Raw genomic sequence first — 55241 nt, 5'->3', positions numbered from 1 at the left:
GGTTTGCAGGTCGGTGCGATAACCCGAGGCGCTTTCCGGCGCGACCGGCAAGGTTGACGTCGGCGGGGCGTTGCAGGCAGCGAGGGTCAGCGCGGTGGCGATCAGCGACAAGGCTGACAGGCGATAGCGGCTCAAGTGGAAGGCTGAGAACACGTGGGGGCACTCCGTCCGTTGGAAAGGATCAGGGGACTTTATCGGCCGATCGGGCGAGGTGCAAACCATGGACTACAGCAGGGACGCTTTTGTCCTTCATGAGTCGAAGGATTTTCTGTAGGGTCGAGGGCATCAGACGGGTCAGAAGATCAACAAGAGGCAGCCATGCAGACCGAGTTTCCCACCCAGCCGAGTTATCGCACACAGCGTGAGCAATTCCTCGCGGCAGCGACCGCCACCGGAGCGACATTGACCGAGTATCCACACCCACTCAAAGGGCCATTCGGCGAGCCCCTGAGCACCGATGTGGCGGTGTTGGGCGATCCAGGTGCCAAGCGTCTGCTGATAGCGTTAAGCGGCACCCATGGCGTGGAAGGCTTCTATGGCTCCGGTTGCCAGATCAAGTGGCTGCAGGAGTTGGGCAAGCGCTCACTGCCGGCCGATGTCGCAGTGGTGATGATCCACTTGATCAATCCCTGGGGCACCGCGTGGCTGCGCCGGGTCACCGAAGACAACATCGACCTGAACCGCAATCACCTGAACTTCGAACGTCCGCTGCCTGACAATCAGGCTTACGCAGCGCTGCATGAAATCTATGCCTTCACCGAGTTGCGAGGTCCCGAGCGTGACCGGGCCGATGCCTTGCTCGACGAGCAGATTCGCGAACGCGGTTGGCCGGCGGTGATGTCGATTGTCGAGGGCGGCCAGCACAGCCATTCCGATGGCCTGTTTTATGGCGGGCTGGGGCCGAGCTGGTCGAACCGCACGTTGCACCAAATCCTGCAAAAGCATATTGCCCACGCCGAGGTCGCGATGTGTTTCGACTTGCACACCGGTGCGGGCGAGTACGGTCATCCGATGTTGCTGACCATCACCGAGGCCGCTTATCCAGCTTTGCCCGATGCGCAGGCCATTTACGGTCCGTGGCTCTACACGTTGCTGACCGGTGCCGATACCTTGAGTGAAACCGGCGTTGCAGCCACCGCTACGGGCTACACCTCGCAAGCACTGATCAATGCGCTGCCGCAGGTAAAACTGATGCCGTTCGTGATCGAGTGCGGGACTTACCCGGGGGCGGACGTTCATCGTCATTTGCGCGATGATCATTGGCTGCACCTGCACGGTAATCCAAGTGATGCGGTGGGGCGTGAGATCAAACTGAATCTGCTGGAGCAGTTCTATCCTGCCGACAGCGACTGGCAGGCGATGGTCTGGCTGCGGACCTGGCAGATTTGGGAGCGGGCGTTGTCGGCGTTGCCGACGATTCATTCTTGATGTGCTGTTCGAGAGGCACTTTTCTCGAGGCATAAAAAAACGGCCTACCTTTCGGTAAGCCGTTTTTAGTACTTGGTGGCTACACAGGGACTTGAACCCCGGACCCCAGCATTATGAATGCTATGCTCTAACCAACTGAGCTATGTAGCCAAGTGGCGCGCATTATTCACCGGTAATGCAGATGCGTCAAGCGTAAATCTAAAATATTTCTCTACGCTTTCAACCGCTTATCCACCTGAGCCGAAAATCCGGACCGGAGGAGGGCGTCAACCGAGCTGAAATCTCCCGGTATTGGCACTCAAGGCCTTGCTGCCCTGGCTCAAGGTGTCTGCCGCCAGGTTCACCGCCCGCGCGCCTTCGAGCAATCTTACCGCGGCCTGATCGACCTGCTGGATGTTGCCGCTGACTTCATCGGCGGTGCTGGCCTGTTCCTCTACCGCCGTGGCGATGTGCGCCAGGGTGTCGGTCACGCCTTGTACCGCGAGAGCAATTTCGCCGAGGCGTTCACCCAGACCGGTCACCGACTGGGCATCGCTTTGCGCCTGGCTACAGGCCGCTTCCATCAGGCTTACCGCCTCATTCACCGTGCTACGCAGGCTGTCGACAGTGCCGGCGATCTGCGCCGTGGAGGACTGCGTGCGTTGCGAGAGGCTGCGCACTTCATCCGCCACCACCGCAAACCCACGACCCTGTTCGCCGGCGCGAGCCGCCTCGATCGCCGCGTTGAGCGCCAACAGGTTGGTCTGCTCGGCCACACCGCGAATGGTGTCGACCACCAATTGAATCTGTTGCCCTTGTTCGCTGACCCGACCGAGTGCCGCCGCCGTGTCGTTCAAGCGCTGGTTGAGCTGCTGAATGCTCGCCGTGGTGCGCTGGCTGTCGCGGCTGCTGTCAGCCGCGATCCGCTGGGTGTGCTGAGCGCTGCCGGACGCTTGTTCACAACTCTGGGCGACCCCTTGAGACGTCGCCGCCAATTGCGTGGCCGCCGCCGCGATCTGGCTGATCTGTAATTGCTGCGCTTCAACTTCGCCGAGGGCGCCGCTGGAGTGATGATTGAGGGTGCGCACCGCATTGCTCACCTGCAAGGTTTCGTGATCGACCCCCAGCAAGCTGTTGCGCAATTGCACCACCGCGACGTTCAGGGCGGTGCTGATGGCTGCCAGTTCATCGCGTCCCTGCACCGGCACTTGCAGGCTGAGGTTGCCGTCGCGCAGCGCTTCGGCCAGCAGGGTGATGCCGCTGGCGCTGCGACGGATCGAGGCCTGCAAGCAGATGAACAAGTACAGCGCTGCCAGCAGCAGGCAGCCAAAGATCGTTGCGACCAGAATGAACTGGCGAATCGCCGATCCGTGGTAGTAATCCAGACGCTGATCCAGCGACACCAATGACTGCTGGCGCAGCGAGGCGAGGTCGGTGAGCAGGCTGTCGAGGCTGCGTTCGAATTCTTCCGGCTTGAGCTTGATGCTGCCGCCGAAGACGCCGTCATCGAGGACTTTCAGCTCGGCATCCAGATGCTTGAGGCTGTCGTGGTATTGCCCGGCCCAGCTTTGCAGGGCGCTCGGCAGGCGTGCTTCCAGAAGGCTGGCGGTTTTCACCAACTGTTCCCGGGCATCACCGATGCGGCTGCGCAAATCGCGCAATTGCAGACGGCTTTGCAGGGTGAACTGGCCGGACACCACCGACGCCTGGCCGACACTGGCGAGACGGCCGACCCGTTCAATCAGGTCCGGCGCGTGTTGTGTCGATACTTGCGTCAGCAGATAGGTTTCCAGCCAGGGCGCGAGCGTCAGGCGATTGTCCATGGCGATCTGCTCGCGCAAGGCTTGCAGCGCACTCAAGGCATTGGTGAAGCGATCGTAGCCATCCGGCCACCAGCCAACACTGCTCAGGCTTTTCGAGTCGAGGCCGTTGAGCGCGGTTTGCAGGGCTTGATATCGGGTCAGGGTTTCAGCCTCGGCGCCTTCGGCTTTCAACGCGTTACCGAGGTCCGAGGTGGCTTGGGCAACGGCGGGCTGAACGGCATCGAACGCGGCCATCGCGGCAAGGGTCGCAGGCGTTGGCTGGCGATTGGTTTCCGTCGCACGCCAGCGGGCAGCGCGATCACGTTGGGCAGCAAGCAGGTTATCAAGCGCATCCAAAGCGAGCAGTTGACGAACGCCGGCACGTTCGCCGGAGATCAGGTTCAGTTTGGCGCGATAGTCCTGACCGATCATTAACAGGCTGCCCGCCAGCGGCAGGATAAACAGCAGAAACAACAACTGAAATTTGCGTGCGAAGCCAAAACGCCCCAGCAATCCGATCCCCGGTGATAAAAAAGCCTGCATGCCCCATGACTCCTTTGGACACCACGCACCATTGGCGTGCGTCGAGGCCATTGCGACCGCGACTTGTGCCCCTTTAAAAGGCCTCGAAAGTTCACCCTTGTCAGCTCTGTAGGCCGGCTCTGTGGTGAAACTTCCCACTCTCGGTGCCCTTTGTAAGGGCACCGCGTTGAAGCTGATAAACAAGGCAAGATTCAGACCATGGCGTTGCGCTATCAACGACTGAATTTAGTTCGTTAGCTGGCTAAGGGGATGGCGCTGCTGCACTGAAAAATGGCACATTGACGCACCTGCCCGTGTGCACCCATCTGCTGTACGGAAAACTCTCATGGCTATCAGTAACGCTCAAGCCGGCGCGACGTCGGCGCCCGCGACTTCACAAAGCAGCCCCTTGGTCATGCGCATCATTGGCGCGGTGGCGCTGGCGCATTTGATCAATGACCTGATTCAGTCGGTGCTGCCGTCGATTTATCCAATGCTCAAGGCCAACTATGGCCTGACCTTCACCCAGGTTGGATTGATAACCCTGACCTTTCAGCTGACAGCGTCACTGTTGCAGCCGTGGGTCGGTTACCACACCGATCGCCACCCCAAACCCTGGCTGCTACCGGCCGGAACGGTCTGCACCCTGATCGGCATTTTGATGATGTCGGTGGTCGGCACGTTCCCGTTGATCCTGCTGGCGGCGGGGTTGATCGGCGTCGGCTCGTCGACCTTTCACCCGGAAGCTTCTCGTATTGCGCGGCTGGCTTCGGGCGGGCGGTTCGGCCTGGCGCAATCGACCTTTCAGGTAGGCGGTAATGCCGGATCAGCCTTTGGTCCGTTGCTGGCGGCGGCGATCATCATTCCCTTCGGTCAGGGCCATGTGGCCTGGTTTGGCTTGTTCGCCGTGTTTGCACTGTTCGTGCTCTACCGGATCAGCCGCTGGTACGCCAATCACTTGAACCTGTTCAAGCTCAAGCAAGGTCAGGCGGCCACTCACGGCCTGTCGAAACGCCGGGTCATCAGTGCATTGGTGGTGCTCGGCTTGTTGGTCTTCTCCAAGTATTTCTACATGGCGAGCTTCACCAGCTACTTCACCTTCTACCTGATCGAGAAGTTCGACCTGTCGGTGGCCAGTTCGCAGCTGCATCTGTTCCTGTTCCTGGGCGCCGTGGCGGCGGGGACGTTCTTTGGCGGACCGATCGGCGACAGGATCGGGCGTAAGGCGGTGATCTGGTTTTCGATCCTGGGCGTTGCTCCGTTCACGCTGATCCTGCCCCACGTTGACCTGTTCTGGACCAGCATTCTCAGCGTGGTGATCGGTTTCATCCTGGCGTCGGCGTTCTCGGCAATTGTGGTTTACGCCCAGGAACTGGTGCCGGGGAATGTCGGGATGATTGCCGGAGTGTTTTTCGGACTGATGTTCGGTTTTGGCGGGATTGGGGCGGCGTTGCTGGGGCATCTGGCGGACATTCACGGCATCGAATACGTGTACTTCCTGTGCTCGTTCCTGCCGCTGTTTGGTGTACTGGCGATCTTCCTGCCAAGAACGAAAAAGCCCTGACCAAACACAAATCCCCTGTGGGGTGGTGGATGATTATTTCAGGCACAAAAAAGCCGCGTATCAAACGCGGCTTTTTTTCGAGCGGGTGTCTTACACGTTGAAACGGAAGTGCATCACGTCGCCGTCTTTAACGATGTAGTCCTTGCCTTCCAGACGCCATTTACCGGCTTCCTTGGTGCCGGCTTCGCCCTTGTACTGGATGAAGTCGTCGTAGGCGATGACTTCGGCGCGGATGAAGCCTTTTTCGAAGTCGGTGTGGATAACGCCAGCGGCTTGTGGTGCGGTGGCACCGACGCGGACGGTCCAGGCGCGGACTTCTTCGACACCGGCGGTGAAGTAGGTCTGCAAGTGCAGCATTTCGTAGCCGGCGCGGATGACGCGGTTCAGACCTGGCTCTTCAAGGCCCAGGGCTTCAAGGAACATGTCTTTCTCTTCGCCGTCTTCCAGCTCGGCAATTTCGGCTTCGATCTTGTTGCAGACCGGCACCACCATGGCGCCTTCTTCTTCGGCGATGGCCTTGACGATGTCCAGCAGCGGGTTGTTCTCGAAACCGTCTTCAGCGACGTTGGCGATGTACATGACCGGCTTGGTGGTCAGCAGGTGGAAACCACGAATCACCGCTTTATCGTCGGCGCCCATGGTCTTCATCAGGGTGCGCGCAGGCTTGCCGAGGGTGAAGTGAGCGATCAATTGCTCCAGCAGGCCTTTCTGGACCACGGCGTCCTTGTCACCACCCTTGGCGTTACGCGCAACTTTCTGCAGTTGCTTCTCGCAGCTGTCGAGGTCGGCGAAGATCAGTTCCAGGTCGATGATTTCGATGTCGCGTTTCGGGTCGACGCTGTTGGAGACGTGAATCACGTTCTCGTCTTCGAAGCAGCGGACTACGTGGGCGATGGCATCGGTTTCACGGATGTTGGCGAGGAATTTGTTGCCCAGGCCTTCACCTTTCGAGGCGCCGGCAACCAGGCCCGCGATGTCGACGAATTCCATGGTGGTCGGCAGGATGCGCTTTGGATTGACGATGGCGGCCAGCGCTTCCAGACGCGAATCCGGCATCGGCACGATACCGGTGTTTGGCTCGATGGTGCAGAAGGGGAAGTTCTCGGCCGCGATCCCGGATTTGGTCAGCGCGTTGAACAGGGTGGACTTGCCGACGTTAGGCAGGCCGACGATGCCGCAATTGAATCCCATGGTGTTTCCCCTCGGATTAGAGTCAGGCCTTCTGGCTGTGCAGGTTTTTCATCGCGCGGTTCCATTCACCGGCGAGGATATCCGGCAGCACGCCGAGGGCAAAGTCGATGCTGGCATCGAGTTTTTCCTGTTCGGCGCGTGGCGCACGACCCAGGACGAAATTTGAAACCATACTGGCAACGCCCGGGTGGCCAATGCCAAGCCGCAAGCGGTGAAAGGTATTCTGATTACCCAGTTGCGCGATGATGTCGCGCAACCCGTTGTGACCGCCGTGGCCGCCGCCCTGTTTGAGTTTGGCAACGCCCGGTGGCAGGTCGAGTTCGTCATGCGCCACGAGGATTTCTTCAGGCTTGATGCGGAAGAAACCGGCGAGTGCCGCGACGGCCTGGCCGCTGCGGTTCATGTACGTGGTGGGAATCAGCAGACGAACATCCTGACCCTGATGCGAATAGCGCCCGGTCAGGCCAAAATATTTGCGATCCGCCACAAGGTTTACGCCTTGTGCGTTCGCGATGCGCTCAACAAAAAGGGCCCCTGCGTTATGCCGGGTCTGTTCGTATTCAGCACCTGGATTTCCCAGGCCAACGATCAGTTTGATGGCAGTCACGATAGGGGCCCTTCCTTGGAGTGGTGGTTAACATCGCCGCAATCAGTGTGTGCGGCGAAAGTGGACGACAAGTGCTCATTTACCATTATGTAAACTCCGCGTTCTCGCCCGCTTTCTCGCTACGTTCCAGTCCGCGATGTTACCGGGTCACTCCGGCATGACAGAGTGAATTACTCTGCTGCGCCTTCTTCAGTAGCTTCTGGAGCAACACGTGGAGCGTGGACGTTGGCAACAGCCTTGTCATCGCCGTGTGCCAGAGCAACAAACTCAACGCCTTTAGGGGCTTTGAGGTCGGACAGGTGAATGATCGAACCGATTTCGGCGTTAGCCAGGTCGACTTCGATGAATTCAGGCAGGTCTTTTGGCAGGCAGGTCACTTCGATTTCCGAAACAACGTGCGAAACTTCGCCGCCTTTCTTGATCGGAGCTTCTTCACCAACAAAGTGTACAGGCACGATAGCGGTCAGTTTCTGGCCAGCTACAACGCGTACGAAGTCGGCGTGCAGCACGTGGCCTTTGGCCGGGTGACGCTGCAGGGCTTTGATGATTACGTTTTGCTTGGTGCCGCCAACGTTCAGCTCGATGATGTGGCTGTAAGCCGCTTCGTTTTCGAGCAGTTTGGCAACTTCTTTAGCCAGCATGCTGATGGATTCAGGGGCTTTTTCGCCACCGTAAACTACAGCTGGTACCAGGCTTGCGAGACGACGCAGGCGGCGGCTCGCACCTTTCCCCAGGTCGGAACGCACTTCAGCATTCAGAGTAAAATCGTTCATGTTGTATCTCCAAAATAACCACATTCGCCCCAGCGTTTGCGACCAGCGCTAAAGGCGATATGGGCAAAAAAGCCCCGCCCCGACAGGAATGCCGGGGCGGGGCGCTTTTCGTCAACGAGACAGTCGAGAAGGGCAGGGCCCTTAACGGAACATCGCGCTGATCGATTCTTCATTGCTGATGCGGCGGACCGCTTCGGCAACTACCGGCGCGATATCCAGTTGACGGATACGCGAGCAGGCTTGAGCAGCAGCGGACAACGGGATGGTGTTGGTCACCACCAGTTCGTCCAGCATGGAATTTTCAATGTTTTCGATCGCCCGACCGGACAGCACAGGGTGTGTGCAGTAGGCGAAAACCTTGGCAGCGCCATGCTCTTTCAGGGCCTTGGCCGCGTGGCACAGAGTGCCGGCGGTATCGACCATGTCATCGACCAGAATACAGGTACGCCCTTCGACATCACCGATGATATGCATCACTTCAGAGTGATTGGCTTTCTCACGGCGTTTGTCGATGATCCCGAGATCCACGCCCAGGGATTTGGCAACAGCACGTGCACGCACGACGCCACCAATGTCCGGGGACACGATCATCAGGTTTTCGAAGCGCTGATCTTCAATGTCATCCACCAGAACCGGGGAGCCGTAGATGTTATCTACCGGAATATCGAAGAAACCCTGGATCTGGTCAGCATGCAGATCAACCGTGAGAACACGGTCGATGCCGACTACGGTAAGCATGTCAGCAACGACTTTCGCGCTGATAGCCACACGTGCGGAACGCGGACGGCGATCCTGACGGGCATAACCAAAGTAAGGAATAACAGCAGTGATACGAGTAGCCGAGGAGCGGCGGAAGGCATCAGCCATCACTACCAGTTCCATCAGGTTATCGTTGGTCGGAGCGCAAGTCGGCTGAATAATGAAGACATCTTTACCGCGGACGTTTTCATTGATCTCGGCAGTAATTTCGCCGTCGGAGAACTTACCGACAGAGATGTCACCGAGAGGGATATGCAGCTGACGTACAACACGCCGAGCCAGATCGGGGTTAGCATTCCCCGTAAAGACCATCATCTTGGACACGCGCAGTACCTAGAGGCTGAGGGTAACCTGGATGAGTATAGAAAATGGCAGGGGCGGCTGGATTCGAACCAACGCATGGCAGGATCAAAACCTGCTGCCTTACCGCTTGGCGACGCCCCTGTATCTGTTGCAACGAGTACCCAGTACTCGATTCCTTTTAGAGCAGACTTTGCAGCTTGCGATGCAACATCGAAACGTTGCTTCCTTTTGCTACAAACCCTGTAAGGGTCTCTGTAAGAAGGGCCGAGACTTTATCAGCTTCAGCTTTGCTTGGGAAGCCCCCAAACACACAACTTCCAGTTCCGGTGAGTTTTGCTTCGGTAAATTTACCTAACAAATTCAATGCGTTACGTACATCTGGATAACGCCTTGCTACCACCGGTAAGCAGTCATTTCGACTGTTTCCCTTGGGAACGGGGCGCACTTTAATGGGAGAAGAGTTACGTGTCAACAACGGATCTGAAAAAATTTCTGCTGTACTTACAGAGACTTGCGGCACCAGCACGACATACCACGGTTCTTCGGGGTCTACAGGGGTAAGTTTCTCCCCCACGCCCTCGGCGAAAGCCGCGTGGCCACGCACGAAAACCGGGACGTCGGCCCCCAGTGTCAGGCCCAGTGCGGCCAGTCGATCCTCATCCCAGGCCAGTTGCCAGAGATGATTCAGGCCGAGCAATGTCGTCGCGGCATTTGAACTGCCGCCACCGATACCACCGCCCATGGGCAGGATTTTTTCGATCCAGATGTCGATGCCGAGCGAACAACCGGATTGCTCCTGAAGTTTTTTTGCGGCTTTGACGATCAGGTTGCTGTCATGAGGAACGCCGTCGAATTCGGTGTGCAGTTGAATCACGCCGTCGTCGCGTACGGCAAAGGTGATTTCATCGCCGTAGTCGAGAAACTGAAAAATCGTCTGCAGATCGTGGTAACCGTCTTCACGGCGACCAAGAATGTGCAGCATCAGATTGAGTTTGGCCGGGGAGGGTAGCGTCAAGCGCGTAGCAGTCATGTTCACTGCCCCAGCTTGCGAGGTTGCCATTCCTTGATCACCAGCGTGACATCAAGGTCGGTGCCGTGCAGTTTGATCCGCTCGGGCAGCCAATAGCCGCTTTGCTCGGCGTAGCTGAGGTATTCCACTTTCCAGCCATCCTGCTCAAGATTGGCCAGGCGGCTGTCGGCATCCAGGGTCAGGCGACTTTTGCTGTCCGGCGCAGGAAGCCCGCGAACCCACCATGCCAGATTGGACACCGGCAGTTTCCAGCCGAGCTGTTCTTCGACCAGCGCTTCGGGTGTAGTTGCGTCATAACGGCCCTGATTGGCCACTTCCAATGAGACTTTGCCCGGGCGGCCGGTCAAGCGCGCCGCGCCGCGACCCAACGGGCCGGAAAGGCGGATGTCGTAGTAATCCTGTCTCTGCAGCCAATAAAGCGTGCCGCTGCCCGAATCTTTTGGCGCGCGGATGCCTATCTTGCCGTTGATCTGCCAGCCATCAAGGCTGGACAGTTGTTGCTTGTAATCGCGCCATTGGGCCGGGTTGCCTTGACCCTGGACCGATTCGCGGGCGCCGAAGCCCGCGCAACCGGCGAGCAGGGCGATGAAACTGAAAACGATAAGTTGGCGCAAAAACATAATCTTAAAGAGTCTCTGATCCGGTCAGGCGCTTGATGGTGCTGCGCAGGATGGGGCTGTCGGGCTGTTCCTTGAGGAACTTGCTCCAGATTTGCTTCGCTTCCCGTTGCTTGCCATTGGCCCACAGGACTTCGCCCAGGTGCGCGGCAACCTCTTGATCGGGAAAACGCTCCAGGGCCTGGCGAAGATAGCGCTCGGCTTCATCAAGATTGCCCAGGCGGAAGTGCACCCAGCCGAGGCTGTCGAGTACCGCCGGGTCTTCCGGGTTGATCTGGTGCGCTTGTTCGATCAGGGCCTTGGCTTCGGCGTAACGCGTCGTACGGTCGGACAGGGTGTAGCCGAGGGCGTTCAACGCCATCGCATTGTCCGGGTCGCGCTTGATGATCAGGCGCAGGTCTTTTTCCATCTGCGCCAGGTCATTGCGTTTTTCCGCCTGCATGGCGCGGGTATAAAGCAGATTCAGATCGTCCGGGTATTTTTGCAGCGCGGTTTGCAGAACCTTCCAGGCCTTGTCGGGCTGCTTGTTGGCAGACAGGGTCTCGGCTTCGATCAGGTACAGCTGGATCGCGTAATCGGGTTGCTCATCGCGTTCCGTGGCCAGACGGCTTTGTGCTTCGGCGGTCTTGCCGTTGTTGATCAGGATGTCGGTCTGGCGCAGTTGCGCAGGCAGGTAGTCATTGCCTGGGCCGACCTGGGCATACTCGTTCAGCGCGCCTTGTGGATCGTTGCGCTCTTCTGCGATACGACCGAGGTTCAGGTGCGCGGAATCGACGTGGCTTTCCCGGGCAATCAAATCTTCCAGGTAGCCCTTGGCCTCGTCCCAGGCCTTGGCTTCCAGGCACACCAGCGCCAGGGAGTAACGCAGTTCGTCGTCTTCCGGGTATTGCTGAACCAGGCTCGAGAACTCGACTTTGGCGTCGTCCATGCGGTCCTGTTCAACCAGCATGCGCGCATAGGTCAAGCGCAGGCGTTTGTCGTCCGGATATTTCTTGATGCCTTTTTGCAACAACGGCAACGCTTCGTCGCCACGGTTGAGCCCTTGCAACAGGCGCGCGCGCAGCAGGATCGGGGCAATTTCGCCGTCTTCCGGCGGATTGTCCTCCAACAGGGTCAGTGCGCCTTTGGCGTCACCGTCCTGTTGCAGCAGCAAGGCCTTGCCGAAGATCAACTGGCTGTTGTTCGGGTGGCGCAGCAATAAACGGTCAAAACTTTTCATCAGGCCGTTGCGCGTGTCCTGGTCGGTATCGGCCGCGGACAGGGCGAGGAAGTCGAAATGCGTGTCGCCCTTGCCGAGCAGGACTTTCTCCATATAGGCCATGGAGTCGTCATAACGCCCGGCGCGAGCCAGTTGCACGGCAGCCGCCCGTTGCGCCTCGAGATCGTCCGGGGCGTTTTTTGCCCAGATCAGCGCAGTATCAAGGGCAGCCTGATCGGCGCCCAGGTACTCGGCGATGCGGAAAGCCCGCTCGGAGATGCCCGGATCCTGGGTGTTGATGGCCTGGGTCACGTAGTTGTCCAGGGCAATGTCGAAACGATTGCGCTGGCCAGCCAGTTCGGCGCTCAACAGACTGAAGACGGTTTCTTCACTGAATGAGCTGTAAACCTTGGGCTTTTCAGGGGCCGGAGTGCTGTCTTCGACCGGCGGCGTACCGTCCGACGAAACGGGTGCCAAGACCTGGCAGCCGCTGAGGAAGACAAAAGCGAGGAGCAACGCGGAAGATCTATTCATATAGGAAGAGGACGACTAACCTGCGGTCGGATCATCATGACACAAGCCTTCGGCCAAACATAACCGAGTCTCGATGGATGCCTTTATAGAGGCAGGTCATTGGGACAATAGTCAGCGGTAGTTGTTCTGGCTCTGTCGAAGTAGGACAATTGCCGGCTTCACGTCACCATCAGCGACCTTGAATGGCCTTCCTTGCACTCGGTATCAACCACAAGACTGCTTCAGTAGACGTCCGCGAGCGCGTGGCCTTTACCCCTGAGCAGCTGGTGGAGGCCTTGCAGCAGCTCTGCCGACTCACCGACAGCCGCGAAGCTGCGATCCTCTCCACCTGCAATCGCAGTGAACTGTATATAGAACAGGATCATCTTTCCGCTGACATCGTGTTGCGCTGGCTGGCCGATTATCACCATTTGAGCCTCGACGAGCTGCGCGCGAGCGCTTATGTGCACGAAGATGATGCGGCAGTTCGTCACATGATGCGGGTCGCCTCCGGGCTCGACTCGCTGGTATTGGGCGAACCGCAGATTCTCGGCCAGATGAAATCGGCCTACGCCGTGGCGCGGGAGGCGGGCACTATCGGGCCGTTGCTCGGGCGCTTGTTTCAAGCGACGTTCAATGCCGCCAAACAAGTGCGCACCGACACGGCCATCGGCGAAAATCCGGTGTCCGTGGCGTTTGCCGCCGTCAGCCTGGCGAAACAGATTTTCAGTGACTTGCAACGCAGCCAGGCCTTGCTGATCGGCGCTGGCGAGACCATCACCCTGGTCGCCCGCCATCTGCATGAACTGGGTGTGAAGCGTATCGTGGTCGCCAACCGGACCCTGGAACGCGCGAGCATCCTCGCCGAGCAGTTTGGTGCCCATGCCGTTTTACTGTCGGACATCCCGGCCGAGCTGGTGCGCAGCGACATCGTTATCAGCTCCACCGCCAGCCAGTTGCCGATCCTCGGCAAGGGCGCCGTGGAAAGCGCCTTGAAATTGCGCAAGCACAAACCGATCTTCATGGTAGATATCGCCGTACCGCGCGATATCGAGCCGGAAGTCGGCGAACTGGACGACGTTTACCTCTATAGCGTCGACGATCTCCACGAAGTAGTCGCCGAGAACCTCAAGAGCCGCCAGGGTGCAGCCCAGGCAGCCGAAGAGATGGTCTCGGTCGGTGCCGAAGATTTCATGGTGCGCCTGCGCGAACTGGCGGCGGTGGATGTGCTCAAGGCCTATCGCCAGCAAAGCGAGCGCATGCGCGACGAAGAATTGCAGAAGGCCCAACGCATGCTGGCCAATGGCAGCAGCGCCGAAGACGTGCTGGTGCAATTGGCGCGTGGCCTGACCAACAAACTATTGCACGCCCCGAGCGTGCAGTTGAAAAAGCTCTCTGCCGAAGGCCGCCTCGATGCGCTGGCCATGGCCCAGGAACTCTTTGCCCTGAATGAGGGCTCATCGGATAGCTTTTCGGATAAAAAACCGCAATGAAAGCGTCACTGCTCAATAAGCTGGACATCCTCCAGGACCGTTTCGAGGAATTGACCGCCTTGCTCGGCGATGGCGAAGTCATTTCCGATCAGGCCAAATTCCGCGCGTATTCCAAGGAATACGCGGAAGTCGAACCGATTGTCGCCACCTATAAACAGCTGCTCAAAGTGCAAGGCGACCTCGAAGGCGCCCAGGCACTGCTCAAGGACAGCGACCCGGACATGCGCGAAATGGCCGTGGAAGAAGTTCGCGAAGCCAAAGAGCAACTGATCGACATCGAAGCCAGCCTGCAACGCATGCTGCTGCCCAAGGACCCGAATGACGGGCGCAACGTGTTTCTCGAAATCCGTGCCGGCACCGGCGGTGACGAGGCGGCGATTTTCTCCGGCGACCTGTTCCGCATGTATTCGCGTTACGCCGAGCGACGTGGCTGGCGGGTGGAAATCCTCTCCGAGAACATCGGCGAGCACGGCGGCTATAAAGAAGTCATCGCCCGGGTTGAAGGCGATAACGTCTACGGCAAACTGAAATTCGAATCCGGCGCGCACCGCGTGCAACGAGTCCCGGCCACCGAGTCCCAGGGTCGCATCCACACCTCGGCCTGCACCGTGGCGGTGTTGCCCGAGCCGGACGAGCAGGAAGCGATCGAAATCAACCCGGCGGATTTGCGGGTCGACACGTATCGCTCTTCCGGCGCCGGTGGTCAGCACGTCAACAAGACCGACTCGGCGATCCGCATCACGCACTTGCCGTCCGGCATTGTCGTGGAGTGTCAGGAAGAACGTTCCCAGCACAAGAACCGCGCCCGGGCGATGTCCTGGCTGTCGGCCAAACTCAACGATCAACAGACCAGCGCCGCCGCCAATGCCATCGCCAGCGAGCGTAAATTGCTGGTCGGTTCGGGTGATCGCTCCGAGCGCATCCGCACCTACAACTTTGCCCAGGGCCGGGTGACCGATCACCGGGTCAACCTGACGCTGTATTCTCTCGATGAAATCCTCGCGGGTGGCGTCGAAGCGGTGATCGAACCGTTACTGGCCGAGTTCCAGGCCGATCAACTGGCAGCGATAGGTGAGTAAATGACGATCATTGCCAGTTTGCTGCGCGCCGCCGATTTGCCCGACTCGCCCACGGCGCGTCTGGATGCCGAATTGTTGCTGGCCGCGGCCCTGGGCAAGTCCCGCAGTTTTCTGCACACCTGGCCGGAACGCATTGTGCCGAGCGAAGCAGCGCTGAAATTCGCCGAGTACCTGCAACGTCGTCGTGGTGGAGAACCGGTCGCTTACATCCTCGGGCAGCAAGGGTTCTGGAAGCTTGATCTGGAAGTCGCGCCGCACACGCTGATCCCGCGCCCGGACACCGAGTTGCTGGTGGAAGCTGCGCTGGAATTGCTGCCCGCCACACCGGCCAAGGTCCTCGACCTCGGCACCGGCAGCGGCGCCATTGCGTTGGCCCTGGCCAGCGAGCGTCCGGCGTGGAAAGTCACTGCAGTGGATCGAGTGCTCGAAGCCGTGGCCCTCGCTGAGCGCAATCGTCAGCGCTTGCACTTGAACAACGCCTCGGTGCTAAGCAGCCATTGGTTCAGCGCGCTGGAAGATCAGCGTTTTCAACTGATCATCAGCAACCCGCCTTACATCGCCTCCGCCGATCCGCATCTGGTGGAAGGTGATGTGCGCTTCGAACCGGCCAGCGCTTTGGTGGCGGGCGTCGACGGGCTGGACGATCTGCGTCTGATCGTCGCCCAGGCGCCAGACCATCTGGATGCCGGTGGCTGGCTGATGCTCGAACACGGTTACGATCAAGCCGTGGCAGTGCGCGATTTGCTGCTGACCCGCGGCTTTGAAGAAGTCCACAGCCGCACCGATCTGGGCGGTCACGAACGTATCAGCCTGGGGCGCCTGCCGTGCTGAATGATCAGGAATTGTTGCGTTATAGCCGGCAGATTCTGTTGCAACACGTCGACATCGACGGCCAGTTGCGACTGAAGGAAAGCCGCGTGTTGATCGTCGGTCTCGGCGGTCTCGGCTCACCGGTTGCGCTGTATCTGGCAGCCGCTGGCGTTGGTGAGTTGCATTTGGCGGACTTCGATACCGTTGACCTGACCAACCTGCAACGCCAGATTGTCCATGACACCGACAGCGTCGGCCTGAGCAAAGTCGATTCGGCCATTCGCCGTTTGAGCGCGATCAATCCCGAGATCCAATTGATCGCCCATCGCACCGCACTGGACGAAGATTCCCTGGCGGCCGCCGTGGCGGCAGTGGATGTGGTGCTGGACTGCTCCGACAATTTTTCCACCCGCGAAGCGGTCAACGCTGCGTGCGTTGCCGCCGTTAAACCGCTGGTCAGTGGCGCGGCGATTCGCCTGGAAGGGCAATTGTCGGTGTTCGACCCGCGCCGCCCGGAAAGCCCGTGTTACCACTGTTTATACGGTCACGGCAGCGAAGCCGAATTGACCTGCAGTGAGGCCGGCGTCGTCGGTCCGTTGGTTGGGCTGGTGGGCAGCCTCCAGGCGCTGGAAGCACTGAAACTGCTGGTGGGTTTTGGCGAGCCGCTGGTGGGGCGCCTGTTGCTGATTGATGCCCTGGGTTCGCGCTTTCGTGAATTGCGGGTCAAGCGTGATCCGGGCTGCGGCGTCTGTGGTTCGAAACATGCGTGAAGCGCCTATCGGCGTGTTCGACTCCGGAGTCGGTGGGCTTTCGGTGCTGGCCGAGATCCAGCGTTTGCTGCCCAATGAGTCGCTGCTGTACGTCGCCGACTGCGGGAATGTTCCCTACGGTGAGAAAACTCCCGAGTTCATCCAGCAGCGTTGCAGCGTGATGGCCGATTTTTTTCAGCAGCAGGGCGCCAAGGCCCTGGTGCTGGCCTGCAATACGGCGACCGTCGCCGGTGTTGCAGACTTGCGACGCGATTTCCCTGAGTGGCCCATTGTCGGCATGGAGCCCGCCGTCAAACCTGCCGCTGCCGCCACCCGCAGTGGCGTGGTCGGCGTACTCGCCACTACCGGCACGTTGCAGAGCGCCAAGTTCGCAGCCTTGCTCGACCGTTTTGCCACCGACGTACGCGTCATCACTCAGCCATGCCCTGGCCTGGTAGAGCTGATTGAAAGCGGCGATCTGCACAGTGAGGCATTGCGTCATTTACTGGCCAGTTATGTCGGGCCGTTGCTCGGTGCCGGGTGCGACACAATAATTCTGGGCTGCACGCATTATCCCTTCCTAAAGCCATTGCTTAAGCAGATGATCCCCGATGACATCAGCTTGATCGACACCGGCGCCGCTGTGGCGCGGCAACTTCAGCGGCTGTTGGCCGAGCGTGAATTGCTCGCCGAGGGGCCCGTGCGTGCTGCACAATTCTGGACGAGTGCCGATCCGGAGCATTTCAGAAATATCTTGCCGATCCTGTGGAATACCGCTGGCGTTGTGCAAAGCTTCAAGCGATAAACAAAATACTGGGGCAAACGAATAATTGGGGTGAACTTCTGATTAAACGTCGACTTCTATAGCGGTGAGCAACAAAAAAACCTTACGAAATCGTTCGGAAAAGGATGTTTCTAATGAAGCGACTATTCTGCTTGGCCGCGATTGCGGCCGCACTGATGGGGCACAGTTTTACCGCACAGGCGGCAGGCGTGGAGTTCGCGGTCGGCCAGACCAGCGAGTCGACCATGACCTATCGATTGGGCATGCAATTCGATTGGGACAAGAGCTGGTTGCAGAGTGATGTCGGTCGTTTGACCGGGTACTGGAGCGGCGCCTACACCTACTGGGAAGGCGACGAAGCCTCCAGCAACCACAGCCTGTCGTTCTCGCCGGTGCTGGTTTACGAGTTTGCCGGCCAGACCGTCAAACCCTACGTGGAGCTGGGCGTTGGCGTGGCGGCATTCGCCAATACCGAAGTCGAGAACAACCAACTCGGCAGTTCCTTCCAGTTTGAAGACCGGTTTGGTTTTGGCCTGCGCTTTACAGGCGGCCATGAGGTCGGCATTCGTGCGACGCACTATTCCAATGCCGGGCTCAGTAGCCCGAACAACGGTGTAGAAAGCTACGCGCTGCACTACACGATGCCGTTGTAAGACTTGCTACTTTAAATGTGGGAGCGAGCCTTGTGGTGAGGGGATTTATCCCCGTTGGGTTGCGCAGCGACCCCGAAACCTGCAATGACGGAATGTCAGACATACCGCGTGCACTGGTTCTGCGACTGCTTCGCAGCCGAACGGGGATAAATCCCCTCTCCACAAGGCTCGCTCCCACATTGAATTTGCGTGACTTCAAATTCAGCGATACGCCGTGGTTATCCCCTGGCGCTCATCGATGCATTCCGGTGCGCCCATCTCGAACTCCCGGCAGATCAGCGGGCGTTTTTCGTAGATGGTGCACATCATGCTGTTGCGATCCAGCGCAGCGCACCAGCCGTCATCCAGACGCAACATGACTTCCCCGCCCCAATCATCGGTGTCGATAAAACGCTCAGGCACGCCCGTGTCGGTGATCAGCATGACTTCGAGCTGACAGCAGCAGGCTGCGCAGGTCGAGCACGTGACGGCCGGCTCGGTAATTTGCGTGTGGGGAATGGTTTTCATGGCGCGCAGTGTAAGTCAGTAGGCCGATGCTGTGTAAAAGGCCTGACGGACGCCGGGCTGCGGGTGTCCGTCGCCAGCGATGGCACCTTGGGGCTTAGGGCGAACCACTTTAGTCAGTCGTTGTAGAGGGCGCTGCTCACAACACTTCGCCAAACGAGCGAGCAACCCGCAACGCGCTGACCACGCCGTCTTCATGGAAACCGTTGGCCCAATAAGCGCCGCAATAGTACGAGTGCTGCACGCCGTCCAGTTCTTCCCATCGACTTTGCGCCGCCACGGTAGCCAGGCTGAATTGCGGATGGGCGTAGGTGTATCTGGCGAGCACCTTGGCCGGGTCGATACCCGCGCTCTGGTTGAGGCTGACGCAGAACGTGGTATCGCTCTGGATACCTTGCAGGATGTTCATGTCGTAGGTGACGGCGACCTGTGTGTGGCCCGGGCCACCGAGGCGATAATTCCAGCTGGCCCAGGCGAGTTTTTCGGTGGGCAGCAGGCGTGTGTCGGTGTGCAGCACCACTTCGTTATCGGCGTAGGGCAGGGCGCCGAGGATCGATTGTTCAGCGACGCTTGGCTTGGCCAACAGTTTCAGGGCCTGATCGCTGTGGCAGGCAAACACCACTTTGTCGAAACGTTCGCTGCCGGCGGCGCTGTGGACAATGACGCCATCCTCATCGCGCTCGACCCGGGTCACCGGGCAGCCGAGGCGGACCTTGTCTTTGAAGGTCGCCGTCAAGGGCCCGATGTAAGCACTTGAGCCCCCTTCGATGACTCGCCATTGCGGGCGATCGCTGGCGGACAGCAGGCCGTGATTCTTGAGCCACCTGACAAAGGTGTGCAGCGGGAAACCGAGCATGTCGGCCATCGGCATCGACCAGATCGCGGCACCCATCGGCACGATGTAATGCAGGATGAAGCGCTCGCCGTAGCGGCCGTTTTTCAGATAGTTGTCCAGCGTGGTGTCGACGGCGATCCGCCCTTCATCCAGGTCGCGCCGGGCCTCTTTATTGAAGCGCTGGATGTCGCGCAGCATGCCCCAGAATCCGGGTGACAACAGGTTTCGGCGTTGGGCAAACAGGCCGTTGAGGTTACTACTGTTGTACTCCAGACCCGAGTCCGGATCCGTCACTGAAAAACTGACTTCAGTCGGTTTGAACCCGACGCCGATATGGCCCAGCAGGCGAATGAAATTCGGATAGGTCCGGTCGTTGAACACAATGAAACCAGTGTCCACGGCATAGCCTTGGCCATCGACGGTCACATCCACGGTGTGGGTGTGGCCGCCTATCCGGTCGCTTGCCTCGAACAGGGTGATCTCATGCCTGCGGTTGAGCAGGTAGGCGCTGGTGAGGCCCGAGATGCCGCTGCCGATAATGGCGATGTTCACGGAACGTCCTGGATCGGCGGATGGCTGCGGACCATGCGGTTGCCGACTGCCAGTTTCACGCAGTCGGGTGTTTTCGACAGCGGCCAGAGAGCCGCCATGAACAATCCCGGAAAGGCGATCTCAACAGGACGGTTTTTGAGTTTGGCGAAGATTTGCCGGGCGGCTTTGGCCACTGGCCAACTGAGCGGGATCGGGAAATCGTTGTTCGCCGTCAGCGGGGTCTCGTCAAAGCCCGGGCTGACCACCGTCACTTCGATGCCTTCCGGCGCAACGTCAATGCGCAGGGTTTCGAACAGGTGACGCAGCCCGGTCTTCGACGCACCATAGGCTTCGGCCCTTGGCAGCGGCAGGTAGGTTACCGAGCTGGCGACGCCTACCAGGTGCGGCGCGCAGCCCTTGCGTAACAGAGGCAACGCGGCCTCTATGCAATAGGCGCTCGCGAGCAGATTGGTGCGCACCACGTGCTCGACGATCGACGCATCGAACTGCTGAACTTCAACGTATTCGCAGGTGCCGGCGTTGAGGATGACCGTGTCCAGAGAACCCCAGACATAAGCAATCTGCTCGCCGATCTCGCGCACCGTCTGACTGTCAGTCAGGTCGCCAGGCACGACCAGCACTTGCCCGGGATAACGCAGGGACAAGACTTTCAGCACCGCTTTTGATCGCGAACTCACGGCCAGGTGAGCGCCGGTTTTCAGTATTTCTTCAGCCAGCGAAGCGCCAATGCCGCTGCTGGCGCCGGTCAACCAGTATCGCCGTGGAGGTGTAATACTCATCCCATTCTCCTTTTCAGCCAGGTAATCGCCCGGCCCAATACGGGTACATGTTGGTAAAGCAGTGCACCGGCAGGGCGCATGTCTTCGTTGCGGAGCCCATCGAGGCGTTGCAAAAAGTCTTCACCCGGCAAGGCAAAACAGCGCAGGGCATCACTCATGAGCGCCTCTTGCATCTTGTCGCGACGGCAGGTTCTTGAATGCCGCCAAGGCACGTTGGCGACTGGTACTCAGATTGACGATGGGCGATGGATAATCTGCAACCCCGAACAAGCCACTAAGGTTCGCCGGGTTATGCAGTTCTTTTTTGTTCAGCCCCGCCAGCTCCGGCAGCCAGTGCTTGATGAACACACCTTCAGCGTCGAACTTCTCCGACTGGCTCAATGGATTGAAAATGCGGAAATAAGGTGCCGAGTCAGTGCCCGTGGAGGCACTCCACTGCCAGCCACCGTTGTTCGCCGCCAGGTCGCCGTCGATCAAGTGACGCATGAAAAAACGCTCACCTTCGCGCCAGTCGATCAGCAGGTTCTTGGTCAGGAACATCGCCACCACCATGCGCAAGCGGTTGTGCATCCAGCCGGTTTCGAGCAATTGGCGCATGGCCGCGTCGATGATCGGCAGGCCGGTACGGGCTTGCTGCCAGGCCAGCAGTTCTTCCGGTGCGTCGCGCCAGGCCAGGGCTTCGGTTTCCGGGCGGAAGGCGCGGTGACGCGAGACCCGTGGGTAACCCACCAGAATGTGTTTGTAGAACTCGCGCCACAGCAGCTCGTTGATCCAGGTGACCGCGCCCACCTTGCCGCTTTCGAACTCGCCCTGATTGCTTTGCAGGGCGGCGTGCAAACACTGGCGTGGGGAAATCACCCCGGCAGCGAGATAGGCCGAGAGCTGGCTGGTGCCGGGTTTTGCCGGGAAGTCGCGCTCGTTTTTGTAGTAGTCGATTTGTGCGTCGGCGAAGGTGTCGAGGCGGCGGCGCGCTTCGGTTTCACCGGCCGGCCAGAGCTTGCGCAGGCTATCGCTTGGCGTTTCGAAACCTTCGACACTCGACGGAATGTCATCGCTGCTGATGTTCAATAAATCTTGTGCAGCCGGTGCTGCAACAAGTCGGGGAAGAGAGCGGTGCAGACGCTCGTAACAGACTTTACGGAACTGGCTGAAGACCTGAAAGTAAGTGCCGGTTTTAGTCAGCACGGTGCCCGGTTTGAACAACAGCTGATCGAGATAGCTAAAGAAGTCGATGCCGTTGGTCTTCAGCGTTTCAGCCACCGCTGCATCACGACGGCTTTCATGAATGCCGTACTCCTCGTTGACGTGCACGGCGTCAATGTTCAATTGCTGGCAGAGCTGGAGCAGAACGTTCGGCGCTTCATCCCAGCGAGGGGCGTGGCGGATCAGCAAGGGGATGTTCAATTCGCCCAGAGTACGGCTCAGTTCACTCAGGTTGCGCAGCCAGAAATCCACTTTGCACGACGCGTCATCGTGTTCCAGCCATTGCTGCGGGCTCAACAGGTACACCGCCACTGTCGGGCCGCGGGCAGCGGCAGTCGAGAGGGCAGTGTTGTCATTCAGGCGCAAGTCGCTGCGCAGCCAAATCAGTTGCATGGCGGTATCCATCAAATAAGCCCACGCTTGACCAGTTCCCGATGAGCCGTAAGCGGGTCTTCAGCCAGGAAAAAATCAGCGATCTCGGTAGTTTTTACGGACAGCTCGGCGTGATGGATGCATACCGTTGGTCCGGCAATCATTTTTGGGCAACTGACGCCATTCAAAAGTTTCGCCAGCTGCGAAATGTTCATGGCTTTGCTGGAATACAGCAGTACGCCGCGGGCTTGCAGGTGATCGACCGCCAGCGCGAGTTCGCCCGCCGGCAGCGGCCAATCGAGAACCTCCACCGGGCAGTCGGCGCTGCTGATCAGCCACGCGGTCAGCCACAGGCAAGGCTCCAGTGAAAGGTCCGAATGATTGATCAACAGCCATGGCGCGGTGCGTAACTGACGATTGTTATGGTAGATGCGTGCGCCGAATTTGCTGCGCAGCCAGGAAAAGAAAAATACCCGCTCCATCTGCGCGCCGAACTGCCCCTGCCAGCGTTGTTCCAGTTCCGCCAGCAACGGCATCAGCAATTGTTCGCACAAGGTGCGTGGCGGATACAGCGCCATGGCTTGATTGACGGTGTCATCAAGCGTGCGTTCGTCGAGCCGGGTCACCGCTTGCAGCAACGTCTGGCCCAGCACCTGCCAATCGTTCGAGAGGGTCTCGGTAAAGGCCTGAGGCGTGTCGAGCAGTTGCTTGATCTGGCTGACGGCCACGCCGCGATTGAGCCAGGTAAGAATCGTCAAAATCCGTTGCACGTGTACGGCAGAGAACAGGCGATGCCCCTTGGGCGTGCGTTGGGGCACGATCAGCCCATAGCGTCGTTCCCAGGCGCGCAGGGTCACAGCGTTCACACCGGTCTGGCGCGCCACTTCGCGAATCGGCAACCAGCCTTCGTCCAGGGCTTTCTTGAAGTCATCGCCAAGGTCTTCCCTGGCGCTGGTGTCGAGTGGGCTTTTCATTAGATTGCATTTCGCAGGCTGAGGTTTTCCGGGTGCGGCTGCAGATAAACCTGCTGTGCGATGTAGGGATCCGGGTGTTGGCGGAAATAATGTTTGAGCAGCGTCAGCGGCACCACCAGCGGCACGATGCCGTGTCGGTACTGGCCGATGACGTGCTGCACTTCCTGCTTGTCTTCAGGGCTGATGTCCTGTTTGAGGTAGCCACTGATGTGCTGCAGGACATTGGTGTGAGTGCGGCGCGTGGCGCATTTTTTCAATGCCGCCATCAGCTCGCTGAAATAGCGCGGGCCGAGTTCGTCAGGATCGGTCTGGCCCATGTTGCCCAAGAGGTTACCCAAGGTTTTGTATTGCACCGGGTTATGGGCCATCAGCAGGTATTTGTAGCGCGAGTGGAAGTCCGTAAGGCCACGCCGGGTCAGGCCTTCTTGCAACAACTGCTGCCAGGCGCTGTAGGCAAACACGCGGGTGAGGAAGTTTTCGCGCAGCACCGGGTCGTTGAGGCGGCCAGCTTCTTCCACCGGCAAATCCGGTTGCAGGGCGCAGAAGACCTGGGCGTAGATGCCGCGTCCACCACCGTCCACCGGGGATCCGTTGGCGTGGTAGACCTTGACCCGGTCGAGGCCGCAGGAAGGGGATTTCTGCATGAAGATGTAGCCGCAGATATCGCCCAGTTCTGCGGCCATTTTCTGACCGTACTCGGCGAGCGGCCGGGTGACGTTGATCTCGGGGTGGACGGTGCCGACCGCTTCGGGGTGTTCGGGGTCGCCGATCAGGCGGATCGGTTCGCGAGGAATACCCAGGCCAATGGCGACTTCCGGACACACCGGGACGAAATCAAAATAGTCGGCGAGGGTGTGACTGCACAGGCGCGACTCCTTGTGACCGCCGTTGTAGCGCACCTCGGCCCCCATCAAGCAGGCGCTGATGGCGATTTTCGGTTGAGTCGCTGGCTGTTCGCACATCGGAGCACCTCGAATCCAGACCTGTACAGAGTGGTGGCTCTGTACAACTTGATCTTCATCATAGATTCAAAGGTGTACAAGTCAAATTGTTTGTATAAGTTTTTTGGGGCTACTTCCAGCCGAGGATCCAGCCTTCGCTATCTTTCAACGTCTGCCATGCAAGACGTTCACTGCGCCGGGTCAGCACCGCCTGCAACTCGACCTCCAGCACCGCGCCTTGCTCATCGCGGAACAGCTCAGTCACCAAAAAATGTTTTTCGCGGTTTTGCGGGCGGGCTGCTGTCCATTTCGACAGCAGCAATTTACTCGGATTTATGCGATTCACTGCAAGTGCTCATGCAACCGTCGCGCAGCTTCCTGGCCGCTGAGCCAGGCCCCTTCGACACGCCCGGACAAGCACCAGTCGCCACACACATACAGGCCCAGATCGGCATCGGCCAGGGCGCCCCATTCGTGACTGCTGGCGGGGCGCGCATAGAGCCAGCGATGCGCGAGGCTGAAGGTCGGGGCGGGCATGGCGCTGTGCAACAGCTCGGCAAACGCTCCGTGCAATTGTTCGATCACCGCTTCCTTGGGCAGGTCGATATGCTGACGACTCCAGGCACTGGTCGCATGCAGCACCCACGTGTCGAGGGTGTTGTCGCGCCCGGGTTTGCTGCGGTTGCGCGCCAGCCAGTCGAGCGGGCTGTCCTGCACGAAGCAACCTTCCATGGGCGTATCCAGCGGTACATCAAACGCCAGCGCTACCGCCCAGGTCGGCTCCATTTTGACCCCGGCGGCGGCCCCGGCGAGTTTCGGCGCGGAGGCCAGCAACGCAGTGGCTTGAGGTGCTGGCGTGGCGATCACCACGTGGCTGAACGGACCATGGGTGAAGCCCTCGGCGTCTTGCAAGTGCCAGTGCTCTTCACCGCGATAAACCTCGGTGATCCGGCAGGCGAAATGCACTTCCAGATCGCCGAGCAGGCCGCGAGTGATGGCGCTCATGCGTGGCGTACCGACCCAGCGCGTCTGTTCGTCCGGCGACAGGTTGAGCTGGCCGCCGTGGAAGGTATAGAGCTGCGGTGTCCACTCGGCGACCCAGCCGTTGGATTGCCAGCGCTGGACCTCGGTGACAAAACGACGGTCGCGGGCAGTGAAATACTGGGCGCCCATATCCAAGGCTCCCGCATCGCTGCGCTTGCTCGACATGCGTCCGCCACTGCCGCGGCTTTTATCGAAAAGTTGAACGATGTGCCCGACGTCTGTCAGGGACTGGGCGGCTGAGAGTCCGGCGATGCCGGTGCCGATGATTGCGATAGGTACAGTCATAGGGGCCTCGTTTACCTTTCTGTACAGACTACGCCGTGGATGAAACCTGTACAATATTGTTTTTTGGTATAACTTTTAGCATTCTCGATCTGACAGCTTGGCCTATTGTTAAACACAGACACTGCCCGATATCAAAGATCCCTGCTTATAAAAATAGACTAGTGATCAGGGTAAAACGCCACGCGAGGAAGAAGTCATGCACATATTGCTGACCGGCGGTACTGGTTTGATAGGACGTCAACTCTGCCGACACTGGTTGAGCCAAGGACATCGTCTGACCGTCTTGAGCCGCACACCTGAAAAAGTCGCAAAAATCTGTGGCGCCCAGGTTCGCGGCGTCGCGTTACTCGAAGACCTCGGACAAGAACCGGTGGACGCGATTATCAACCTGGCAGGCGCGCCCATTGCTGACCGGCCATGGACGTCCAAACGCAAAGCCTTGCTCTGGAGCAGTCGCATCACCCTGACTGAAACCTTGCTGGCGTGGCTCGAAAAACGTGAGCAGAAACCACAGGTATTGATCTCCGGTTCCGCCATCGGCTGGTACGGCGACAGTGGCGAGCGGGAGCTGACCGAAGCGTCTCCGCCGTCCATCGATGATTTCGCCAGTCAGTTGTGCATTGCCTGGGAAGAAACCGCCCAGCGCGCCGAGGCCCTCGGTGTCCGGGTGATTCTGATTCGAACCGGGTTGGTGTTGTCCGCCGAGGGCGGCTTTTTGTCGCGGCTGTTGCTGCCGTTCAAACTGGGGCTGGGCGGGCCTCTGGGCAGTGGTCGGCAGTGGATGCCATGGATTCATATCAACGATCAAATCGCCCTGATTGATTTTCTTCTGCATCGCAACGACGCCAGCGGTCCTTATAATGCCTGCGCGCCTAAACCGGTGCGCAACAGCGAATTCGCCAAGACGCTGGGTAGCGTGCTGCACCGCCCGGCCTTCATGCCGATGCCGGCCCTGGCCTTGAAAGTGTGCCTGGGCGAGTTGTCACTGCTGTTGCTGGGCGGCCAGAAGGCCGTACCGGCGCGCTTGCTGGAAGCGGGTTTCACGTTCCAGTTCACTGATTTGCGCGCGGCCCTGGACGATTTGTCCCGCCGCCTTTGAAATAGGACGTTGCATGACCGATCACGCATTGCTTCTGGTTAACCTGGGTTCGCCTGCCTCCACCTCGGTGGCGGATGTCCGCAGTTACCTAAATCAATTTCTGATGGATCCGTACGTGATCGACCTGCCATGGCCGGTGCGACGCTTGCTGGTGTCATTGATCCTGATCAAGCGACCGGAGCAGTCGGCCCATGCCTATGCGTCGATCTGGTGGAAGGAGGGCTCGCCGCTGGTGGTGCTCAGCCGTCGCCTGCAACAGGCCATGACTGCCCAGTGGACCCACGGGCCTGTAGAGCTGGCGATGCGATACGGCGAGCCGTCGATTGAGACGAAACTGGTCCAGTTGGCTGCTCAGGGCTGCAAAAAAATCACCCTCGCGCCGCTTTATCCACAGTTTGCCGACAGCACAGTGACCACCGTGGTCGAAGAGGCCAAGCGGGTGTTGCGCGAGAAGAATCTCAATGTGCAACTCTCGATTCTCCAGCCGTTCTACGATCAGCCGGAGTACCTCGATGCCCTGGTGGCCAGTGCCAGACCGCATTTGCAGCAGGATTACGATCACTTGTTGCTGAGCTTTCACGGTTTGCCGGAGCGCCACCTGACCAAGCTCGATCCGACGGGCAAGCATTGCTTCAAGAATGAGGACTGCTGCAAGAATGCTTCTCCAGCGGTGTTGGCCACCTGTTATCGCGCGCAATGCCTGCGCACCGCGGCGCAGTTCGCCAAGCGTATGGGTTTGCCGGACGGCAAGTGGTCAGTGTCGTTCCAGTCTCGTCTGGGCCGTGCAAAATGGATCGAACCCTACACCGAAGCGCGCCTCGATGAATTGGCCGGAATGGGCGTGAAGAAAGTGCTGGTGATGTGCCCGGCGTTCGTTGCCGATTGCATCGAGACGCTTGAGGAGATCGGAGATCGCGGCAAGGAATTGTTCCGCGAAGCGGGGGGAGAGGAGCTGGTGCTGGTGCCGTGCCTCAACGACGATCCGCAGTGGGCGCGGGCGTTGAACACCTTGTGCGAACGAGCGCCGTTGGCATTGTAGTAACACAAACTGTGGCGAGGGAGCTTGTCGGATCGCCGCACCGTCCCGCTGGGTCGCGAAGCGGCCCCAAAATTATCGCCTTCGACGAAGATATTGTGAGTGCTGCGCACTCAAGCGGGACGGTGCGGCGATCCGACAAGCTCCCTCGCCACAGGGGGTTGAGTCGTCTGTTACAACAACGGCTCATCCGCCTTCTTGTGCTTCCAGCTGTCATTGCCCGGCAGCAGTAGATTCAGCCCGATCGCCACCACCGCGCAGAGCGCGATGCCTTTGAGGCCGAAGTCGTCCGGGCCAGTGCCGGTGCCGACCAGCACACCGCCAATCCCGAACACCAGCGTCACCGAGACAATCACCAGGTTGCGCGCCTCGCCCAGGTCGATCTTGTGGCGAATCAGCGTGTTCATGCCCACCGCAGCAATCGAACCGAACAACAGGCACAGAATCCCGCCCATCACCGGCACCGGGATGCTTTGCAGCAGCGCACCGAACTTGCCGACGAACGCCAGGCTGATGGCAAAGATCGCCGCCCAGGTCATGATTTTCGGGTTGTAGTTCTTGGTCAGCATCACCGCGCCCGTCACTTCGGCGTACGTGGTGTTAGGCGGACCGCCGAACAGGCCGGCTGCGGTGGTGGCAATGCCATCGCCGAGCAGGGTGCGGTGCAGGCCGGGCTTCTTCAGGTAATCGCGGCCGGTCACGCTGCCGACGGCAATCACCCCACCGATATGCTCGATGGCAGGAGCCAGGGCTACCGGAACGATGAACAGAATCGCCTGCCAGTTGAATTCCGGCGCGGTGAAGTGCGGAATGGCAAACCACGGTGCCGCGGCAATTTTCGCGGTATCGACGACACCAAAATAGAAGGCCATGGCAAAACCGACCAGCACGCCGGAGATGATTGGCACCAGGCGGAAAATGCCCTTGCCGAACACCGCGACGATCAGGGTGGTCAGCAGCGCTGGCATCGAGATCAGCATGGCGGTCTGATAATGAATCAATTCGGTGCCGTCGCCAGCCTTGCCCATCGCCATGTTGGCGGCAATCGGCGCCATGGCCAGGCCGATGGAGATGATCACCGGGCCAATCACTACCGGCGGCAGGAGACGGTCGATGAAACCGGTCCCTTTGATCTTCACGGCCAGGCCGAGGAAGGTGTAGACGAAGCCCGCCGCCATCACGCCGCCCATGGTCGCTGCCAGGCCGAACTGGCCCTTGGCGAGAATGATCGGGGTGATGAAGGCAAAGCTCGACGCGAGGAACACCGGCACCTGACGGCCGGTGACGATCTGGAACAGAATCGTCCCCAGACCTGCGGTAAACAGCGCCACGTTCGGGTCGAGGCCGGTAATCAGCGGCATCAACACCAGGGCGCCGAAGGCCACGAACAGCATCTGCGCGCCAGACAGCACCGTGCGCCAGAGCGGATCGTTGAACTCTTGCTGCATGCTCAAGCGTCCTTCTGCTTGGTACCGAAGATCTTGTCTCCAGCATCGCCCAGGCCCGGGATGATGTAACCGTGTTCGTTAAGTTTTTCGTCAATGGAGGCAGTGTAAATCGTCACGTCCGGGTGCGCTTTGCCTACAGCGGCAATGCCTTCCGGCGCGGCAACCAGCACCATGGCGCGGATGTCGCGGCAACCGGCTTTTTTCAGCAGGTCGATGGTCGCGACCATGGAGCTGCCGGTGGCGAGCATCGGGTCGATGATCATTGCCAGGCGTTCGTTGATTTCTGGAACCAGTTTTTCCAGGTAGGTGTGGGCTTGCAGCGTCTGTTCGTTGCGGGCCACGCCCACGGCGCTGACTTTGGCGCCCGGGATCAGGCTGAGCACGCCTTCGAGCATGCCGATACCGGCACGCAGGATCGGTACCACGGTAATCTTCTTGCCGGCGATTTTCTCCACCGACACCGTGCCGCACCAGCCTTCGATGTCGTAGGTTTCCAGCGGCAGGTCTTTGGTGGCTTCATAGGTCAGCAGGGCACCGACTTCCTGAGCGAGCTCACGGAAATTCTTTGTGCTGATGTCGGCGCGGCGCATAAGGCCGAGTTTATGGCGGATCAGCGGATGGCGGATCTCGAGGATGGGCATGGGAAAGGCTCCGGCGGCGGGCAAAAAAACCGGCCTAGATTAATCTATCCGAGGGTGTTGTCCTATAGACATACAGTACGTTAGTCCACAAACGCTTGATCTGGCCGTGCGGGATGCGTACCTTTGCCCGCTTTTCCCGATCCGCCACCCCCTGGAGAGCGCCATGTCCGCTGATCTCGAGCATATCCGTCAAATCATGCGAGAGGCTGACTGCCTGTACACCGAAGCTGAAGTCGAGGCGGCCATCGCCCGCGTCGGTGCACACATCAACGAAGAGCTGGCTGACAGCAATCCGGTGGTGTTCTGCGTGATGAACGGCGGGCTGATTTTCGCCGGCAAGCTGCTCACCCATCTGCAATTCCCGCTGGAAGCGTCTTACCTGCACGCCACCCGTTATCGCAACGAAACCAGCGGCGGCGACCTGTTCTGGAAAGCCAAGCCGGAAGTCTCGTTCATTGACCGTGACGTGCTGATCATCGACGACATCCTCGACGAAGGTCACACCCTGGGCGCGATCATCGACTTCTGCAAACACGCCGGCGCGCGCAAAGTGCACACCGCCGTGCTGATCGACAAGGACCACGACCGCAAGGCTCGCCCGGACCTGAAAGCCGATTTCGTCGGCTTGCCGTGCATCGACCGTTACATTTTCGGTTACGGCATGGACTACAAAGGCTACTGGCGTAACGCTAACGGGATTTTTGCTGTCAAAGGCATGTAAAAAATGACCACGCCGCGTTTTCTCGATCAATCCTTGTTCACCGAGCTGGCCGAGAAAGCAGCGGCCAATCCTCGCGGGCGTCAGCATCACAGCTTCCATCAGATGGAGGAGCCCTGCCACCGCATGGCGGTGGGCTTGCAGCCAAACACGTATATCCCGCCTCACAGACACTTGGGCGACAACAAGGCTGAGACCTTGTTGGTCCTTAAAGGGCGGCTCGGTTTACTCATCTTCGACGAGTCCGGCGTGATCGTGAAGAAACAAGTCCTCGTCGCCGGTGGTGACTGTGTCGGTGTGGACCTGCCAACCGGTGTGTTCCATGGCCTGGTGGTGCTGGAAGCCGACAGTCTGATGTTCGAGTGCAAGGCCGGTCCTTATCGACCGGTGGGGGAGGGTGAGCTTGCGCCGTGGGCGCCACGTGAAGGCGAGCCGGGTGTGGCCGAGTATCAGGCCTGGATGCGCGCGCAGTTCGATTGATCCCATACCCTGTGGGAGCGAGCCTGCTCGCGATAGCGGTCTGACTGGCACATTTATGCTGGATGTGCCGACGTAATCGCGAGCAGGCTCGCTCCCACAGTGGATCGCGTCCACAGAAGTAATTTCAAATACCCATGCTAGAGTGCTCGGCCCCGCCCTTCGGAGCCCGTCATGAGCCTTTTGATCCGTAGCTGCGCCGCTTTTTTGCTGACCCTCAGCCTGCCACTGGCGGCCGCCCCGGCGCCGATGCACGCGCAGTTCCTGCCGCCTGACGACCTGACCCTGCGTGACGCGGAGCCCGAACAGCAACAGCTGTTGCAGGTCACCGAGTATTCGGTGGTGGTCGGCAGCCAGCGTCAGTCCAATCAACAGCCGATTCCGGTCACTTCACCGCTGCTGATCCGCCTCAAGGGCAAATCCTTGAACAAAGGCGCGACCATCAATCAGGTGCTGGTCAATTTCGATGGCGAAAGCAAAAGCCTGAAAAAACCGATCTACGACGAAAAAAACAAAACCCTGACGCTTTTTTACCCGATGGCGCAGTACCGGGTGGTGATTGACCTGTTGCGCAATGACACGGTGTATTGCCAGTTCCTCAGCTACGCCAACGGCCATGTCTGGGCCGATCTGCACACCGGGGCTGTTCGTCCGCGTTGAGCCTTGTGCCCGGGCAGGGGTAAACTGCCCGCCCCGTGAAATGTCTGCGAGCTGGAGTCGGCAATGCGTAAAGATAAGAAACAAGTGATTGGTGACGAGATCGGCGATGAGCAGATCAAGTTGTTTCTCGATTTCGAGCCGGTCGACGCCACCTCGCCGTCGCTGCACAAACTGATCAAGGCCTACCGTGGCCTGCGCATCGATGACTTCGAGCGTTTTCTGACGTTCTTCGTCGAAGCCGGTCTGGACCTGGATGGCAAGGATGAGCACGGCAATGATTTCGTCGCCCTGATCAAGGATCAGCGCAATGCGGCCGAGTACATCGAGCTGATCGCCAAGGCGCGCGGTATTTGAGGTGATCCGGTTTCTTGTGGCGAGGGGATTTATCCCCGTTCGACTGCGAAGCAGTCGCCAACTGATTCAACGGAGTGGTCGCATAATTTGGGGCCGCTTCGCGACCCAACGGGGATAAATCCCCTCGCCACAAAATAAAGTGAGCCAGCAGTATTGGTTTCACAGTCCATAAAAAAAACGCCCCGCTCTCACTGAGAACGGGGCGTTTTTTATGCGGCCGAATCAAGCGTAGCTTTCGGTCTCGTTACTGGCTTCAACCAGTTCCAGCGCGACGTTGTTGTGCGCATTGATCTTGCGATACAGCGCAGCGTCGGTTTCCAGAACCTTTTCCCGAGCCGGGAAGATTTCCGCCAGCTTGGCAGCCCATTCACCGGACGCCTTGTTCGGGAAGCATTTTTCGATCAGCTCAAGCATGATCGAAACAGTCACCGAAGCGCCTGGGGACGCACCGAGCAGGGCGGCAAGGGAGCCGTCCTTCGCCGCGACCAGTTCGGTACCGAACTGCAGAACGCCGCCTTTTTTCGGGTCCTTCTTGATGATCTGCACCCGTTGGCCGGCCACTTCCAGGCGCCAGTCTTCGGCTTTCGCTTCAGGGTAGAAGCGACGCAGGGAATCGAGGCGCTGCTCCATCGACTGCATCACTTCGCTGACCAGGTACTTGGTCAGGTCCATGTTGTTTTTCGCCACAGCCAGCATCGGCCCGATGTTGCCGGCGCGAACCGACATCGGCAGATCCATGAAAGAACCGTGCTTGAGGAACTTGGTGGTGAAACCGGCGTAAGGTCCGAACAGCAGGGACTTCTTGCCATCGACCACTCGGGTGTCCAGGTGCGGCACCGACATCGGTGGCGAACCCACGGCTGCCTGGCTGTAGACCTTGGCCTGGTGGTGTTTGACCACTTCCGGGTTGTCGCAACGCAGCCACTGGCCACTGATCGGGAAACCGCCGAAGCCTTTGCTTTCTTCGATGCCCGACGCCTGCAACAGCGGCAGAGCCGCGCCGCCAGCACCGAGGAACACGAACTTGGCGTCGACTTCACGGGTATTGCCGCTGTTGACGTCCTTGATGCTGACGGTCCAGCCGCCGTTGTTACGCTTGAGGCCAGTCACGCGCTTGCAATACTTGACCTGGGCATCGGGTGCGCTGGTCAGGTGCTTGAGCAGTTGATTGGTCAGGGCGCCGAAGTTGACGTCGGTGCCGTTCATCACGCGGGTGGAGGCGACAACTTCGTCGGCCGGCCGGCCCGGCATCATCAACGGCATCCACTCGGCCATTTTGGCCTTGTCTTCGGTGTATTCCATGTCCGAGAACGCGTGGTGCTTGCTCAGGGTCTTGAAGCGTTCCTTGAGGAAGGAAACCCCATCATTGCCCTGCACGAAGCTCAGGTGCGGCACCGGGCTGATGAACGATTTGCACGAGCCGAAGGTGCCTTTTTTGGTCAGGTAGGACCAGAACTGCTTCGACACTTCAAATTGAGTGTTGATGTGCACGGCTTTCTTGATGTCGACGCTGCCGTCGGCGGCCTGTGGCGTGTAATTGAGCTCACACAGCCCGGCGTGACCGGTGCCGGCGTTGTTCCACGGGTTCGAACTCTCCGCGGCACCGGAATCCATCAGCTCGACGACTTCCAGCTTGATCGCGGGGTCGAGTTCTTTGAGCAGTACGGCAAGGGTGGCACTCATGATGCCGGCCCCAACCAGTACTACGTCGACTGCTTCGTTATGCGCCATTTAACGCGTCTCCAAAATCTGCAGCACCAAATTGTCGGCATGGCTGCCAGGCGTTCAGGGGCGTGTCAGTGATGCCCCAGCTATCCATGGTCAGTGTCGCCATGTCCGAATCTTCGCAATTTTTCGCAACTTCGACGGACGCTACCGGCCGGGTCAATGAGGTCAATGAACTCATTTCAACACGCGACTGGCAATTCGACTTATGGTCGAGACATCCGTTTGTGCAACCAAATCCGTAGCGGACAGGCTTCAGGCTCCGGTGTTCGAGGAGTACTCGGTCCTGTGTCGTTGGGCTGTTTCAGACGCTAATGGTGCATGTTCAGACGCAAAACTATTCATTTGCTCGCCACACTCTTGTGAAGTTGTGAAAACCCGTTTTTTTCACGCTCTTTTGAAGACGTGAACCTCAAAAAAGGGCTGTCCCAGCCTGGCACCGTGCCCGATTGGATTGCCGTCATGGGGTACATGACAGGCAAAACGGGCAAACAGCTCAGTGACCGAGCGTAATGACAGCTCTGCAGATTCGCGAAAAGTGGGGGTTTTGCTCAAGGAACAGCAAGCGCGCCAGCTTCACTCGATCTGTGTGGGCGGCTCTCTGTGGGCGGTGCGGGGTGCCAATACCGAAGCATTGACGATGCTGCGAGGCCCGATCAGGAGACGTCCTTATAATCGGGGGGAGATTGTATCTAAGAAACGCAGGGAAATGGACGTGATTAATGACTTTTATTAGGCGTCTGGTCAGGTGGTCAACAGATGTTGCACCCGTGCACGTGGCTGGCGCTGGCTGACACGGGCACTCGGAGGCAGCGGATGGTGCAGCCAGTTGAGGCGGATTTCTTCGATTTCGACCCAGCCATCGCCCATCGGCTGGAGGCTGCACTGCTTGAACGCCTGGCAGTGGCCATTGCGGTCGAGCAGGGCAAAGCTGCGGTGCAACGGGCGTGGTGCGAACAGCGAGATGAGATAACGCATGGCGAAGTACCTTGTGGGTGACCTGCCGAGAAGGTTGCCAGCGAGCCGTTACGTGAAAGTGTATAGGCGATGACAGATGTGTGACAGGAACCGGTTTCCCAAGGGTTTGTCAGACATTTCAGTATTCATTGCGAGACGCTAGTTAGCGACGATGGCCCACCGCTATACTGCGGGCCTGTTTGTGCCTGATTCTGGAGAGAAGAGCATGTTGCAACGCCTGTTGTTCGGTTTGATCACTGTGACCAGTTTGACCCTCGTCGGCTGCGCCCACAGCCCGCAACAACTGAACCCTGAACCCAAGCTGACGACTCAGCTGGCGCCGGTCGGCCGTGGTCAGCCGGTGGTGGTGCGTGTGGTGGACGGTCGTCCGTCGCCAACCCTGGGCACCCGTGGTGGCTTGTACCCTGAGACCAGCGCGATCACCGTGCAGGGCGCGCAGATCCTGCCGAAGTTGCAGGCTCAGGCCGAGGCGGCCGTACGGTTGCTGGGCTTTACCCCGACCTCGAATGCACTGAATGCTCCACAGTTGACGGTGACCCTGGCCGAGCTGAAGTATCAGTCGCCAAAAGAAGGCATGTACGTGACCGAGGCAACCATCGGCGCGACGTTCCGTTCTGATGTGCAGAATGCCAACCGTCGCTACAGCGGTCGTTACGGTGCGTCCCTGGATCAGCGTTTTGGTATGGCGCCAAACCAGGAAACCAACACCAAGCTGGTCAGTGATGTGCTGAGCGATGCGTTGACGCGTCTGTTCAAGGACCCGACGATTGGTCAGATTCTCAGCGAATAACGTTCGCGAGATTCAAAAAAGCCCGGTGCCAGCAATGGCCCCGGGCTTTTTCATGCCCACCGGTTTTGCGGGTGAACACCGAACCACTGTGGGAGCGAGCCGGCTCCGGGCGGCGTTCCGACGATGGGATTCAACATTCAACATCACTGTCGTCTGACACTCCGTCATCGCGAGCAGGCTCGCTCCCACAAGGGATCCACTGTGTCAGGCCGCTTGCGAATAAAAATCCAGCACACTCACACCCGTCAGCAAATCCGTCTCCGGCAAATCCGCATGTTGATGCCCACCCAGCGCGCAATACACCAGCCAGTGGCGGTCCTGAACGTTAAAGGCGAGGCTTCCTACGAGGTTTTGCTGTTCGTCACTCGGGGCGATGAGGTAGAGGCGGTCCTGGTTTTCGGCGTGCAGCATGACGGTTTCCGTGTCGGTTTCGAGGGGCGACAGACTGGCGTAACCAGATGACGGTGCTGTGACACAGGACAGCATTTGGTCTGATGTTTCGTTATTTGTCGGAAAGGCAGGGCAGGTGGGCAGGCTTTCGGTAGAATCCGCGCCGCAATCGTCGGTTCGGCGTTTGTCACACCTGTTTTGCCGAGGTCCGTGATGTCGTTGCATTTGATTTCGCTGTTCACCCACCATCCCGCCAAGTTGATCAACCTGCTGGCCTTACTGTTGGCCTTCCCGGGCGGTTGGCTGCTGCACGCCACTCGTCGTCGTGAACAACGCGCAATGGCTAGCCTGGTCGCCCAGCGTCAAAGCCGGCCGAGTGAAGAGCCTGTCCTGGATTGGGCCACCTTGCGCATGAACCGGTTTTTCTACCGCTTCGGCTTCGCGTGCCTGGGGTTGGCGTTGCTGGTGTCGTGGATCAGCACACGCTTCTGAATCTCTGACGCAGAACCCTGTGGTGAGGGGATTTATCCCCGTTCGGCTGCGCAGCAGTCGTAAATCGGCGCACACGGTCTGTCTGAAAACTGTGATTGCAGGTTTTGGGGCTGCTTCGCAGCCCAACGGGGATAAATCCCCTCGCCACAGGATGCCGTAGTTGTATCCAGGCAATTACAACGGCAACCCAGCCTTGACGCGGTACTGATTGCGTACCGGTGTGGCGTATTGCAGCACCATGAACGGACGATGTTCCTCAGGGCAGGCTTCCAGTCGGCGTTGCCATTCTTCCTGGGCCTTGGCCAGTTCGTCCGCCGCAAACACCTGGGCAGCCTTCGGCACCTGCAACTGCGGATCGGCGTCTTTCCACTGGGCGTACGCCAGGTAGTGCACCGGGAACAACCGGTAGCCGCCGAGGATCTGCCGGTCCATTTCGATTGCCAATTGCTTGGTGTCGTCGAACAGTTCGGTGATCGGCGCGGCGAAGTTCACGTGCACCCGGCCCTTGTAGCCGGTGATGCCCTTGGCGATGCTGACGTCGTCCTCACCCGGGACTTTGGTGTAGCTGCCGGTGGTGGCACGGATGAACAGCTCGCGGGCCTTGGCCTGGTCGCACGGGTCGTATTCGTAGCTGATCGACACCGGGCTGACGTTCAGCGAGCGGATGACTTCGCCGAACGGCTCGTCCTTGCGGCTCATGTGGAACATTTTCAGGATCGCCGACTCGGTGCGGTCGTCGCCGTCTTTGGCCCGACCTTCGGCCTGGGCGATCCAGATGGAGGCGCAATCGTTGCGGATCGAGTGGTTGATGTAGGCCGACAGCAGCTGATACGCCGCCATCTTCTCGCGACGACCAGTGATCGAGCGGTGCACGATGAAGCTCTTGTTCAGGCGCATCAGGTCGCTGACGAAGGGCTTTTGCAGCAGGTTGTCGCCGATCGCGATGCGCGGTGTCGGCAGGCCGGCGTGGTACACCGCGTAGTTGACGAAGGCCGGGTCCATCACGATGTCGCGGTGGTTGGCGATGAACAGGTACGCGCTACCGGACTTGAATTGCTCGACGCCGGTGTACGTCACACCGTCCGTGGCCCGTTCGATGGTGTGGTCGACATACATCTCGACTTTATCCTGCAACGTGGCCACCGACGTCACGTCGGCGAACTCACGGCGCAGCCGATGAGCTATAAGAGGTTTGAGCGCCCAGCCGAAAGCACCGGCAAAACGCGGGAAGCGGAAGTGGATGAGGATATCTAGAAACGCCTTGTCGCCGAGCAGTCGGTCCAGCACCGCTGGGACTTCGCTGTCGTCGTAAGGTCGGATGGCATCGAATTCGCCCATCATGCTCTCTTGTTAGAAACGGCTAGGGTAAGTAAAGGTTTTGCTCGAAAACCAACGGGGCACGGTCTGAAAAGTTAGCCAGACAAAAATAGCCCTGCAAATAGACCGGCGATTATACGCACAAGTCACCTGGGAGACCGCGATGCTGGAAACTGCGCAGTATGAATGTCCGTATTGTGGTGAAGAGGTCGAGACAACGGTGGACCTGTCCGGGGGCGATCAGACCTATATCGAGGACTGCCAGGTGTGCTGTCGGCCGATAACGTTTGTGTTGCAGGTTCATGGAGAGGAATGGCATCTCGAAGTAAAAAGTGAAAACGAGTAAGGGGCGTCTATGCAGCGAATCTACGAGCCGGAAAACCTGATGGAAGGGGAGTTGCTGCAAGGCATGCTGGCCAGTGAGGGCATCGAGGCGCATCTGATGGGCCGCGATTTAGTCGGCGGGACCGGCGAATTGCCCATCTTCGGCCTGCTGGGCTTGTCGGTGGACAACGACCAGGCCGAATACGCCCGCGAGCTGATCACCGCGTACAATGCCGCGCTGCCACTGCCCGGTGATGAACCGGACAGTTTTCCCGGCACGCTGGTCTGTTAGGCTGACGTTCGTTTTATTTAGAGTCGTGTTGCCCCATGTGTGGACGTTATGCCCTGTTTCGCTGGAACCCCGCCTTCGCGGCCCTGCCCGGCTTCCCCGCCGATCAGCAGGCCCAGTGGAATATTTCTCCCAACGATTCGGTGTTGATGCTGCGTGCAGGCGTCGATGGTCAGCGTGAGCTTGCCCGCGCACGTTGGGGTTTGACGCCGCCGTGGCTGACTGACCTTTCCCGCACCCCGGCCCATGCCCGGGCCGAAACGGTCGCGGAACAACCGATGTTTCGCCAGGCCCTGCGCGAACGCCGTTGCCTGCTGCCGGCCAACGGTTTTTACGAATGGCGCGGCACCACCCGCAAGCGGCCGTACTGGCTGACGCCGGGGGAGGGCTCCACGTTATTTTTTGCGGCGATCTGGGAAGCGTATCCGGTGCAGGAACAGGTGTGGCTGAGTACTGCAGTGATCACCCAGCCGGCGGCGAGTCAGCGTCGGCCGTTGATTCTTGATGCGGCGGGGCAAGCGGCGTGGCTGAATCCTGAAACGCCATTGCATGCCTTGCAGGCGTTGCTCGCCAGTGAACCTGCTGCGTTGCGCGAGCGGGTGCTGGCGAATCTGGTGAATGATCCGAAGCTTAATGGGCCGGAGTGTCTTACCCCCGGTTGATGAGCCGTGAGTGTCTTCAAATATTTGTCAGGTTCAAAATCGACCCCTCACCCCAACCCTCTCCCCAGAGGGGAGAGGGGGAAAGGGAGCCGATCTTCATGCTTTTCAAAACCTGAGTCCGGCTCGGTAATTCAGGTCGATGTACCTCGAAAGATCACCTCCGTCAGTCCCCTCTCCCTCCGGGAGAGGGTTAGGGTGAGGGGGCTCTTCAGACCTTGAACTGATTGATCAACCGCCGCTGCTGCTCAGCCAGTTTGGTCAAATCCGCACTCGCCGCACTCGATTCATCCGCGCCGCCCGCCACTTCATTGGCCACTTGCCCGATGTTGATCACGTTACGGTTGATGTCGTCCGCCACCGCACTCTGTTCCTCAGCCGCACTGGCAATCTGCGTGTTCATGTCATTGATCACCGACACCGCCTGAGTAATCGTCTCCAATGCCTCGGCTGCCTTCGCCGCATGCTGCACGCTTTCGTCCGTACGGTTCTGGCTGTCCTCCATCACCCGCACCACATCGCGGGTGCCTTGTTGCAACTGCTGGATCATGGTCTGGATTTCTTCAGTAGCCTTCTGGGTCTTCTGCGCCAGGTTGCGCACTTCATCGGCCACCACCGCAAAACCCCGACCCTGTTCACCGGCCCGCGCCGCTTCAATGGCCGCGTTCAAGGCCAGCAGGTTGGTCTGCTCGGCGATCCCGCGAATGGCGGTGAGGATCGCGTTGATGTTTTCGCTGTCCTTGGCCAGGGTCTGAACGACGCCGACAGCCTTGCCGATTTCCACGGCCAGCACGCCAATCGAGTTCGACGTATCGCGCACAATCTGCATGCCCTGCGCCGCGGCCTGATCGGCATGGCTGGCGGCTTGTGCAGCCTGGGTCGCGTTGCGCGCCACATCTTGCGCAGTGGCGGTCATTTCATGCACCGCGGTGGCCACTTGATCGATCTCGGCCATTTGCTTCTGCACACCGATGTTGGTGCGGATGGCGATGTCAGCGGTGTGTTCCGACGAGTCGCTGACGCTCTGCACCGAGGTCACGACCTGGGTGATCATTGCCTGCAACTTGGCCAGGAACGTGTTGAAGCCTTTGGCGATCGAGCCCAGTTCATCGGCGCGGTCGCTGGTCAGGCGGCGCGTCAGGTCGCCTTCGCCTTTGGCGATATCGTCGAGCATCGCGACCATTTGCTTGAGAGGCCGTGCGATACCGTGGCCCACCAGCCAGATCACCAGCAAACCGATACCGGCGATCAGCAAGCCGACCATGGCCATGCCGAAGGTGTCGGACTTGCGCTGAGTGTCCAGATCGCCCTGCAGTTTTTGCAGGTCGGCCATTACTGCGTTCAACGGCAGTTGCTGCATCAGGGTCCAGCGCGCGTCGGTCTGGCCGATGCCGAACGGCAGGTACAACTCGATCCGCCCTTGGGCCTTGTCGACGGTGTAAGTCACTTCGCCGCGCTTGAGGTTGGCCATGTTGGCGATCTGTTGGCTGTCGAGGATGTCGCTGACCTTCTCGCCGAATTTGCTCGGGTCCTTGGTGTAGGCAACGATCCGGCCATTACCGCCGATCAGCGCCATTTCCCCTGCGCCGCTGTACAGTTTCTGATTCGCGCCCAGCAACATTTCCTGGATGAAGTTCACCGACAGGTCAGCGCCGACGATGCCCTGGAAGGCGCCGTTGAGCATAATCGGTTCAATGAAGGAGGCGAGCATGACGATTTTGTCGCCGACCTTGTAGGGTGCCGGATCGATCACGCAGGACTTTTTGGTTTCTTTCGAGCACAGGTAGTACTCGCTGGCGCGCACGCCAGTGGACAGGGTTTTCTGGTCGTCGACGTCCACCAGTTTATCCAGGCCCAGGGTGCCATCCTCGTTGCGGAACCACCACGGCAGGAAGCGCCCGTTGCTGGCGTCGATGCCGACCACCTTGGTGTCGACGTAGGCCGCGTCGTTGTGATCGAGCGCGTCTTTTTCCCAGCCTATATAAGTGCCGAGAATTTTCGGGTTCTTGGCCACGTTTTCCTTGATCAGGCTGATCAGCTGCTCACGGCCCAGGCTCAGCTGCGGCTGGCCATCGGCGCCCGGCGTGCCGATCAGTGCGTTGACCCGCACCAGGCCGCCGGCGATCAGCAGCGGCGCTTCGAGTTCGCGCTGGATCTGGCTGACCTGGGTTTGCGCCAGGGAGGTCAGGCGCTGCTCGATGACTTGCTCGAATTGCGCCTGGGTCCGTTCCTGGACCATGTCTTGCGTCCGGGCACCGGAAAACAGTGCGTACAGCACCAGCGCGGCGACTACGCTAAGAACGATGGCGCCGGCGAGGGCGGCCACGGAAAACTGGATCGACTTGAATTTCATGGGTGCTCCGCACGCAAGAGGACGACTGCGGTGGTGTATCGGCAGGCGCCCGGAGGGGCATGAGCGGGGTTGGGCGAAATGGCTGTTTTGGAGTGTTGGATGTCGCAAATGAATCATTGCGGGGCGTTGTTGGCCGTGGCGGGCGTCGGTATGTGAATTTTTTCCTGCAGCCATGAGAGTTTTGGCTGAAATGTGCGTCTACTCATCTGCGTAACTGGCGTCGATACATTCCCGCCCAGGATACGCGTCATGTTTCCAGGGAGTTTTTGATGAACAAGACATTGGTTGTGTGTGCGCTGAGCGCAGGTTTGCTGCTTGCCGGTTGTCAGTCGGTCAATACCACCAGCGGTGGCGCCGTGGGCGTTGAGCGCAAGCAATACATGTTCAGCATGTTGTCCACCGACGAGGTCAACCAGATGTACGCTCAGTCTTATCAAAAGACTGTCGGCGAGGCGAACACCAAAGGTGTGCTGGACAAGACCAGTAACGACGCCAGACGCGTGCAGGCGATCGCTGACCGGCTGATTGCACAGGCGCCTGTTTTCCGTCCGGATTCGGCCCAGTGGAAATGGGAAGTCAACCTGATCAAGAGCGACGAGCTCAATGCCAACTGCGGGCCTGGCGGCAAGATCATTTTCTACACCGGGCTGATCGACAAACTGCAACTCACCGACGATGAAATCGCCGCGATCATGGGTCATGAAATTGCCCATGCCCTGCGCGAGCATGGTCGTGAAGCCATGTCCAAGGCGTACGGTGTCGAGATGGCCAAGCAGGGCGCTGGCGCGTTGCTCGGTCTGGGCCAGGACAGCCTGGCCCTGGCGGACACCGTGGCGAAATACGGCATGACCTTGCCCAACAGTCGTGGCAATGAGAACGAGGCGGACCTGATCGGCCTCGAACTGGCGGCCCGTGCGGGTTACAACCCCAATGCCGCGATCACGCTGTGGAACAAGATGAGCAAGGCCTCGGAAGGTGCGCCACCGGAGTTCTTGAGCACTCACCCGGCTTCGTCCAGTCGGATTGCCTCGTTGCAGGCGGCGATACCGAAGGTGATGCCGTTGTACGAGAAAGCGCCGAAGTCTTGATAGACATGCAGTGAGGCTGCTGACGCTATCGCGAGCAGGCTCGCTCCCACAGTTGATTGCATTCCAATGTGGGAGCGAGCCTGCTCCGGGCGGCGTTCCGACGATGAACGATTACGCGGTCTCACGACCTACCGCGTCAAACCCACCCGCTGCTTTGCATCGCCTTGTACACCGCCACAATCGCCAGGATAAGGAATGCCGACGCTGCCAGGCGACGGATCAGGGTGAGCGGCAATTTGTCCGCCGCAAAGTTACCCGCCAACACCACCGGCACGTTGGCAATCAGCATGCCCGCTGTGGTGCCGATGATTACCAGCCACAACTCCGGGTATTGCGCGGCGAGCATCACCGTGGCGACCTGGGTTTTGTCGCCCATCTCGGCCAGGAAAAACGCAATCAGCGTGGTCAGGAACGGCCCGAACTTGCGGGCGGTGCTGGCTTCATCGTCGTCCATCTTGTCCGGCACCAGGGTCCACAGCGCAGTTGCGGCGAAGCTCGCGGCGAGGATCCAGTGCAATGTCGCATTCGAGAAGAAACTGCCGAACCAGGCACCTACCGCACCGGCTGCCGCGTGGTTGGCCAGGGTCGCGGCGACGATGCCGGCGATGATCGGCCAGGGTTTGCGAAAGCGGGCAGCGAGAATGAGTGCGAGCAGTTGCGTCTTGTCGCCGATTTCGGCCAAGGCAACAATTGCGGTGGGAACGAGCAGAGAATCCAGCATCAGGGGTTTTCCTAAGGGGCGGGTCGACACGGCTATGACACGTACAGCCTTCCCGCCCCGGGTAAGGTGTTCGTGTCATAGGTCTTGTCAAACCCTGCGATCCGTCTGATGCGGACGCTTGGGTCGCATACGCCATGGTCTGTTGACCAAGTATGTTGACGTATGCCGGACGAGCATGGCGCTCGTGGGAGACTACTCCCCTAGGACGGAGCGGATTCTGCCTAGGCAAATCCGATTGGGCAAGCAGAAATTTTTACCCGCGCTTGGCCCGGTAAATCCTGAAACCCTGTCCTTCAGCCTTGATCGCACACACGCCCAAGTGTTCTTCGATCAGCGGCTGATACTTCAGGAAGCTGTTGGCGACCAAGCGCAGTTCGCCGCCGTTTTTCAGATGTTTTGCCGCTTTTCGCAGCAAGTTCTCGGTAGCGAAGTAGTCGGTGTGGACGCCGACGTGGAACGGTGGATTGCTCAGGATTGCACTCAAACCCATCGGTGCCGCATCGATGCCGTCACCGGTAATCACGTCCGCTTCCAGGCCGTTGGCCGCCAACGTCAGGCGACTGCTGGCGGCGGCAAAAGCGTCGACGTCGAGCAAGGTGACCTGATTGTGCGGATAACGGCGTTTCACCGCTGCGCCCAACACGCCTGCGCCGCACCCGAAGTCGAGCAAGTGGCCGCTCGGCAACTTGTCCAGATGCTCCAGCAGCAACGCGCTGCCCCGATCCAGCCGACCGTGGCTGAACACGCCCGGCAGGCTGATGACTTTCAGCGGACCTTCGGCCAGCGGCAATTCATAAGTCTGGGCCAGGCTTTCCAGTGACTTGGCTTCTGGCGCGTTCGCCACGGTGACCAGCCAGAGCTGGCAATGCCGCGCGCTGTCGAGCTTGCGCGGCTTGCCGAACGGGTTCAGTTGCTTGGCCGCGCCTTCGATGCCGCTGCGTTTTTCACCCACCAGGTACAACTCGCGACCGGCCAGGCGCGAGGCGAGGGCGTTGAGGATGTAGTCGGTCAGGTCCTTGGACTTGGGCAAAAACACCACCGCCGTCTCGAACTCGCGCTCGGGTGCGTTCACGCCAAAATGGCTGCGCTCGGCAAAACGCGCGTCCAGCGCCGCTTGATCGCCGGCGTGCCAGCACCAGCCGTGGGCATCGGGCAGACGGCCCAGCAAATCGTCGGCGGGCAAACCGGCCAGCAGCACCGAGCCCTGGAATAACTCGGCCTGACGAAGCAGTACTTCACTGCGCGGATCCATAACTGCTCCTGTGAAAAAAAGTGCCGCAGTCTATCAACTGACGACCCGCAGCGCTTTACCGCTGAAGAATCCCTGCGCGTTTTCGGTCAACTGACCAACGATCCGCTGCCGCGCCTCGCGACTGCCCCAGGCGTTGTGCGGCGTGACGATCAGCCGTGGAATATCGTGGGCCAGCAAAGGATTGCCGGCAGTCGGTGGCTCGACACTCAACACGTCGGTGGCCGCGCCGCCCAGATGACCGTTGCGCAAGGCATCGGCCAATGCCTGTTCATCGATCAAGCCCCCGCGCGCGGTGTTGACCACGAACGCGCCGGGTTTCATCGAGGCCAGTTCTCGGGCACCGATGAAGTGGCGGGTGTGTTCGTTGAGCGGGCAATGCAGGGTGAGCGCGTCGATTTGCGGCAGCAGTTCATCCAGCGGCAAGCGATCCGGCCGGGCAGGGCGCCCCGGAATCTGCCCCAGCAACACGCGCATGCCGAAGGCTTCAGCCAGCCGCGCGACCGCGCCACCCAGTTCGCCATGGCCGAGCAGGCCGAGGGTTTTGCCCTCGAGCTCGACAATCGGGTAATCCAGCAGGCAGAACTGTTTCGCTTGCTGCCAGCGGCCTTCACCGACGGCTTTCTGATAATCGGCCAGGCGCGTAGCGAGGTTGAGCAGCAGCATGATCGTGTGCTGCGCCACCGACGGCGTGCCGTAACCCTGGCAATTGCAGACCGTGATGCCGTGGGCGCGAGCGGCCGCGAGGTCGACGTTGTTGGTGCCGGTGGCGGTGATCAGAATCAGCTTAAGATCGGGGCTGGCGGCAATGGCGGCGGCGTCGATCAGGATCTTGTTGCTGATGGCCACGGTGGCGCCCTTGAGGCGTTCGATCACCTGGTCCGGCGTGGTTTGTGCGAACAGCTGCAAGTCGTCAAAGCAGGCGCGCAACGGGCTGAGGTCGAGATCGCCCAGGTCCAGGGAAGGGTGGTCGAGGAAAACGGCGCGGCGAGAGTTCGTCATCAACTGTACCTTTTGTGCAGTGAACTGAAGGCGTAATCTGCCGAGCCTACCAGATGAAACAAATGGTTACCCATTGCCAGGCCGGACGCCGAACCCTGTAGGAGTGAGCCTGCTCGCGATGAGTCATTAACATTCACCAGATTTGTTGAATGTCAGGTCGCATCGCGAGCAGGCTCGCTCCTACAGGGGTTGCGTTGACCTATGAATCTCAATCAGACCGATCTGCCCCAAAGGAGCCCCCATGTACTGGACAGAGTTCTTGACCGTTGCCCTGATTCACTTGCTCGCCGTCGCCAGCCCCGGCCCGGATTTCGCCGTGGTGGTGCGTGAGAGCGTGACTCACGGCCGTCGTGCCGGGACCTGGACAGCGCTGGGTGTCGGTACGGCGATTTTCCTGCACGTCGGTTATTCGCTGCTCGGCATCGGCCTGATCGTGTCGCAGTCGATCGTGCTGTTCAACGCCTTGAAATGGGCGGCGGCCGCCTATCTGCTGTACATCGGCTACAAGGCCCTGCGCGCGCAACCGGCCAAAGTGGTCGGTGACGATCTGCATAAAGAGGCCGGCGAGCGCACGCCTCGCGGTGCCTTCACCTCAGGTTTCGTGACCAACGGCCTGAACCCCAAAGCCACGCTGTTCTTCCTGTCGCTGTTCACCGTGGTCATCAACCCGCACACGCCGTTGTCGGTACAGGCTGGTTATGGGCTCTACCTCGCGGCGGCGACGGCCGTGTGGTTCTGCCTGGTGGCGCGGCTGTTCAGCCAGCAGCGCGTTCGCGCCGGTTTCGCGCGCATGGGCCATTGGTTCGACCGCACCATGGGTGTGGTGCTGATCGCCATCGGCGTGAAACTTGCCTTCACCGAGATGCATTGATCGCGCAGAACGATTTCCCGCAAATGCTGGCGCAAAGCTAGCATTTGTACGGCTCTGCAAATCATTCCTTTGGCTGATTTGGCCGGCGTATAAGGGTTCTAGAGTGGTTACCTCTAAAAGCCAACACCGTGCAGTCAGAAAAGGGATTCTTATGTTGCAGACTCGCGTTATCCCCCCAGCCGAAGGCGCTTACCAGTATCCGCTGCTGATCAAACGGCTGCTGATGTCCGGCGCTCGTTACGAAAAAACCCGCGAGATCATTTACCGCGACCAGTTGCGCTACAGCTACCCGACCCTGATCGAGCGAGTCGCGCGGCTGGCCAACGTGCTCACGGAAGCCGGGGTCAAGGCCGGCGATACCGTGGCTGTGATGGACTGGGATAGCCATCGGTATCTGGAATGCATGTTCGCCATCCCGATGATCGGTGCGGTGATTCACACCATCAACGTGCGCCTGTCACCGGAGCAGATCCTCTACACCATGAACCACGCCGAGGACCGCTTCGTGTTGGTCAACAGCGAGTTCGTCGGGCTGTACAACGCGATTGCCGGGCACCTGACCACGGTCGAGAAAACCCTGCTGCTGACCGACCTGCCGGAAAAAACCGCCGACCTGCCCAATCTGGTCGGCGAGTACGAGCAGCTGCTGGCGGCCGCAAGCACGCAATACGACTTCCAGGATTTCGACGAAAACTCGGTCGCGACCACGTTCTACACCACGGGCACCACCGGTAACCCTAAAGGTGTGTACTTCACCCATCGGCAACTGGTGCTACACACCATGGGCGTGTCGACCATCATGGGCGCCATCGACAGCGTGCGCCTGCTGGGCACCAACGACGTGTACATGCCGATCACCCCGATGTTCCACGTGCACGCCTGGGGCCTGCCGTATGTGGCGACCATGCTCGGGCTCAAGCAGGTTTACCCCGGTCGTTACGACCCGGAATACCTGGTGGAGCTGTGGCGCAAGGAGAAGGTCACCTTTTCCCACTGCGTGCCGACCATTCTGCAAATGGTCCTCAACGCCAAGGCCGCGCAAGGCACCGATTTCGGCGGCTGGAAAATCGTCATCGGTGGCAGTGCGCTGAACCGTGCGCTGTACGAATCGGCCAAGGCCAAGGGCATCCAGTTGACCGCCGCATACGGCATGTCGGAAACCGGGCCATTGGTGTCCTGTGCTCACCTTAACGATGAGCTGATGGCCGGCACTGAAGACGAACGCACCACGTATCGCATCAAGGCTGGCGTACCGGGGCCTTTGGTGGAGGCGGCGATCGTCGACACCGACGGCAACTTCCTGCCCGCCGATGGCGAGACTCAGGGCGAACTGGTGCTGCGTGCGCCGTGGCTCACCGAGGGTTACTTCAACGAGCCGCAGAAGGGCGCCGAGCTCTGGGCCGGGGGCTGGCTGCATACCGGCGACGTGGCGACGCTGGACAGCATGGGCGTGATCGATATTCGCGATCGCATCAAAGATGTGATCAAGACCGGCGGGGAGTGGATCTCGTCCCTGGACCTCGAAGATTTGATCAGCCGCCACGTGGCGGTACGCGAAGTAGCAGTGGTGGGCATCGCCGATCCGCAGTGGGGCGAGCGCCCGTTTGCGCTGCTGGTGATCCGCGAAGGGCATGAGATCGGGGCTAAAGAGCTCAAGGAACACCTCAAGCCATTCGTGGAATTGGGGCACCTGAGCAAGTGGGCGATCCCGAGCCAGATCGCCCTTGTTACTGAAATTCCCAAGACCAGTGTCGGCAAGCTCGACAAGAAGCGGATCCGCCTCGACATCACTGAATGGCAGGCCAACAACAGCACCTTCCTCTCGACGCTTTAAGCGCCTTCTGGCGTGCCCGAAAGGGCACACCAGCCCCACCAAGCAAGCGCTTGGCTTGTGAAATCCGAATTTTCAGCCATCCTTGCCGTGCCGACATGTGTCGGACTGGCGAAAGGACTGTTCCAGAGTGGCCGGCAGCTGCAAATCACACTTTAGAGGGATCAAGCTCTACTACCTGCTGGCTATAGTCCGCTCAAGGATTTTTAAGAACGGAGCGCACGCACAAAACGGGGCGATGCAATTTTGGAGTGACTTCGGGACGCCTTGGCTCCCCGTCACCCACAACGTTTTTAGAAGTACTCACTGCCATAACAATAATGCACATGGAGTAGCGTCGATGACATCAGTAAACAAGTTCTGGCGCCGGGCGAAATTGCCCCTGGCGGTCAGTCTCGCCTCTTCGCTCGCCGGGCCTGCATTCGGCGTCAGTTTCAACGTTGGTGAAATCGAAGGTCAGTTCGATTCGTCCCTGTCGATCGGTGCGAGCTGGTCTACCGAGAGCGCCAACAAGAATCTCATCGGCGTCAACAACGGTGGCCGCGGCCTGTCCCAGACCTCCGATGACGGTCACTTGAACTTCGAGAGCGGGAAAACCTTCTCGAAGATCTTCAAGGGCATCCATGACCTTGAATTGAAATATGGCGACACCGGCGTTTTTGTCCGTGGCAAATACTGGTACGACTTTGAACTGAAGGACGAAAGCCGTCCGTTCAAGGACATCAGCGACAGCAACCGCAAGGAAGGCGCCAAGTCCGCCGGCGGTCAGATCCTCGACGCCTTCGTCTACCACAACTACTCCATTGCCGATCAGCCGGGCTCCGTGCGTCTGGGCAAGCAGGTCGTGAGCTGGGGTGAAAGTACCTTCATCGGCGGCGGCATCAACTCGATCAACCCGATCGACGTGTCCGCGTTCCGTCGTCCGGGTGCCGAGATCAAGGAAGGCCTGATCCCGGTCAACATGTTCTATGTGTCCCAGAGCCTGACCGAAAACCTCTCGGCTGAGGCGTTCTATCAGCTGGAATGGGACCAGACCGTTGTCGATAACTGCGGCACGTTCTTCTCGCAGCCGGACATCGTTGCCGACGGTTGCGACACCAACCTGCGCGTGCTGAACAAACGTTCGCAGATTCCAGCCGTTGCACTGGGGCCATTGGCCGGTGCCGGTGTGGATGTCAACGAGGAAGGCGTCCTGGTCCGTCGCGGGCCGGACCGCGATGCTCGTGACAGCGGCCAGTGGGGCGCGTCCTTGAAGTACATGTTCGAGCCGCTGGACACCGAGTTCGGTGCCTACTTCATGAACTACCACAGCCGCGCGCCGATCTTCAGCGCCACCGGTGCTCCGCAGTCGGTCTACAACTCCGCAGCGGCACTGCCAGGCCCGTTTGCCGCACTCGCTCCACTGCTGGTGGCAGGCAACTCCAAGTACTTCATCGAGTACCCGGAAGACATTCGCCTCTACGGCCTCAGCTTCTCCACCACCCTGCCTACCGGTACGGCGTGGAGCGGTGAATTGAGCTACCGTCCGAACGCGCCGGTGCAACTCAACTCCACCGACATTCTGTTCGCCGGTGTACGTCCTTTGGGCGGCGCTCTGGGTAACGCTTCGCTGCTCTCTGCCGGCCCGGGTCAAGACCTGCACGGCTACCGTCGTAAAGAAATCACCCAGTTCCAGACCACCCTGACGCACTTCTTCGATCAGGTGATGGGCGCGAGCCGTCTGACCCTCGTGGGCGAAGTGGGCGTGACTCACGTCGGCGGCCTGGAAAGCACCTCCGATGTCCGTTATGGCCGCGATCCGGTCTACGGCCCGGGCGCATTGCCAGCCACTGGCGCTGTCAACACGTGCGTGGCGCTCAACACCAGCACCATCAACGGCGCCGGCCCGGGTACTCCGACCAACAACCGTAGCCGCAACTGCAACAGCGACGGCTTCACCACGTCGACTTCGTGGGGCTACCGTGGCCGCGCCATCTGGGAATACAACGACGTATTCGCCGGTGTGAACCTCAAGCCGAACGTGGCTTGGTCCCATGACGTCGATGGTTACTCGCCTGGCCCTGGCGGCAACTTCGAGGAAGGTCGCAAAGCGGTCAGCCTGGGCGTCGATGCCGAGTACCAGAACACCTACACCGCGAGCCTGGCCTACACCAACTTCTTTGATGGCAAGTACACCACCGTCGATGACCGCGACTTCGTTGCGCTCAGCTTCGGCGTGAACTTCTAAGCACTGTTTTTTCAGGACGAACACACATATGAAAATAACAAAGAGTCTGTTCCACGCCGGTGTTCTGGGGCTTTCGCTGCTGGCGACCAGCGTCATGGCAGCCGTGCCTGCCGCCGAAGCGGACAAACTGGGCAAGAGCCTGACGCCGATGGGCGCCGAGATGGCGGGCAACGCCGACGGTTCGATCCCGGCCTGGAAGCCGATGGCGAAAAACGCCGACAACGTCGACGGCAAAGGCTTCCTGTCTGACCCGTTCGCCAGTGAGAAACCGCTGTTCACCATCACTGCGCAGAACGTCGACCAGTACAAGGACAAACTCGCTCCGGGCCAGTACGCGATGTTCAAGCGCTACCCGGAAACCTTCAAGATGCCGGTATACCCGTCCCATCGCGGCGCGACCGTGCCGGATGAGGTGTTTGCCTCCATCAAGAAAAACGCTACCAGCACCAACCTGGTGTCTGGCGGCAACGGCCTGGAAAACTTCGAAACCGCCGTACCGTTCCCGATTCCAAAGACCGGCGTCGAAGTCATCTGGAACCACATCACCCGCTATCGCGGTGGCAGCGTGACTCGTCTGGTAACCCAGGCCACGCCGCAGCCGAACGGCTCGTTCAGCCTGGTGTACTTCCAGGACCAGTTCGTATTCCGCGACAAGATGAAGGATTACGATCCGGCGAACCCGGGCAACATCCTGTTCTACTTCAAGCAGAAAGTGACCGCGCCGGCACGTCTGGCCGGTGGTGTGCTGCTGGTGCACGAAACCCTCGACCAGGTTAAAGAGCCGCGTTCGGCGTGGGTCTACAACGCCGGCCAGCGTCGTGTGCGTCGTGCGCCACAAGTGTCCTATGACGGACCGGGTACTGCGGCTGACGGCCTGCGGACTTCCGACAACCTGGACATGTACAACGGTGCACCGGATCGCTACGACTGGAAACTCGAAGGCAAGAAAGAGATGTACATTGCCTCCGACAGCTACAAGCTCGACGATCCGAAGCTGAAATATGCCGACATCATCAAGGCCGGTCACATCAACCAGGACCTGGCTCGCTACGAGCTGCGCCGCGTCTGGCATGTGGTTGCCACCCTGAAGGAAGGTCAGCGTCACATCTACGCCAAACGTGACTTCTACATCGACGAAGACACCTGGCAAGCGGCGGTGATCGACCACTACGACGGTCGTAATCAGCTGTGGCGTGTGGCGGAAGCTCACTCCCAGAACTACTACAACGTTCAAGTGCCGTGGTACACCCTGGAAACCTTGTACGACCTGCAATCGGGCCGTTACCTGGCACTGGGCATGAAGAACGAAGAGAAGTCGGCGTATGACTTCGGCTTCACCGCGACCACCAGCGATTTCACACCCGCTGCACTGCGTCAGGACGGGGTTCGCTAACCTGCACTGAACAGAGGCCGCATCCTCGAAAAACGCCCCGACTGGTTCGGGGCGTTTTTTTTTGCTGCTCACGCAAGTCGCTGTAGCAGCTGTCGAGCCTGCGAGGCTGCGTTCGAGCCGGGGTCGCGCCCGACCGAAGTCCTCGCAAATTTGGTGCACGCGGTTTGTCTGGCAGACCGCGTTGCATGGTTTTACGACTGCTTCGCAGCCGAACGCAGCCTCGCAGGCTCGACAGCTGCTACGAGACCTGTGTGGTTGTCGGGTTTGACCGACACCTTTGCTTGTATTCTTTTTGTAGCCATTTGTAGCAATAACCTTCATTCCCTCTTCGTTTACCGATAGTCTGCGGACATCTGCAACGCCGCCACCCGCACTTCAAACAAGAGCCGGCCATGACTGATCTGTCCCCACTCCCGGGCCCTGCAAGCGTTGCCGTCGCGGCACTGGACGGGCGCTTTTTTCGGCCCCCGTTGCCCGACGGCCATGTGCTGCGGCCTCGTCTGTGCGAGCGCCTGAGTGCCGGCCTCGGTGGCAGGCTGTTGCTGGTCAGCGCACCCGCCGGGTTCGGCAAGAGCTCGTTGGCGGTGGAGTTCTGCCAGGGCCTGCCGGCCCATTGGCACAGTCTGTGGCTGGGGTTGAGCCCCCGGGACAGTGACCCGGGGCGTTTCCTCGAACGCTTGCTCGAAGGTCTTCAGGACTACTTTCCGAAGCTCGGCAGCCAGGCGCTGGGCCTGCTGAAAATGCGCCAGCGCCATCAGCCATTCGCCTTCGAAGAATGGCTGGACGGTTTGCTTGATGAGCTGGCCATCCACCTTTCACCGTTGACGCCTTTGCTGCTGGTGCTGGATGACTATCATCTGGCGCAGGGCCCGGTGCTCGATCGTTGCCTGCAATTCTTCCTCAACCATCTGCCTGATGGCTTGCTGGTCATGGTGACCAGTCGACAGCGTCCGGACTGGCACCTGGCGCGTTTGCGCCTGTCTCGGCAACTGCTCGAGCTGCACGAGCAGGACCTGCGGCTGACCCACGATGAAGCCCTCACCTTGCTCGATCGGCATAGCAGCTCTTTGCGTGGCGAGGCACTGGAAAGCCTGATCCAGCGCAGTGAAGGCTGGGTCGCCGGTCTGCGTTTCTGGTTGCTGGCGGCCTCCGAGGCAGGCACCGACGGCGCGTTGCCGCAGTCGCTGCATGGCGGGGAAGGGCTGATTCGCGATTACCTGCTCGAAGAAGTCATCGATTGCCTGCCCGCCGAGGTGCAGTCGTTCCTGTACGACACCGCGCCTCAGGAGCGTTTTTGCAGCGAGCTGTGCGATGCCATTCGCGACGCCCATGACAGCGCCGAAATTCTGCGTTTCCTCCAGGCACACCAGGTGTTCCTGGTGCCGCTGGACGAGCACGGCCACTGGTATCGCTATCACCATCTGTTTTCAGACCTGCTGCGCACCCGGCCCACCGCTCAGGCGATAGTGCCGGCCGCCAGCCTGCATCTGCGCGCCTGTCGCTGGTTCAATGCGCAAGGATTGCTCGACGAGGCGGTGGAGCAGGCGTTGCGCGCTGGACACCTGGACGTTGCGGCAAACCTGGTGCAGAACCTTTCTGAAGAACAACTGCTCGCCGAACAGAACGTCGGCATGCTGCTGCGCTGGAAAATGGACTTGCCCGACAGCCTGCTGATCAGCACTCCGCGGCTGATCGTGCTTTACAGCTGGGCGTTGGGGCTGGCCTGTCAGCTGGACGCGGCCGAGGAACTGGCGGCCCACTTGAGCCGCTTCCTGCCAGCCCCGTCGGCTACCGCGCAGAAATCCATGCTGGCGCAATGGCTGGCCTTGAGCGGCATCATCGCCCGTGGCCGAGGCAATCGCGCGCTCACGCAACTCTACTGCACCGAAGCACTGGAGAGTCTGCCGGCCAAGCGCTACGGGCAACGGCTGATGTGTCTGTCGACCCTGTCCAACCTGGCGATTGCTGACGGCGACTTGTGGCGGGCACGCAGCTTGAACCGCGAATCGCTGGAACTGGCGCAGCGGGTCGGCAATCCGCTGTTCGAAGCGCTGGCCCATTACGACCGCGCGCGGGTGCTGCAAGCGCGTGGGGAGATCATGCGCTCGCTGCAAGAAGTCCGGCAGGGCCTGCAACGCCTGCAAGGGTTATCTCCGCAACGGCTTTATGCCGTGCGTGCACGCCTGACGTTGTACGAAGGTTTTTTGCTGGCCGTGCGCTTGCAACCACAAGCCGCGCGGGCGCGTTTACAAGCCGGGTTGAGTGAAGCCCGGGCCTGTCGCGATATCAGCGTCTTGATCGGCCATTGTGTGATCGCCCGGCTTGAGGGCAGCAGCGGCGAGTTTGCCAAAGCCTTCGCCGAACTCGCCGAAGCCGAACGCTTGATGCACATCTGGGACGTGCCTCCGATTTACTATCTGGCGATGATCACCCTGGTCAAGTGCGAACTGTGGCTGGCCCAGGGGCGTACCGATCTGGCCGAAGCCTGGCTGGCGCGACTGGGCCAGACCTACAACGGTGACCACGCGGCAGCGCCGCCGGAATTCCATCCACAGCTACCGCTGCATATCGAATTGCAGCAAGCCTTGCTGGAAGTGATTCAGGGGCAACCGATGCTGGCCGAGGGGCGTTTGAACGCGCTGCTTGAGCATGGGCAGAAATCGGGACGGCAAATGCTCAGCGTGATGGCGCTGACGCAAAAAATCACCCTGTTGCTGGCGGTCGGCCGTGAGCCCGAGGCCCGCAAGGCGCTGGTCCAGGCATTGGAAGCGGCCACCGGCGGCGTCTTGCAACCGTTCGACAGGTTGCTGGCTGAACACCCGGACTGGCTGCGCGGGCAACTGCAACTGTGCGTTCCGACGGTTGTTTCGCAGAACCTCACAGAAAAGCTTCCTGCCATGGTCGCTCGCCCGGCATCGGAGCCATCACCGGGGACGGAACAGCTCAGCGCCCGCGAGTTGGCGGTCCTGCGCCTGATCGCCCAAGGCTGTTCGAATCAGGAAATCAGCGATCAGCTGTTCATTTCGCTGCACACGGTCAAGACCCACGCCAGCCACATCAATAGCAAGCTTGGGGTCGAGCGGCGTACGCAGGCGGTGGCACGGGCGAAAGAGTTGGGCCTGCTGGCGTAGACGAGATCTGTGCGCAGGCCTGATGCAAAACGCCCCGAGCAAGTCGGGGCGTTTTTTTGTCCACCAGGCCTGACTTGCAGGCCGGTGTTTTGCTGTTGCGATGAAAACGTCAGGCCACGAGATCGTTGGCGCTGAAGGTATTGACGCCCACCAACTGGATTTCGAAGTCCGCACCCGCGTTGCCGCTGACATTGCCCGAAAGCATGTGATCGACGAAACGCACTTGTCCTGCGCCCGTGAAATCATTGGCACCGATGAAGGTGAAACCGTTGAAACCACTCAGCAGCAGATCGGCATCGAACTGGGTCAGGTCGATCTTATCGCCCTGCAAACTGCTGAAGTCGCTGATGACGTCGCGGTTGGCGCCGGTGCCCATCTGATTGACAGCGCTGAACACGAAGGTGTCGGCGCCCGCGCCACCGATCAGGGTATCGGCACCGGCGCCGCCGTTGAGGACGTTGGCGTCGGCGTTGCCGGTCAGCACGTTGTTCAGGCCGTTGCCGATCAGGTTGAACGCGCCGTTACCGAACAGGGAGGCGTTTTCGACGTTGCCCAGATTGCTCTGGCTCAAGTCGACGACGTTGTTCGATCCGTTGGCATCGTAGATGACGTAAAGGGTGTCATTGCCTTCGTTG

53 protein-coding genes, 2 tRNA genes, 2 pseudogenes and 1 riboswitch (1 of these 58 running past the window's edge) are annotated in these 55241 nt (G+C 59.7%); of the genes and pseudogenes, 25 read left to right on the top strand and 32 right to left on the bottom strand.

Annotation, left to right across the window (positions count from 1 at the left end; all coding sequences use genetic code 11):
- Nucleotides 1-153 carry the beginning of a gamma-glutamyltransferase gene (ggt, locus tag ACRC4F_RS00840; protein WP_438657666.1) on the bottom strand. The gene continues 1680 nt to the left of window position 1, outside the view, so the window shows 153 of its 1833 coding nt (coding positions 1-153); the start codon lies at nucleotides 151-153; its stop codon lies beyond the left edge, outside the window.
- A gap of 165 nt (nucleotides 154-318) precedes the next feature.
- Here ggt and ACRC4F_RS00835 point away from each other — a divergent pair, with 165 nt between their 5' ends.
- Entirely contained in the window at nucleotides 319-1428 is a 1110-nt protein-coding gene (locus ACRC4F_RS00835; protein WP_438657665.1) for a DUF2817 domain-containing protein, read from the top strand.
- Nucleotides 1429-1501: 73 nt separating this feature from the next.
- Here the strand turns inward: ACRC4F_RS00835 and ACRC4F_RS00830 are convergent.
- Both ACRC4F_RS00830 and ACRC4F_RS00825 read right to left on the bottom strand, forming a co-directional pair.
- A tRNA-Met gene (locus ACRC4F_RS00830) sits at nucleotides 1502-1578 on the bottom strand.
- Nucleotides 1579-1694: 116 nt separating this feature from the next.
- Complete coding sequence (locus ACRC4F_RS00825; RefSeq protein WP_438657664.1) at nucleotides 1695-3752, bottom strand: methyl-accepting chemotaxis protein; 2058 nt, start codon at nucleotides 3750-3752, stop codon at nucleotides 1695-1697.
- A gap of 325 nt (nucleotides 3753-4077) precedes the next feature.
- Between ACRC4F_RS00825 and ACRC4F_RS00820 the strand changes: the two genes are divergently transcribed.
- Nucleotides 4078-5295, top strand: coding sequence for an MFS transporter (locus tag ACRC4F_RS00820; protein ID WP_438657663.1), 1218 nt, complete (start codon nucleotides 4078-4080; stop codon nucleotides 5293-5295).
- Between the two features lie 90 nt (nucleotides 5296-5385).
- Here the strand turns inward: ACRC4F_RS00820 and ychF are convergent, their stop codons facing one another.
- The 8 genes from ychF to ACRC4F_RS00780 all read right to left on the bottom strand — a co-directional run bounded on the left by ychF (nucleotide 5386) and on the right by ACRC4F_RS00780 (nucleotide 12307).
- A complete protein-coding gene (ychF, locus tag ACRC4F_RS00815) occupies nucleotides 5386-6486 on the bottom strand; it encodes a redox-regulated ATPase YchF (protein WP_046053455.1) in 1101 nt (366 codons plus the stop codon).
- A gap of 22 nt (nucleotides 6487-6508) precedes the next feature.
- Entirely contained in the window at nucleotides 6509-7093 is a 585-nt protein-coding gene (pth, locus tag ACRC4F_RS00810; RefSeq protein WP_046030136.1) for an aminoacyl-tRNA hydrolase, read from the bottom strand.
- A gap of 170 nt (nucleotides 7094-7263) precedes the next feature.
- On the bottom strand, nucleotides 7264-7866 hold the full coding sequence (locus tag ACRC4F_RS00805; RefSeq protein ID WP_131059496.1) for a 50S ribosomal protein L25/general stress protein Ctc: 603 nt from the start codon (nucleotides 7864-7866) through the stop codon (nucleotides 7264-7266).
- Nucleotides 7867-8007: 141 nt separating this feature from the next.
- A complete protein-coding gene (locus tag ACRC4F_RS00800; protein WP_003208392.1) occupies nucleotides 8008-8949 on the bottom strand; it encodes a ribose-phosphate pyrophosphokinase in 942 nt (313 codons plus the stop codon).
- A 45-nt stretch (nucleotides 8950-8994) separates the two neighbouring features.
- A tRNA-Gln gene (locus ACRC4F_RS00795) sits at nucleotides 8995-9069 on the bottom strand.
- 37 nt (nucleotides 9070-9106) lie between these two features.
- On the bottom strand, nucleotides 9107-9958 hold the full coding sequence (gene ispE / locus ACRC4F_RS00790) for a 4-(cytidine 5'-diphospho)-2-C-methyl-D-erythritol kinase (protein ID WP_438657685.1): 852 nt from the start codon (nucleotides 9956-9958) through the stop codon (nucleotides 9107-9109).
- 2 nt (nucleotides 9959-9960) lie between these two features.
- Entirely contained in the window at nucleotides 9961-10578 is a 618-nt protein-coding gene (gene lolB / locus ACRC4F_RS00785; RefSeq protein WP_438657662.1) for a lipoprotein insertase outer membrane protein LolB, read from the bottom strand.
- Nucleotides 10579-10582: 4 nt separating this feature from the next.
- Nucleotides 10583-12307 (bottom strand): tetratricopeptide repeat protein, encoded by a 1725-nt coding sequence (locus ACRC4F_RS00780; RefSeq protein ID WP_438657661.1) that lies wholly within the window; start codon nucleotides 12305-12307, stop codon nucleotides 10583-10585.
- Nucleotides 12308-12489: 182 nt separating this feature from the next.
- Here ACRC4F_RS00780 and hemA point away from each other — a divergent pair, with 182 nt between their 5' ends.
- The 6 genes from hemA to ACRC4F_RS00750 all read left to right on the top strand — a co-directional run bounded on the left by hemA (nucleotide 12490) and on the right by ACRC4F_RS00750 (nucleotide 17854).
- Entirely contained in the window at nucleotides 12490-13779 is a 1290-nt protein-coding gene (hemA, locus tag ACRC4F_RS00775; protein WP_438657660.1) for a glutamyl-tRNA reductase, read from the top strand.
- Entirely contained in the window at nucleotides 13776-14858 is a 1083-nt protein-coding gene (gene prfA, locus ACRC4F_RS00770; RefSeq protein WP_438657659.1) for a peptide chain release factor 1, read from the top strand. The genes hemA and prfA overlap by 4 nt, the downstream gene beginning before the upstream one ends.
- A complete protein-coding gene (gene prmC, locus ACRC4F_RS00765) occupies nucleotides 14859-15689 on the top strand; it encodes a peptide chain release factor N(5)-glutamine methyltransferase (protein WP_438657658.1) in 831 nt (276 codons plus the stop codon).
- Entirely contained in the window at nucleotides 15683-16438 is a 756-nt protein-coding gene (locus tag ACRC4F_RS00760) for a molybdopterin-synthase adenylyltransferase MoeB (RefSeq protein WP_438657657.1), read from the top strand. Before prmC ends, ACRC4F_RS00760 begins: the two co-directional genes overlap by 7 nt.
- A complete protein-coding gene (murI, locus tag ACRC4F_RS00755) occupies nucleotides 16431-17222 on the top strand; it encodes a glutamate racemase (protein WP_438657656.1) in 792 nt (263 codons plus the stop codon). The genes ACRC4F_RS00760 and murI overlap by 8 nt, the downstream gene beginning before the upstream one ends.
- A 113-nt stretch (nucleotides 17223-17335) precedes the next feature.
- A complete protein-coding gene (locus tag ACRC4F_RS00750) occupies nucleotides 17336-17854 on the top strand; it encodes an acyloxyacyl hydrolase (RefSeq protein ID WP_438657655.1) in 519 nt (172 codons plus the stop codon).
- A gap of 201 nt (nucleotides 17855-18055) precedes the next feature.
- On the opposite strand, the gene ACRC4F_RS00745 is transcribed toward ACRC4F_RS00750, so the two are convergent.
- The 9 genes from ACRC4F_RS00745 to ACRC4F_RS00705 form a co-directional block, all read right to left on the bottom strand.
- Nucleotides 18056-18361, bottom strand: coding sequence for a YkgJ family cysteine cluster protein (locus ACRC4F_RS00745; protein ID WP_077749015.1), 306 nt, complete (start codon nucleotides 18359-18361; stop codon nucleotides 18056-18058).
- Nucleotides 18362-18497: 136 nt separating this feature from the next.
- Entirely contained in the window at nucleotides 18498-19745 is a 1248-nt protein-coding gene (locus tag ACRC4F_RS00740; RefSeq protein WP_438657654.1) for an NAD(P)/FAD-dependent oxidoreductase, read from the bottom strand.
- Nucleotides 19742-20524 carry an SDR family NAD(P)-dependent oxidoreductase gene (locus ACRC4F_RS00735; RefSeq protein ID WP_438657653.1) on the bottom strand — a complete coding sequence of 261 codons (783 nt, stop codon included), beginning with the start codon at nucleotides 20522-20524 and terminating at the stop codon, nucleotides 19742-19744. The genes ACRC4F_RS00740 and ACRC4F_RS00735 overlap by 4 nt, the downstream gene beginning before the upstream one ends.
- Nucleotides 20521-20682 (bottom strand): hypothetical protein, encoded by a 162-nt coding sequence (locus tag ACRC4F_RS00730; RefSeq protein WP_438657652.1) that lies wholly within the window; start codon nucleotides 20680-20682, stop codon nucleotides 20521-20523. The genes ACRC4F_RS00735 and ACRC4F_RS00730 overlap by 4 nt, the downstream gene beginning before the upstream one ends.
- Nucleotides 20675-22120, bottom strand: a complete 1446-nt coding sequence (gene phrB, locus ACRC4F_RS00725; protein ID WP_438657651.1) for a deoxyribodipyrimidine photo-lyase — start codon at nucleotides 22118-22120, stop codon at nucleotides 20675-20677. Before phrB ends, ACRC4F_RS00730 begins: the two co-directional genes overlap by 8 nt.
- A gap of 11 nt (nucleotides 22121-22131) precedes the next feature.
- On the bottom strand, nucleotides 22132-23073 hold the full coding sequence (locus ACRC4F_RS00720; protein WP_438657650.1) for a MerR family transcriptional regulator: 942 nt from the start codon (nucleotides 23071-23073) through the stop codon (nucleotides 22132-22134).
- On the bottom strand, nucleotides 23073-24035 hold the full coding sequence (locus ACRC4F_RS00715; protein ID WP_438657649.1) for a YbgA family protein: 963 nt from the start codon (nucleotides 24033-24035) through the stop codon (nucleotides 23073-23075). Before ACRC4F_RS00715 ends, ACRC4F_RS00720 begins: the two co-directional genes overlap by 1 nt.
- Nucleotides 24036-24144: 109 nt before the next feature.
- On the bottom strand, nucleotides 24145-24360 hold the full coding sequence (locus ACRC4F_RS00710) for a TIGR02450 family Trp-rich protein (RefSeq protein ID WP_438657648.1): 216 nt from the start codon (nucleotides 24358-24360) through the stop codon (nucleotides 24145-24147).
- On the bottom strand, nucleotides 24357-25343 hold the full coding sequence (locus tag ACRC4F_RS00705) for an NAD(P)/FAD-dependent oxidoreductase (protein ID WP_438657647.1): 987 nt from the start codon (nucleotides 25341-25343) through the stop codon (nucleotides 24357-24359). The genes ACRC4F_RS00710 and ACRC4F_RS00705 overlap by 4 nt, the downstream gene beginning before the upstream one ends.
- 196 nt (nucleotides 25344-25539) lie before the next feature.
- Here ACRC4F_RS00705 and ACRC4F_RS00700 point away from each other — a divergent pair, with 196 nt between their 5' ends.
- Together ACRC4F_RS00700 and hemH are read left to right on the top strand one after the other, a co-directional pair.
- Nucleotides 25540-26442 (top strand): TIGR01777 family oxidoreductase, encoded by a 903-nt coding sequence (locus ACRC4F_RS00700; RefSeq protein WP_438657646.1) that lies wholly within the window; start codon nucleotides 25540-25542, stop codon nucleotides 26440-26442.
- A gap of 13 nt (nucleotides 26443-26455) precedes the next feature.
- On the top strand, nucleotides 26456-27481 hold the full coding sequence (gene hemH / locus ACRC4F_RS00695; protein ID WP_438657645.1) for a ferrochelatase: 1026 nt from the start codon (nucleotides 26456-26458) through the stop codon (nucleotides 27479-27481).
- A 170-nt stretch (nucleotides 27482-27651) separates the two neighbouring features.
- Here hemH and ACRC4F_RS00690 read toward each other — a convergent pair whose 3' ends face one another.
- On the bottom strand, nucleotides 27652-28926 hold the full coding sequence (locus ACRC4F_RS00690; RefSeq protein WP_131059474.1) for a uracil-xanthine permease family protein: 1275 nt from the start codon (nucleotides 28924-28926) through the stop codon (nucleotides 27652-27654).
- A gap of 2 nt (nucleotides 28927-28928) precedes the next feature.
- Nucleotides 28929-29567 carry a uracil phosphoribosyltransferase gene (gene upp / locus ACRC4F_RS00685; RefSeq protein ID WP_201120549.1) on the bottom strand — a complete coding sequence of 213 codons (639 nt, stop codon included), beginning with the start codon at nucleotides 29565-29567 and terminating at the stop codon, nucleotides 28929-28931.
- Between the two features lie 163 nt (nucleotides 29568-29730).
- On the opposite strand from upp, the gene ACRC4F_RS00680 reads away from it, so the two are divergent.
- From ACRC4F_RS00680 to ACRC4F_RS00665, 4 genes are all read left to right on the top strand, one after another.
- On the top strand, nucleotides 29731-30288 hold the full coding sequence (locus ACRC4F_RS00680; RefSeq protein ID WP_090180149.1) for a hypoxanthine-guanine phosphoribosyltransferase: 558 nt from the start codon (nucleotides 29731-29733) through the stop codon (nucleotides 30286-30288).
- A gap of 3 nt (nucleotides 30289-30291) precedes the next feature.
- Nucleotides 30292-30765 (top strand): WbuC family cupin fold metalloprotein, encoded by a 474-nt coding sequence (locus ACRC4F_RS00675; protein ID WP_438657644.1) that lies wholly within the window; start codon nucleotides 30292-30294, stop codon nucleotides 30763-30765.
- Between the two features lie 171 nt (nucleotides 30766-30936).
- On the top strand, nucleotides 30937-31422 hold the full coding sequence (locus tag ACRC4F_RS00670; RefSeq protein WP_438657643.1) for a hypothetical protein: 486 nt from the start codon (nucleotides 30937-30939) through the stop codon (nucleotides 31420-31422).
- Between the two features lie 63 nt (nucleotides 31423-31485).
- Nucleotides 31486-31776 carry a PA4642 family protein gene (locus ACRC4F_RS00665; RefSeq protein WP_438657642.1) on the top strand — a complete coding sequence of 97 codons (291 nt, stop codon included), beginning with the start codon at nucleotides 31486-31488 and terminating at the stop codon, nucleotides 31774-31776.
- Nucleotides 31777-31998: 222 nt separating this feature from the next.
- Here the strand turns inward: ACRC4F_RS00665 and mqo are convergent, their stop codons facing one another.
- Together mqo and ACRC4F_RS00655 are read right to left on the bottom strand one after the other, a co-directional pair.
- A complete protein-coding gene (mqo, locus tag ACRC4F_RS00660; protein ID WP_438657641.1) occupies nucleotides 31999-33507 on the bottom strand; it encodes a malate dehydrogenase (quinone) in 1509 nt (502 codons plus the stop codon).
- A gap of 738 nt (nucleotides 33508-34245) precedes the next feature.
- Nucleotides 34246-34479: a hypothetical protein gene (locus ACRC4F_RS00655; RefSeq protein ID WP_131059469.1), complete on the bottom strand. Its 234-nt coding sequence runs from the start codon at nucleotides 34477-34479 to the stop codon at nucleotides 34246-34248.
- A gap of 205 nt (nucleotides 34480-34684) precedes the next feature.
- On the opposite strand from ACRC4F_RS00655, the gene ACRC4F_RS00650 reads away from it, so the two are divergent.
- Nucleotides 34685-35269: a YajG family lipoprotein gene (locus ACRC4F_RS00650; protein ID WP_109634763.1), complete on the top strand. Its 585-nt coding sequence runs from the start codon at nucleotides 34685-34687 to the stop codon at nucleotides 35267-35269.
- Between the two features lie 204 nt (nucleotides 35270-35473).
- Here ACRC4F_RS00650 and ACRC4F_RS00645 read toward each other — a convergent pair whose 3' ends face one another.
- Nucleotides 35474-35680, bottom strand: coding sequence for a hypothetical protein (locus ACRC4F_RS00645; RefSeq protein ID WP_438657640.1), 207 nt, complete (start codon nucleotides 35678-35680; stop codon nucleotides 35474-35476).
- A gap of 192 nt (nucleotides 35681-35872) precedes the next feature.
- On the opposite strand from ACRC4F_RS00645, the gene ACRC4F_RS00640 reads away from it, so the two are divergent.
- Nucleotides 35873-36151, top strand: coding sequence for a hypothetical protein (locus ACRC4F_RS00640; RefSeq protein WP_438657639.1), 279 nt, complete (start codon nucleotides 35873-35875; stop codon nucleotides 36149-36151).
- Between the two features lie 174 nt (nucleotides 36152-36325).
- Here ACRC4F_RS00640 and ACRC4F_RS00635 read toward each other — a convergent pair whose 3' ends face one another.
- On the bottom strand, nucleotides 36326-37489 hold the full coding sequence (locus tag ACRC4F_RS00635; RefSeq protein ID WP_438657638.1) for a 1-acyl-sn-glycerol-3-phosphate acyltransferase: 1164 nt from the start codon (nucleotides 37487-37489) through the stop codon (nucleotides 36326-36328).
- A 142-nt stretch (nucleotides 37490-37631) separates the two neighbouring features.
- Here ACRC4F_RS00635 and ACRC4F_RS00630 point away from each other — a divergent pair, with 142 nt between their 5' ends.
- Genes ACRC4F_RS00630 through ACRC4F_RS00620 form a run of 3 tightly spaced genes read left to right on the top strand, consistent with a single transcriptional unit; the run spans nucleotide 37632 to nucleotide 38743 of the window.
- A complete protein-coding gene (locus ACRC4F_RS00630) occupies nucleotides 37632-37814 on the top strand; it encodes a CPXCG motif-containing cysteine-rich protein (RefSeq protein ID WP_438657637.1) in 183 nt (60 codons plus the stop codon).
- 9 nt (nucleotides 37815-37823) lie between these two features.
- The gene (locus ACRC4F_RS00625; RefSeq protein WP_438657636.1) at nucleotides 37824-38084 is read left to right on the top strand and encodes a putative signal transducing protein; all 261 of its coding nucleotides are present in this window, start codon (nucleotides 37824-37826) and stop codon (nucleotides 38082-38084) included.
- Between the two features lie 35 nt (nucleotides 38085-38119).
- Nucleotides 38120-38743: an SOS response-associated peptidase gene (locus ACRC4F_RS00620; RefSeq protein ID WP_438657635.1), complete on the top strand. Its 624-nt coding sequence runs from the start codon at nucleotides 38120-38122 to the stop codon at nucleotides 38741-38743.
- A 208-nt stretch (nucleotides 38744-38951) separates the two neighbouring features.
- Here ACRC4F_RS00620 and ACRC4F_RS00615 read toward each other — a convergent pair whose 3' ends face one another.
- The gene (locus tag ACRC4F_RS00615; RefSeq protein ID WP_371916308.1) at nucleotides 38952-39695 is read right to left on the bottom strand and encodes a methyl-accepting chemotaxis protein; all 744 of its coding nucleotides are present in this window, start codon (nucleotides 39693-39695) and stop codon (nucleotides 38952-38954) included.
- Between the two features lie 111 nt (nucleotides 39696-39806).
- Nucleotides 39807-40004, bottom strand: a pseudogene (locus ACRC4F_RS00610) (HAMP domain-containing protein); the annotation flags it as partial.
- Nucleotides 40005-41362: 1358 nt separating this feature from the next.
- Between ACRC4F_RS00610 and ACRC4F_RS00605 the strand changes: the two are divergent.
- Nucleotides 41363-42181, top strand: a complete 819-nt coding sequence (locus tag ACRC4F_RS00605) for a M48 family metallopeptidase (RefSeq protein WP_438657634.1) — start codon at nucleotides 41363-41365, stop codon at nucleotides 42179-42181.
- Between the two features lie 136 nt (nucleotides 42182-42317).
- On the opposite strand, the gene ACRC4F_RS00600 is transcribed toward ACRC4F_RS00605, so the two are convergent.
- From ACRC4F_RS00600 to ACRC4F_RS00590, 3 genes are all read right to left on the bottom strand, one after another.
- A complete protein-coding gene (locus tag ACRC4F_RS00600) occupies nucleotides 42318-42902 on the bottom strand; it encodes a TMEM165/GDT1 family protein (RefSeq protein WP_438657633.1) in 585 nt (194 codons plus the stop codon).
- Nucleotides 42903-42991: 89 nt separating this feature from the next.
- Nucleotides 42992-43116: riboswitch (yybP-ykoY riboswitch) on the bottom strand.
- 39 nt (nucleotides 43117-43155) lie between these two features.
- Nucleotides 43156-44154: a class I SAM-dependent methyltransferase gene (locus tag ACRC4F_RS00595; protein ID WP_131059460.1), complete on the bottom strand. Its 999-nt coding sequence runs from the start codon at nucleotides 44152-44154 to the stop codon at nucleotides 43156-43158.
- A 33-nt stretch (nucleotides 44155-44187) separates the two neighbouring features.
- The gene (locus ACRC4F_RS00590; RefSeq protein WP_438657632.1) at nucleotides 44188-45153 is read right to left on the bottom strand and encodes a 2-hydroxyacid dehydrogenase; all 966 of its coding nucleotides are present in this window, start codon (nucleotides 45151-45153) and stop codon (nucleotides 44188-44190) included.
- A 241-nt stretch (nucleotides 45154-45394) separates the two neighbouring features.
- Between ACRC4F_RS00590 and ACRC4F_RS00585 the strand changes: the two genes are divergently transcribed.
- The 5 genes from ACRC4F_RS00585 (at nucleotide 45395) to ACRC4F_RS00565 (ending at nucleotide 54606) form a co-directional block, all read left to right on the top strand.
- Nucleotides 45395-46024 (top strand): LysE family translocator, encoded by a 630-nt coding sequence (locus ACRC4F_RS00585; protein WP_438657631.1) that lies wholly within the window; start codon nucleotides 45395-45397, stop codon nucleotides 46022-46024.
- Between the two features lie 151 nt (nucleotides 46025-46175).
- Nucleotides 46176-47858 carry a fatty acid--CoA ligase gene (locus tag ACRC4F_RS00580; RefSeq protein WP_438657630.1) on the top strand — a complete coding sequence of 561 codons (1683 nt, stop codon included), beginning with the start codon at nucleotides 46176-46178 and terminating at the stop codon, nucleotides 47856-47858.
- A gap of 337 nt (nucleotides 47859-48195) precedes the next feature.
- The gene (locus ACRC4F_RS00575; protein ID WP_438657629.1) at nucleotides 48196-50082 is read left to right on the top strand and encodes a DUF1302 domain-containing protein; all 1887 of its coding nucleotides are present in this window, start codon (nucleotides 48196-48198) and stop codon (nucleotides 50080-50082) included.
- A gap of 28 nt (nucleotides 50083-50110) precedes the next feature.
- The gene (locus ACRC4F_RS00570) at nucleotides 50111-51475 is read left to right on the top strand and encodes a DUF1329 domain-containing protein (RefSeq protein ID WP_438657628.1); all 1365 of its coding nucleotides are present in this window, start codon (nucleotides 50111-50113) and stop codon (nucleotides 51473-51475) included.
- 392 nt (nucleotides 51476-51867) lie between these two features.
- A complete protein-coding gene (locus tag ACRC4F_RS00565; RefSeq protein WP_438657627.1) occupies nucleotides 51868-54606 on the top strand; it encodes a LuxR C-terminal-related transcriptional regulator in 2739 nt (912 codons plus the stop codon).
- A 109-nt stretch (nucleotides 54607-54715) separates the two neighbouring features.
- Here ACRC4F_RS00565 and ACRC4F_RS00560 read toward each other — a convergent pair.
- A pseudogene (locus ACRC4F_RS00560) lies at nucleotides 54716-55241 on the bottom strand (calcium-binding protein); the annotation flags it as partial.

This window comes from Pseudomonas sp., assembly GCF_051660785.1.
Lineage (GTDB): Bacteria > Pseudomonadota > Gammaproteobacteria > Pseudomonadales > Pseudomonadaceae > Aquipseudomonas.
Note: the sequence above shows the minus strand (reverse complement) of the source record. Positions and strands in the feature narration are given on the sequence as shown.

What these genes read in the sequence shown, in the direction of transcription:
- ACRC4F_RS00835 (WP_438657665.1), top strand. Translation starts at nt 319, where the DNA reads ATGCAGACCGAGTTTCCCACCCAGCCGAGTTATCGCACACAGCGTGAG.
- ACRC4F_RS00825 (WP_438657664.1), bottom strand. Translation starts at nt 3,752, where the DNA reads ATGCAGGCTTTTTTATCACCGGGGATCGGATTGCTGGGGCGTTTTGGC.
- ACRC4F_RS00820 (WP_438657663.1), top strand. Translation starts at nt 4,078, where the DNA reads ATGGCTATCAGTAACGCTCAAGCCGGCGCGACGTCGGCGCCCGCGACT.
- ychF (WP_046053455.1), bottom strand. Translation starts at nt 6,486, where the DNA reads ATGGGATTCAATTGCGGCATCGTCGGCCTGCCTAACGTCGGCAAGTCC.
- ACRC4F_RS00805 (WP_131059496.1), bottom strand. Translation starts at nt 7,866, where the DNA reads ATGAACGATTTTACTCTGAATGCTGAAGTGCGTTCCGACCTGGGGAAA.
- ispE (WP_438657685.1), bottom strand. Translation starts at nt 9,958, where the DNA reads ATGACTGCTACGCGCTTGACGCTACCCTCCCCGGCCAAACTCAATCTG.
- lolB (WP_438657662.1), bottom strand. Translation starts at nt 10,578, where the DNA reads ATGTTTTTGCGCCAACTTATCGTTTTCAGTTTCATCGCCCTGCTCGCC.
- ACRC4F_RS00780 (WP_438657661.1), bottom strand. Translation starts at nt 12,307, where the DNA reads ATGAATAGATCTTCCGCGTTGCTCCTCGCTTTTGTCTTCCTCAGCGGC.
- hemA (WP_438657660.1), top strand. Translation starts at nt 12,490, where the DNA reads ATGGCCTTCCTTGCACTCGGTATCAACCACAAGACTGCTTCAGTAGAC.
- prfA (WP_438657659.1), top strand. Translation starts at nt 13,776, where the DNA reads ATGAAAGCGTCACTGCTCAATAAGCTGGACATCCTCCAGGACCGTTTC.
- prmC (WP_438657658.1), top strand. Translation starts at nt 14,859, where the DNA reads ATGACGATCATTGCCAGTTTGCTGCGCGCCGCCGATTTGCCCGACTCG.
- murI (WP_438657656.1), top strand. Translation starts at nt 16,431, where the DNA reads ATGCGTGAAGCGCCTATCGGCGTGTTCGACTCCGGAGTCGGTGGGCTT.
- ACRC4F_RS00750 (WP_438657655.1), top strand. Translation starts at nt 17,336, where the DNA reads ATGAAGCGACTATTCTGCTTGGCCGCGATTGCGGCCGCACTGATGGGG.
- ACRC4F_RS00745 (WP_077749015.1), bottom strand. Translation starts at nt 18,361, where the DNA reads ATGAAAACCATTCCCCACACGCAAATTACCGAGCCGGCCGTCACGTGC.
- ACRC4F_RS00735 (WP_438657653.1), bottom strand. Translation starts at nt 20,524, where the DNA reads ATGAGTATTACACCTCCACGGCGATACTGGTTGACCGGCGCCAGCAGC.
- ACRC4F_RS00730 (WP_438657652.1), bottom strand. Translation starts at nt 20,682, where the DNA reads ATGAGTGATGCCCTGCGCTGTTTTGCCTTGCCGGGTGAAGACTTTTTG.
- phrB (WP_438657651.1), bottom strand. Translation starts at nt 22,120, where the DNA reads ATGCAACTGATTTGGCTGCGCAGCGACTTGCGCCTGAATGACAACACT.
- ACRC4F_RS00720 (WP_438657650.1), bottom strand. Translation starts at nt 23,073, where the DNA reads ATGAAAAGCCCACTCGACACCAGCGCCAGGGAAGACCTTGGCGATGAC.
- ACRC4F_RS00715 (WP_438657649.1), bottom strand. Translation starts at nt 24,035, where the DNA reads ATGTGCGAACAGCCAGCGACTCAACCGAAAATCGCCATCAGCGCCTGC.
- ACRC4F_RS00705 (WP_438657647.1), bottom strand. Translation starts at nt 25,343, where the DNA reads ATGACTGTACCTATCGCAATCATCGGCACCGGCATCGCCGGACTCTCA.
- ACRC4F_RS00700 (WP_438657646.1), top strand. Translation starts at nt 25,540, where the DNA reads ATGCACATATTGCTGACCGGCGGTACTGGTTTGATAGGACGTCAACTC.
- hemH (WP_438657645.1), top strand. Translation starts at nt 26,456, where the DNA reads ATGACCGATCACGCATTGCTTCTGGTTAACCTGGGTTCGCCTGCCTCC.
- ACRC4F_RS00690 (WP_131059474.1), bottom strand. Translation starts at nt 28,926, where the DNA reads ATGCAGCAAGAGTTCAACGATCCGCTCTGGCGCACGGTGCTGTCTGGC.
- upp (WP_201120549.1), bottom strand. Translation starts at nt 29,567, where the DNA reads ATGCCCATCCTCGAGATCCGCCATCCGCTGATCCGCCATAAACTCGGC.
- ACRC4F_RS00680 (WP_090180149.1), top strand. Translation starts at nt 29,731, where the DNA reads ATGTCCGCTGATCTCGAGCATATCCGTCAAATCATGCGAGAGGCTGAC.
- ACRC4F_RS00675 (WP_438657644.1), top strand. Translation starts at nt 30,292, where the DNA reads ATGACCACGCCGCGTTTTCTCGATCAATCCTTGTTCACCGAGCTGGCC.
- ACRC4F_RS00670 (WP_438657643.1), top strand. Translation starts at nt 30,937, where the DNA reads ATGAGCCTTTTGATCCGTAGCTGCGCCGCTTTTTTGCTGACCCTCAGC.
- ACRC4F_RS00665 (WP_438657642.1), top strand. Translation starts at nt 31,486, where the DNA reads ATGCGTAAAGATAAGAAACAAGTGATTGGTGACGAGATCGGCGATGAG.
- mqo (WP_438657641.1), bottom strand. Translation starts at nt 33,507, where the DNA reads ATGGCGCATAACGAAGCAGTCGACGTAGTACTGGTTGGGGCCGGCATC.
- ACRC4F_RS00655 (WP_131059469.1), bottom strand. Translation starts at nt 34,479, where the DNA reads ATGCGTTATCTCATCTCGCTGTTCGCACCACGCCCGTTGCACCGCAGC.
- ACRC4F_RS00650 (WP_109634763.1), top strand. Translation starts at nt 34,685, where the DNA reads ATGTTGCAACGCCTGTTGTTCGGTTTGATCACTGTGACCAGTTTGACC.
- ACRC4F_RS00645 (WP_438657640.1), bottom strand. Translation starts at nt 35,680, where the DNA reads ATGCTGCACGCCGAAAACCAGGACCGCCTCTACCTCATCGCCCCGAGT.
- ACRC4F_RS00640 (WP_438657639.1), top strand. Translation starts at nt 35,873, where the DNA reads ATGTCGTTGCATTTGATTTCGCTGTTCACCCACCATCCCGCCAAGTTG.
- ACRC4F_RS00635 (WP_438657638.1), bottom strand. Translation starts at nt 37,489, where the DNA reads ATGGGCGAATTCGATGCCATCCGACCTTACGACGACAGCGAAGTCCCA.
- ACRC4F_RS00630 (WP_438657637.1), top strand. Translation starts at nt 37,632, where the DNA reads ATGCTGGAAACTGCGCAGTATGAATGTCCGTATTGTGGTGAAGAGGTC.
- ACRC4F_RS00625 (WP_438657636.1), top strand. Translation starts at nt 37,824, where the DNA reads ATGCAGCGAATCTACGAGCCGGAAAACCTGATGGAAGGGGAGTTGCTG.
- ACRC4F_RS00620 (WP_438657635.1), top strand. Translation starts at nt 38,120, where the DNA reads ATGTGTGGACGTTATGCCCTGTTTCGCTGGAACCCCGCCTTCGCGGCC.
- ACRC4F_RS00615 (WP_371916308.1), bottom strand. Translation starts at nt 39,695, where the DNA reads ATGGCCGAGATCGATCAAGTGGCCACCGCGGTGCATGAAATGACCGCC.
- ACRC4F_RS00605 (WP_438657634.1), top strand. Translation starts at nt 41,363, where the DNA reads ATGAACAAGACATTGGTTGTGTGTGCGCTGAGCGCAGGTTTGCTGCTT.
- ACRC4F_RS00600 (WP_438657633.1), bottom strand. Translation starts at nt 42,902, where the DNA reads ATGCTGGATTCTCTGCTCGTTCCCACCGCAATTGTTGCCTTGGCCGAA.
- ACRC4F_RS00595 (WP_131059460.1), bottom strand. Translation starts at nt 44,154, where the DNA reads ATGGATCCGCGCAGTGAAGTACTGCTTCGTCAGGCCGAGTTATTCCAG.
- ACRC4F_RS00590 (WP_438657632.1), bottom strand. Translation starts at nt 45,153, where the DNA reads ATGACGAACTCTCGCCGCGCCGTTTTCCTCGACCACCCTTCCCTGGAC.
- ACRC4F_RS00585 (WP_438657631.1), top strand. Translation starts at nt 45,395, where the DNA reads ATGTACTGGACAGAGTTCTTGACCGTTGCCCTGATTCACTTGCTCGCC.
- ACRC4F_RS00580 (WP_438657630.1), top strand. Translation starts at nt 46,176, where the DNA reads ATGTTGCAGACTCGCGTTATCCCCCCAGCCGAAGGCGCTTACCAGTAT.
- ACRC4F_RS00575 (WP_438657629.1), top strand. Translation starts at nt 48,196, where the DNA reads ATGACATCAGTAAACAAGTTCTGGCGCCGGGCGAAATTGCCCCTGGCG.
- ACRC4F_RS00570 (WP_438657628.1), top strand. Translation starts at nt 50,111, where the DNA reads ATGAAAATAACAAAGAGTCTGTTCCACGCCGGTGTTCTGGGGCTTTCG.
- ACRC4F_RS00565 (WP_438657627.1), top strand. Translation starts at nt 51,868, where the DNA reads ATGACTGATCTGTCCCCACTCCCGGGCCCTGCAAGCGTTGCCGTCGCG.